At 66.8% G+C, this 57,671-nt stretch carries 53 protein-coding genes and 1 pseudogene (1 of these 54 running past the window's edge); 33 read left to right on the top strand and 21 right to left on the bottom strand.

Features of this window, described 5'->3' with window-relative positions; translation table 11 throughout:
* The 5 genes and pseudogenes from A8G08_RS27750 to uvrC all read left to right on the top strand — a co-directional run.
* Nucleotides 1-151: pseudogene (locus tag A8G08_RS27750) on the top strand (energy-coupling factor ABC transporter permease) (its annotated part extends 536 nt beyond the left edge of the window); the annotation flags it as partial.
* The gene (locus A8G08_RS27910) at nt 128-505 is read left to right on the top strand and encodes a PDGLE domain-containing protein (protein ID WP_425394530.1); all 378 of its coding nucleotides are present in this window, start codon (nt 128-130) and stop codon (nt 503-505) included. The pseudogene A8G08_RS27750 and the gene A8G08_RS27910, both read left to right, overlap by 24 nt.
* Nucleotides 502-1,263 carry a cobalt ECF transporter T component CbiQ gene (gene cbiQ / locus A8G08_RS05380; RefSeq protein WP_068271167.1) on the top strand — a complete coding sequence of 254 codons (762 nt, stop codon included), beginning with the start codon at nt 502-504 and terminating at the stop codon, nt 1,261-1,263. Before A8G08_RS27910 ends, cbiQ begins: the two co-directional genes overlap by 4 nt.
* On the top strand, nt 1,260-1,967 hold the full coding sequence (locus tag A8G08_RS05375; RefSeq protein ID WP_068271207.1) for an energy-coupling factor ABC transporter ATP-binding protein: 708 nt from the start codon (nt 1,260-1,262) through the stop codon (nt 1,965-1,967). Before cbiQ ends, A8G08_RS05375 begins: the two co-directional genes overlap by 4 nt.
* Nucleotides 1,968-2,002: 35 nt before the next feature.
* On the top strand, nt 2,003-4,117 hold the full coding sequence (gene uvrC / locus A8G08_RS05370; RefSeq protein ID WP_084435962.1) for an excinuclease ABC subunit UvrC: 2,115 nt from the start codon (nt 2,003-2,005) through the stop codon (nt 4,115-4,117).
* Here uvrC and A8G08_RS05365 read toward each other — a convergent pair.
* Nucleotides 4,105-4,908, bottom strand: a complete 804-nt coding sequence (locus A8G08_RS05365; protein WP_068271164.1) for a thioesterase family protein — start codon at nt 4,906-4,908, stop codon at nt 4,105-4,107. The genes uvrC and A8G08_RS05365 overlap by 13 nt on opposite strands.
* A gap of 132 nt (nt 4,909-5,040) precedes the next feature.
* Between A8G08_RS05365 and A8G08_RS05360 the strand changes: the two genes are divergently transcribed.
* Entirely contained in the window at nt 5,041-7,674 is a 2,634-nt protein-coding gene (locus A8G08_RS05360; RefSeq protein ID WP_068271161.1) for a helix-turn-helix transcriptional regulator, read from the top strand.
* Here A8G08_RS05360 and A8G08_RS05355 read toward each other — a convergent pair.
* Nucleotides 7,658-9,280 (bottom strand): peroxidase family protein, encoded by a 1,623-nt coding sequence (locus A8G08_RS05355; protein WP_157108413.1) that lies wholly within the window; start codon nt 9,278-9,280, stop codon nt 7,658-7,660. The two genes, A8G08_RS05360 and A8G08_RS05355, sit on opposite strands and share 17 nt — an antisense overlap.
* A gap of 273 nt (nt 9,281-9,553) precedes the next feature.
* On the opposite strand from A8G08_RS05355, the gene rapZ reads away from it, so the two are divergent.
* The 8 genes from rapZ (at nt 9,554) to ppc (ending at nt 18,862) form a co-directional block, all read left to right on the top strand.
* Entirely contained in the window at nt 9,554-10,450 is an 897-nt protein-coding gene (gene rapZ, locus A8G08_RS05350) for an RNase adapter RapZ (RefSeq protein WP_068271158.1), read from the top strand.
* Nucleotides 10,447-11,484, top strand: coding sequence for a gluconeogenesis factor YvcK family protein (locus A8G08_RS05345; RefSeq protein ID WP_068271154.1), 1,038 nt, complete (start codon nt 10,447-10,449; stop codon nt 11,482-11,484). The genes rapZ and A8G08_RS05345 overlap by 4 nt, the downstream gene beginning before the upstream one ends.
* The gene (whiA, locus tag A8G08_RS05340; RefSeq protein WP_068271151.1) at nt 11,475-12,458 is read left to right on the top strand and encodes a DNA-binding protein WhiA; all 984 of its coding nucleotides are present in this window, start codon (nt 11,475-11,477) and stop codon (nt 12,456-12,458) included. Before A8G08_RS05345 ends, whiA begins: the two co-directional genes overlap by 10 nt.
* A gap of 105 nt (nt 12,459-12,563) precedes the next feature.
* Complete coding sequence (gap, locus tag A8G08_RS05335; RefSeq protein WP_068271148.1) at nt 12,564-13,583, top strand: type I glyceraldehyde-3-phosphate dehydrogenase; 1,020 nt, start codon at nt 12,564-12,566, stop codon at nt 13,581-13,583.
* A gap of 5 nt (nt 13,584-13,588) precedes the next feature.
* Nucleotides 13,589-14,800 (top strand): phosphoglycerate kinase, encoded by a 1,212-nt coding sequence (locus tag A8G08_RS05330; protein ID WP_068271145.1) that lies wholly within the window; start codon nt 13,589-13,591, stop codon nt 14,798-14,800.
* Nucleotides 14,797-15,582 carry a triose-phosphate isomerase gene (tpiA, locus tag A8G08_RS05325; protein WP_068271142.1) on the top strand — a complete coding sequence of 262 codons (786 nt, stop codon included), beginning with the start codon at nt 14,797-14,799 and terminating at the stop codon, nt 15,580-15,582. The genes A8G08_RS05330 and tpiA overlap by 4 nt, the downstream gene beginning before the upstream one ends.
* 212 nt (nt 15,583-15,794) lie before the next feature.
* Complete coding sequence (gene secG / locus A8G08_RS05320; protein WP_068271139.1) at nt 15,795-16,028, top strand: preprotein translocase subunit SecG; 234 nt, start codon at nt 15,795-15,797, stop codon at nt 16,026-16,028.
* Nucleotides 16,029-16,087: 59 nt separating this feature from the next.
* Nucleotides 16,088-18,862 carry a phosphoenolpyruvate carboxylase gene (gene ppc / locus A8G08_RS05315; protein WP_068271136.1) on the top strand — a complete coding sequence of 925 codons (2,775 nt, stop codon included), beginning with the start codon at nt 16,088-16,090 and terminating at the stop codon, nt 18,860-18,862.
* A gap of 4 nt (nt 18,863-18,866) precedes the next feature.
* On the opposite strand, the gene A8G08_RS27905 is transcribed toward ppc, so the two are convergent.
* The 10 genes from A8G08_RS27905 to tkt all read right to left on the bottom strand — a co-directional run bounded on the left by A8G08_RS27905 (nt 18,867) and on the right by tkt (nt 27,863).
* Nucleotides 18,867-19,376 (bottom strand): hypothetical protein, encoded by a 510-nt coding sequence (locus A8G08_RS27905; RefSeq protein WP_245672667.1) that lies wholly within the window; start codon nt 19,374-19,376, stop codon nt 18,867-18,869.
* 108 nt (nt 19,377-19,484) lie between these two features.
* Nucleotides 19,485-19,823: a hypothetical protein gene (locus A8G08_RS05305; protein ID WP_157108412.1), complete on the bottom strand. Its 339-nt coding sequence runs from the start codon at nt 19,821-19,823 to the stop codon at nt 19,485-19,487.
* Between the two features lie 98 nt (nt 19,824-19,921).
* On the bottom strand, nt 19,922-20,194 hold the full coding sequence (locus A8G08_RS05300) for a DUF4235 domain-containing protein (protein WP_068271130.1): 273 nt from the start codon (nt 20,192-20,194) through the stop codon (nt 19,922-19,924).
* 29 nt (nt 20,195-20,223) lie between these two features.
* Nucleotides 20,224-20,436, bottom strand: a complete 213-nt coding sequence (locus A8G08_RS28410; protein ID WP_068271127.1) for a hypothetical protein — start codon at nt 20,434-20,436, stop codon at nt 20,224-20,226.
* A 129-nt stretch (nt 20,437-20,565) separates the two neighbouring features.
* Entirely contained in the window at nt 20,566-21,060 is a 495-nt protein-coding gene (locus tag A8G08_RS05290) for an SRPBCC domain-containing protein (protein ID WP_169823267.1), read from the bottom strand.
* Between the two features lie 344 nt (nt 21,061-21,404).
* Nucleotides 21,405-22,142, bottom strand: coding sequence for a 6-phosphogluconolactonase (gene pgl / locus A8G08_RS05285; protein WP_068271121.1), 738 nt, complete (start codon nt 22,140-22,142; stop codon nt 21,405-21,407).
* Complete coding sequence (opcA, locus tag A8G08_RS05280; protein ID WP_068271118.1) at nt 22,135-23,043, bottom strand: glucose-6-phosphate dehydrogenase assembly protein OpcA; 909 nt, start codon at nt 23,041-23,043, stop codon at nt 22,135-22,137. The genes pgl and opcA overlap by 8 nt, the downstream gene beginning before the upstream one ends.
* A 31-nt stretch (nt 23,044-23,074) precedes the next feature.
* Complete coding sequence (gene zwf / locus A8G08_RS05275; RefSeq protein ID WP_068271114.1) at nt 23,075-24,610, bottom strand: glucose-6-phosphate dehydrogenase; 1,536 nt, start codon at nt 24,608-24,610, stop codon at nt 23,075-23,077.
* Entirely contained in the window at nt 24,610-25,761 is a 1,152-nt protein-coding gene (gene tal, locus A8G08_RS05270; protein WP_068271112.1) for a transaldolase, read from the bottom strand. The genes zwf and tal overlap by 1 nt, the downstream gene beginning before the upstream one ends.
* Nucleotides 25,762-25,763: 2 nt before the next feature.
* Nucleotides 25,764-27,863, bottom strand: coding sequence for a transketolase (tkt, locus tag A8G08_RS05265; protein WP_068271109.1), 2,100 nt, complete (start codon nt 27,861-27,863; stop codon nt 25,764-25,766).
* A gap of 260 nt (nt 27,864-28,123) precedes the next feature.
* On the opposite strand from tkt, the gene A8G08_RS05260 reads away from it, so the two are divergent.
* The gene (locus tag A8G08_RS05260) at nt 28,124-29,101 is read left to right on the top strand and encodes a heme o synthase (RefSeq protein ID WP_068271106.1); all 978 of its coding nucleotides are present in this window, start codon (nt 28,124-28,126) and stop codon (nt 29,099-29,101) included.
* Nucleotides 29,102-29,133: 32 nt separating this feature from the next.
* On the opposite strand, the gene A8G08_RS05255 is transcribed toward A8G08_RS05260, so the two are convergent.
* Both A8G08_RS05255 and A8G08_RS05250 read right to left on the bottom strand, forming a co-directional pair.
* Entirely contained in the window at nt 29,134-30,081 is a 948-nt protein-coding gene (locus A8G08_RS05255; RefSeq protein WP_068271102.1) for a S1C family serine protease, read from the bottom strand.
* Between the two features lie 59 nt (nt 30,082-30,140).
* Nucleotides 30,141-31,106, bottom strand: a complete 966-nt coding sequence (locus A8G08_RS05250; RefSeq protein ID WP_068271099.1) for a quinone oxidoreductase family protein — start codon at nt 31,104-31,106, stop codon at nt 30,141-30,143.
* A 59-nt stretch (nt 31,107-31,165) separates the two neighbouring features.
* On the opposite strand from A8G08_RS05250, the gene A8G08_RS05245 reads away from it, so the two are divergent.
* The gene (locus A8G08_RS05245) at nt 31,166-31,525 is read left to right on the top strand and encodes a hypothetical protein (RefSeq protein ID WP_068271096.1); all 360 of its coding nucleotides are present in this window, start codon (nt 31,166-31,168) and stop codon (nt 31,523-31,525) included.
* A 223-nt stretch (nt 31,526-31,748) separates the two neighbouring features.
* Here A8G08_RS05245 and A8G08_RS28230 read toward each other — a convergent pair whose 3' ends face one another.
* The 6 genes from A8G08_RS28230 to mptB form a co-directional block, all read right to left on the bottom strand.
* Nucleotides 31,749-31,877, bottom strand: a complete 129-nt coding sequence (locus A8G08_RS28230) for a hypothetical protein (protein WP_281182123.1) — start codon at nt 31,875-31,877, stop codon at nt 31,749-31,751.
* A 53-nt stretch (nt 31,878-31,930) separates the two neighbouring features.
* Nucleotides 31,931-32,902: a COX15/CtaA family protein gene (locus A8G08_RS05240; protein ID WP_068271093.1), complete on the bottom strand. Its 972-nt coding sequence runs from the start codon at nt 32,900-32,902 to the stop codon at nt 31,931-31,933.
* A gap of 50 nt (nt 32,903-32,952) precedes the next feature.
* Nucleotides 32,953-34,368: a hypothetical protein gene (locus tag A8G08_RS05235; protein WP_068271089.1), complete on the bottom strand. Its 1,416-nt coding sequence runs from the start codon at nt 34,366-34,368 to the stop codon at nt 32,953-32,955.
* 129 nt (nt 34,369-34,497) lie between these two features.
* Nucleotides 34,498-35,316: an ABC transporter permease gene (locus tag A8G08_RS05230; protein ID WP_068271086.1), complete on the bottom strand. Its 819-nt coding sequence runs from the start codon at nt 35,314-35,316 to the stop codon at nt 34,498-34,500.
* Between the two features lie 5 nt (nt 35,317-35,321).
* Nucleotides 35,322-36,251, bottom strand: a complete 930-nt coding sequence (locus A8G08_RS05225; protein ID WP_068271082.1) for an ABC transporter ATP-binding protein — start codon at nt 36,249-36,251, stop codon at nt 35,322-35,324.
* Nucleotides 36,248-37,918, bottom strand: a complete 1,671-nt coding sequence (gene mptB / locus A8G08_RS05220) for a polyprenol phosphomannose-dependent alpha 1,6 mannosyltransferase MptB (protein ID WP_068271198.1) — start codon at nt 37,916-37,918, stop codon at nt 36,248-36,250. The genes A8G08_RS05225 and mptB overlap by 4 nt, the downstream gene beginning before the upstream one ends.
* 222 nt (nt 37,919-38,140) lie before the next feature.
* Between mptB and A8G08_RS05215 the strand changes: the two genes are divergently transcribed.
* The 8 genes from A8G08_RS05215 to A8G08_RS05180 are packed head-to-tail and all read left to right on the top strand — an operon-like array spanning nt 38,141 to nt 48,014.
* Complete coding sequence (locus tag A8G08_RS05215; protein ID WP_068271079.1) at nt 38,141-38,950, top strand: TIGR03084 family metal-binding protein; 810 nt, start codon at nt 38,141-38,143, stop codon at nt 38,948-38,950.
* Nucleotides 38,947-40,662, top strand: coding sequence for an acyclic terpene utilization AtuA family protein (locus tag A8G08_RS05210; protein WP_068271076.1), 1,716 nt, complete (start codon nt 38,947-38,949; stop codon nt 40,660-40,662). Before A8G08_RS05215 ends, A8G08_RS05210 begins: the two co-directional genes overlap by 4 nt.
* On the top strand, nt 40,659-41,807 hold the full coding sequence (locus tag A8G08_RS05205; protein WP_068271073.1) for an acyl-CoA dehydrogenase family protein: 1,149 nt from the start codon (nt 40,659-40,661) through the stop codon (nt 41,805-41,807). The genes A8G08_RS05210 and A8G08_RS05205 overlap by 4 nt, the downstream gene beginning before the upstream one ends.
* Entirely contained in the window at nt 41,804-43,402 is a 1,599-nt protein-coding gene (locus tag A8G08_RS05200) for an acyl-CoA carboxylase subunit beta (protein ID WP_068271070.1), read from the top strand. Before A8G08_RS05205 ends, A8G08_RS05200 begins: the two co-directional genes overlap by 4 nt.
* Before the next feature lie 5 nt (nt 43,403-43,407).
* Nucleotides 43,408-45,417 (top strand): acetyl/propionyl/methylcrotonyl-CoA carboxylase subunit alpha, encoded by a 2,010-nt coding sequence (locus A8G08_RS05195; protein WP_068271196.1) that lies wholly within the window; start codon nt 43,408-43,410, stop codon nt 45,415-45,417.
* A 27-nt stretch (nt 45,418-45,444) separates the two neighbouring features.
* Nucleotides 45,445-46,605 carry an acyl-CoA dehydrogenase family protein gene (locus A8G08_RS05190; protein ID WP_068271066.1) on the top strand — a complete coding sequence of 387 codons (1,161 nt, stop codon included), beginning with the start codon at nt 45,445-45,447 and terminating at the stop codon, nt 46,603-46,605.
* Between the two features lie 8 nt (nt 46,606-46,613).
* The gene (locus A8G08_RS05185; protein ID WP_068271063.1) at nt 46,614-47,396 is read left to right on the top strand and encodes an enoyl-CoA hydratase family protein; all 783 of its coding nucleotides are present in this window, start codon (nt 46,614-46,616) and stop codon (nt 47,394-47,396) included.
* A 9-nt stretch (nt 47,397-47,405) separates the two neighbouring features.
* Nucleotides 47,406-48,014, top strand: a complete 609-nt coding sequence (locus A8G08_RS05180) for a TetR/AcrR family transcriptional regulator (RefSeq protein ID WP_068271061.1) — start codon at nt 47,406-47,408, stop codon at nt 48,012-48,014.
* A gap of 97 nt (nt 48,015-48,111) precedes the next feature.
* Here the strand turns inward: A8G08_RS05180 and A8G08_RS05175 are convergent, their stop codons facing one another.
* A complete protein-coding gene (locus A8G08_RS05175; RefSeq protein ID WP_068271058.1) occupies nt 48,112-48,732 on the bottom strand; it encodes a TetR/AcrR family transcriptional regulator in 621 nt (206 codons plus the stop codon).
* Between the two features lie 80 nt (nt 48,733-48,812).
* On the opposite strand from A8G08_RS05175, the gene A8G08_RS05170 reads away from it, so the two are divergent.
* The 9 genes from A8G08_RS05170 to A8G08_RS05130 all read left to right on the top strand — a co-directional run bounded on the left by A8G08_RS05170 (nt 48,813) and on the right by A8G08_RS05130 (nt 57,533).
* Nucleotides 48,813-49,859, top strand: coding sequence for an alpha/beta hydrolase fold domain-containing protein (locus tag A8G08_RS05170; RefSeq protein WP_084435960.1), 1,047 nt, complete (start codon nt 48,813-48,815; stop codon nt 49,857-49,859).
* A 54-nt stretch (nt 49,860-49,913) separates the two neighbouring features.
* Nucleotides 49,914-50,756 (top strand): SDR family oxidoreductase, encoded by an 843-nt coding sequence (locus tag A8G08_RS05165; protein WP_068271053.1) that lies wholly within the window; start codon nt 49,914-49,916, stop codon nt 50,754-50,756.
* Between the two features lie 314 nt (nt 50,757-51,070).
* Complete coding sequence (locus A8G08_RS05160; protein WP_084435963.1) at nt 51,071-51,850, top strand: helix-turn-helix transcriptional regulator; 780 nt, start codon at nt 51,071-51,073, stop codon at nt 51,848-51,850.
* On the top strand, nt 51,847-53,283 hold the full coding sequence (gene sufB / locus A8G08_RS05155) for a Fe-S cluster assembly protein SufB (RefSeq protein ID WP_068271050.1): 1,437 nt from the start codon (nt 51,847-51,849) through the stop codon (nt 53,281-53,283). The genes A8G08_RS05160 and sufB overlap by 4 nt, the downstream gene beginning before the upstream one ends.
* On the top strand, nt 53,284-54,465 hold the full coding sequence (gene sufD / locus A8G08_RS05150) for a Fe-S cluster assembly protein SufD (protein WP_068271047.1): 1,182 nt from the start codon (nt 53,284-53,286) through the stop codon (nt 54,463-54,465).
* Between the two features lie 35 nt (nt 54,466-54,500).
* Nucleotides 54,501-55,301, top strand: a complete 801-nt coding sequence (gene sufC / locus A8G08_RS05145) for a Fe-S cluster assembly ATPase SufC (RefSeq protein WP_068271044.1) — start codon at nt 54,501-54,503, stop codon at nt 55,299-55,301.
* A 2-nt stretch (nt 55,302-55,303) separates the two neighbouring features.
* Entirely contained in the window at nt 55,304-56,650 is a 1,347-nt protein-coding gene (locus A8G08_RS05140) for a cysteine desulfurase (protein WP_084435959.1), read from the top strand.
* A gap of 3 nt (nt 56,651-56,653) precedes the next feature.
* Nucleotides 56,654-57,103, top strand: coding sequence for a Fe-S cluster assembly sulfur transfer protein SufU (gene sufU / locus A8G08_RS05135; RefSeq protein WP_068271041.1), 450 nt, complete (start codon nt 56,654-56,656; stop codon nt 57,101-57,103).
* A gap of 70 nt (nt 57,104-57,173) precedes the next feature.
* The gene (locus A8G08_RS05130) at nt 57,174-57,533 is read left to right on the top strand and encodes a metal-sulfur cluster assembly factor (RefSeq protein ID WP_068271037.1); all 360 of its coding nucleotides are present in this window, start codon (nt 57,174-57,176) and stop codon (nt 57,531-57,533) included.
* Nucleotides 57,534-57,671: the final 138 nt, after the last annotated feature.

The following is a 57,671-nucleotide window of genomic DNA, read 5'->3' as shown; positions in this document are numbered from 1 at the left end:
CAGCGAAACGCTGGGGGCAGTGACCGGGTACATGCTGATCACGCACGCCCTGATCGGAGTCGGGGAGGGCGTGATCACCGCGATCACCGTCACCGCGGTGGCATCGGCTCGGCCGGATCTCGTGTATCTGCTGCGCGTCACGGGGCGGCAGCGCACAGGTGCCCGCCGTGTCTCGGTCAACCAGTTCCTGATCGGCTTCGCCGTTATCGCATTCGCTGTCGCCGGGCTGCTGTCCTACCTCGCGAGCAGCGCGCCGGACGGGCTCGACGCCACCACGCAGCGCGGCTGCACCGTCATCGAGAATACCGAGCGGCTCGAGGGTGAGTGCATCGCGCAGCGCGCCGAGGTGCATCGGTTCGCCGCTTCGCCACTGGCCGATTACACGATCAACGGCAACGGTGCCCTGACGGGTGTCGCGGGGATCCTCGGTGTGGCAGCCGCTTTCGCTGCGCTCACAGCGACCGTCCGGATCGTCGGCGCCCGCAGGCGGACCCCGGCCGGGTGAACACTTCTGCTGTTTCGCTCTACCTACCTGGGCACTCGCCAGTGCACCGGCTCGCTGCGGACGTCAAGGTTGTCGCGGCGATGGTTGCCGTGGTGGCGGTGGTGGCAACCCCGCGCGAGATGATCTGGCCCTATCTGGTCTATGCCGCCCTGCTCGTCTCGGTTTGGTCCCTCGCGCGAATCCCGTTGCGCTGGATTGCGCCTCGCATGCTGATCGAGGTGCCATTCGTTGTATTGGCAGTGTTGCTGCCGTTCGCAGGCGCCGCGCCTTATACGGACGTGCTGGGAATGACGCTGTCCACGCCCGGTCTGTGGGCGGCGTGGGGCATCGTGGCGAAAGGCACGCTTGGCGTGGGTACTTCGCTAACTCTCGCCGCGACCATGCATATCCGCGAGCTTCCCGGCGCGCTCACGCGGCTACGCGTGCCCGGCATGATCGTCACGATCCTCGTGCTGATGCTGCGCTATATCGATCTGCTCGTCGACGAGGCCTCGCGCATGCGGCTGGCGCGAGTCTCTCGCGGCGACGACCCGCGCGCTCTGTGGCAGGCGGGGGCCACCGCGCGTGGCGCGGGAGCGTTGTTCCTCCGGGCCTATGAGCGCGGCGAGCGGGTGCATCTCGCGATGCTTTCCCGCGGATACGACGGCGCGGTGCCGACCTACGGCAGCCTGCGCCCGGGCGCCGCCGCGTGGCTGCGCGGTCTGGCTCCGGCTCTGGTCGCCGTACTGATTTGCGTAGTCGCGTGGGCGACCCGATGACGGCGGCAGTGACGCTGCGCGGCGTCGGCTATCGCTACCCGGACGGGACGCCCGCGCTGCACGACATCGACCTCGACGTCGCCGCGGGCGAGCGGGTCGCGGTGCTCGGCCCGAACGGTGCGGGAAAGTCGACGCTGATGCTGCACCTGAACGGCGTGCTGGTGCCGGTCTCAGGAACAGTGACGATCCACGATGTCGAGTTGTCGCGGAAGACCGCGCGGGAGATCCGACGGCGTGTCGGTGTGGTGTTCCAGGACCCCGACGATCAGCTGTTCATGCCCACCGTCGCCCAGGACGTCGCGTTCGGTCCGGCGAATTTCGGCGTCGATGAAGGTGAGCTCGACGCGCGGGTCGACGAGGCGCTCGCCGCAGTCGGGATGAAGGCGCTGGCGGACCGTGCACCGGGCCGGCTGTCCGTCGGGGAGCGGCGGCGCGCGGCGCTGGCCACCGTGCTGTCCTGTCGTCCCGATGTGCTTGTCCTCGACGAACCGTCGGCGAATCTCGATCCCGTGGCGCGCCGCGAACTCGCCGAAGTGCTGTGCACGCTCGACACGACGCTGCTGCTGGTCACCCACGATCTGCCCTACGCCGCGCGGATCTGTGAGCGCGCGGTGTTGCTCGACGAGGGGAGGATCGTCGCGGACCGCCCCATCACCGAATTGCTCGGTGACACCGCGTTGCTGGCCCAGCACCGCATGAGCTGAGAAGAGTAGTCCGACCTCGCGACTAATCTGGTCCTGTGGCAGATCCCGCGACGTACCGACCTGCGCCCGGCAGCATCCCGGTGCAACCTGGGGTGTACAAGTTCCGGGACCAGTACGGCCGCGTCGTGTATGTCGGCAAGGCGAAGAGTCTGCGCAGCCGGCTGAACTCCTACTTCGCCGACGTCGTCTCGCTGCACCCGCGGACCCGCCAGATGGTGACCTCGGCGGCGAGCGTCGAGTGGACGGTCGTATCCACCGAGGTCGAGGCGCTGCAGCTCGAATACAACTGGATCAAGGAGTTCGATCCGCGGTTCAACGTCCGCTACCGCGACGACAAGTCCTACCCGGTGCTCGCGGTCACGCTGAACGAGGAGTATCCGCGACTGTTCGTCTACCGCGGTGCCCGCAAGAAGGGCGTGCGCTACTTCGGCCCGTATTCGCATGCCTGGGCGATCCGCGAAACCCTCGACCTGCTGCTCCGCGTGTTTCCAGCCCGGACCTGCTCGGCAGGAGTCTTCAAGCGGCACAACCAGATCGGGCGGCCGTGCCTGCTCGGCTACATCGACAAGTGCTCGGCGCCGTGCGTCGGACGGGTCAGCGCCGCTGAGCATCGGCGGATCGTGGAGGACTTCTGCGACTTCCTCGCCGGTCAAACCGACCGGCTGGTGCGTGATCTCGAGATCCGGATGCGGGAGGCATCCGAAGAACTCGACTTCGAGTCCGCGGCACGCTTGCGCGACGACATCGCAGCGCTGCGCCGCGCGCTGGAGAAGCAGGCCGTCGTCCTCGGCGACGGCACCGACGCCGATGTGGTCGCCTTCGCCACCGACGACCTCGAGGCCGCCGTCCAGGTCTTCCACGTGCGCGGCGGGCGCGTGCGTGGGCAGCGTGGCTGGGTGGTCGAAAAGTCGGGTGAGGCAATCGAACCCAGTATCGAAGGATCGCCCGGCGGTGTTGCTGCTGTCGGGACGCCCGACGGTGTTCCTGCTGTCGGGACGCCCGACGGTGATCTCGCCGTACTGGTGGAGCAGTTCCTCACCCAGTTCTACGGCGAGCAGGCCGCCTACGCGGATGCGGAATCCGACAACGAGGAAGAGCGCCCGGTTTCGGCCGTTCCGCGTGAAGTCTTGGTGCCCACGCTGCCGGGCGATGTAGAGCAGGTGCAGCAGTGGCTGTCCAAGCTACGTGGCTCGGCTGTGCAACTACGGGTTCCGCAGCGCGGGGACAAGAAAGCCCTCGCGGAGACTGTGCAGCGCAACGCCGCCGAGGCGTTGGCACAGCACAAGCTCAAGCGGGCCAGCGATTTCGACGCGCGCTCCGCGGCGCTGCAAGGGATTCAGGAGGCACTCGACCTCGACACGGCACCGCTGCGGATCGAGTGCGTCGACATCAGCCACGTGCAAGGCACGGACGTGGTCGCGTCAATGGTGGTGTTCGAGGACGGCCTGCCGCGCAAGTCCGACTACCGGCACTACACGATCAAGGAGGCCGCGGGGGAGGGCCGTTCCGACGACGTCGCCAGCATCGCCGAGGTGACGCGGCGCCGATTCCTGCGCATGCGCTCCGATTTCCCCAGCACACCCGACGAGCCGGAGCGGGCCACGGCGGCGGCGATCGATCCGCAGACCGGGCGGCCGCGCAAGTTCGCCTACCCGCCGAATCTGTTCGTGGTGGACGGCGGTGCACCCCAAGTCGCGGCGGCGGCCGAAGTTCTCGATGAACTCGGCATCACGGATGTCGCCGTGATCGGCCTGGCGAAGCGGCTCGAAGAGGTGTGGGTGCCCGGCGAGGTCGACCCGGTGATCCTGCCGCGCACCAGCGAATCGCTGTACCTGCTCCAGCGCATCCGCGACGAGGCGCACCGGTTCGCGATTACGTTCCACCGCAGCAAACGCTCGCGCCGGATGACGGCGTCCGCGCTGGACTCGGTGCGCGGCCTCGGCGAAACCCGTCGCACGGCGTTGGTGATGCATTTCGGCTCGGTCGCGAACCTGAAGAAGGCCAGCGTCGAGGAGATCACCGAGGTCCCGGGTATCGGGTTGACCACGGCGAAGGCCGTGCTCGCGGCGCTCGGCGCGGGCGTTGCGGCCGGGGAGACAAACGGTGCGGCTGGGGAGAGTGAGCCGACCGACGCCGGTCAGCCGGAGTAGCTGACCATCCGCTTGGCGTTCGAGAGCGCGGTCACCGTGCCGCTACCGAACGCGCCCAGTTCGTCGAACAGCGTCGACGTGCCGACCGAGATTCCGTCTGCGGTGAGATGGTTGTTGGCCTCCACGCCGATCTCGGATCCCACGGGCAGTCGCGTCAACGCGAGAGTGAGGTCGGCGTTGATGTATCCCATGCCCTCGGACCCCCAGTTGGTGACCATGCTGGTCAGTTCGCCGACCAGGGCGGTGTTCACAAACGGGGTGGCCTTCTCACCGGCGACCAGGTCGAGGTGGCGCAACCACACTCGCTTTTGGCTTGCGCCCTGATGGTCTGCGCGGTGGCGGGTCCAGCCGCTCGCCTCACTGCCCCACACGGCGCGGAAGGGCTTATCGGCTATTGGCTCGGTCAGTTCCGCGGGCGGCGCCTGCGGCGGGTCCGCACGGGTCCAGAACTCGCCCGGCGGCGGGGACGAGCGGCGCAGGAACACCACGCTCGCGCGGGCCACCGTCTCGCCGTCCTGAATGAGTTCGGCGTCCCCGAGCCGGATCCGGTTGCCGTCGCGCACCAACGTGGTGGCGATCTGGGTCGGCTTCGTACGCGCCGGGCGGAACATATCGACGGTGAGCCGGGAGGGCAGGAACTCGTCCCCGCCGTACGCGTTCTCGAGGGCCCAGGCAAGCACGCCGGCGATCACCGGGCCGCTCAGCATGTCCGGCGACCAGGAACTCACGGCGTATTTGGTTGGCACCAGGTCGTCTCCGACCTGCTCGAAATAGGCCATCGGCGTGCTCATGAAGCGTCGGTCCTCCGTACCCGCGCGCCACTCGGTGCGCCGTTCGAATCAACGTAGCGGGCGCCGATCGCCGCGAATCTGCGGGCTCGGATAACCGATGAATAACAGTGCGGCCGATTAAGCTCCCGAAACGTGGGCAGCGCCTGGCCGCTTGTCGAGCGGCGCACGGAGTTCGAAGAGGTCCGCGCAGTGCTGACCGGCCGCGGCGATGCAGGCGGGGTAGTGATCACCGGCGCTGCGGGGGTCGGCAAGACGACACTGGCGCGGGCGGTCACGAAGACGCTGCCCGGTCCGGTGCGATGGGTTGCGGGCACGGAGTCCGCGCGGAGCATTCCACTCGGTGTCTTCGCCCACATGGTCGGGCCCTCGACCTCACGCGATCCGGTGACGTTCATGTCCGCCGCGCGGGAGGCGCTCCTGGCCGACAGTCGCGTGGTCATCGGCGTCGACGACGCCCATCTGCTGGACGGGTTGTCGGCGACATTGCTGCATCAGATCGCGATCGACCGGGCCGCACCCATCGTGGCCACGGTGCGTTCCGGCGAGGAGGTGCCGGATGCCATCACGTCGCTGTGGAAGGACCGCCATCTGCTGCACCTCGATCTCACGCCGTTCACCAAGGAGCAGAGCATCGCGCTGGTGCAGGCCACGCTCGGCGGGCCGTTGGAAGGCCTGAGCTCCGAACTGATTTGGGAGGCGTCGGCCGGCAACGCGCTCTACCTGCGCCACCTTGTCGACGGCGCGCTCGAGGCCGGTTCGCTGCGCGAGGCGAACGGCGTGTGGCAGCTGCGCGGGCGGGCCACCGTGACGGCGGAGCTCGCAACGCTGCTCGCGGAGCGGCTCGATCGGCTGCCGGACGAGATGGTCACCGTGCTGCGGCTGCTGACCCTGTGCGAGCCGATCGATGCCGACGTGCTTGCCGACGTGGTGGGGGAGCAGGCGGTCGAGGATGCGGAAAACCAGCGGCTCGTGCGCCTCGTCCCGGTTGATCGCCGCCTCGATGTCCGCTTGCAGCACCCGTTGTTCGGTGAAGTGATCCGACGCTCAATGGGTGTCGCGGTGGCTCGTCGACTGCGCGGGCGGCTGGTTGCGGCCCTGTCGGAACGGCCCGTCAGCTCCGTGGCGGATCGGATCCGTCTGGCGGAACTCGGCCTCGACAGCGACCGGAGGCCCGCTGTCGACTTGCTCGACGCGGCCGCCAACGACGCCGTCGCACTCGCCGATGTCGACCTCAGCGAACGCTTCGCACGGGCGGCGGTCGACTCCGGTGGCGGCGCAACCTCGGCGGCGATGCTCGCGCGTGTGCTGCTGTGGCGAGGAGAAGCGACCGAGGCGGAAGCGGTCCTCGTCGCGCACCCGCCGGAGGAAACCGATCAGGTGCAGCTGATCCGCTGGGGCCTGACGCGGATCGCGAATTCCCTGTTTTCCGCAGGCGATTCGGAGCGTGCCGACGAACAGCTCGCGGCGCTGCGGGACTCCATCACGATTCCCATACTCGCGCTGATCGTGGAGGGCGCCGCTTCGGCGTGTGCGCTACACGAGAACCGGCTCGCCGACGCGGTCGCGGCTGCTGAACGAGTGCTGAACGACCCCAACCCGTTGCCGGTCGCGATCGAGTGGGCATGCTTCGGCGGCGGTCGTGCCCTTGCCCTGATGGGTCGCGGCTTGGAGGTCGCGCAGGTGATGGGCAGGTTGGATTCTGTCGCAAGCGAATTGGACGGGTTGCTCCGCTTCCCGGCGGCGTTGGCCACCGTGCAGGCACTTGCGCTCACCGGGGATCTCGATCGCGCACGCGATCGCGCCGAGGAATATCTCGGGTTCACCTCCTCCGGCCAATACATTGCGTGGGCATTGGCGAACACGATGATCGGCACGGCGGAAGTCGCGCGCGGACGCTTCGGCGACTCGGTGCCGCGACTCGAGCAGGCGCTCGCCGCCTTCCCATCGAAATCGGCCGCGACCTGGAGCATTCCAGCCGAGATACTCCTCATGCAGAGCTACGCGGCGCTCGGGCGCACGGCGGAAGCAGTCCCTGTTCTCGCGGACGTCCAGGCGCGAATGGGTCCTCACGCCGCTGTCTTCGATCCGCAGTTGCAGGTGGCTGCGGCGTGGCTGGCGGCCGCAGAGGGCAGCGTGAGTCGAGCCGTCGAACTGGCCCAATCCGCCGCGGATGCCGCGTTCTCGACCGGTCAGTTCGCGATCGCAGCGGAGGCGCTGCACACGGCCTGCCGGTTCGGTGACCGTACCGCTGAGGCGTCGCTGGCAGAGCTGTCCGGCCACGTCGACGGCCGGCTCATGAAGTTGCAGGCCAAACACGCGGCCGCAGTCGCCGCGAAGGACGCAGCGGCGCTGGATGCGGTCTCGGCCGAGTTCGAAGATATCGGGGCGTTGCTGTCCGCCGCCGATGCGGCGGCGCAGGCAGCCGCGGCGCATGGCGAGGGGCAGCGGTCGGCCGTGCACCGTTCGGCATCGCGGGCAAACCATCTCGCCGTGCAGTGCGGCGGGGCGCGCACCCCGGCCCTTCTCGCGATGGCAAGCCCGCTTCCGATAACCCTGCGGGAGCGCGAAATCGCCAACCTGGCTGCGACGGGCATGACGAACCGGCAGATCGCCGAACGACTGTACGTTTCCGTGCGCACGGTGGAAGGCCACCTGTATCGACTCTGCGCGAAACTCGGTGTTGACCGTGACGAGCTCGCCGAGCTGATGCGCCGTGAATCCAATGAAGGCAATGAGGACGACGACGGGCTCAGCAGCGGAAACTGACCGTCATATCCTGCGACGGGTCGGAATTGCGATCGAAGATCTGCTTCAGGGAATGGGTTCCCTCGACGATCCGCAGTCCGGTCGGGGTGAAAGTCTTTTCGTTGTAGATGTTTTCGGCCAGCAGCGGGTTGGTCAGAGCCTGCGTGAACGCGTCGTATCCGACCATGATGCCCATCAACTCGCCCATCATGAAGTCCTTCGGATGGGCCTCCGCGAACAGCCCGACGTACCACTCGAGGTTGTCGATCGATCCGTACATGGCCTGCAACTGCTTGCGCAGCGCGCTGTTCGTCGTCAGTTGCCGATAGCTGGTGAACGGCTTCAGCCCGAATGCTTTTCGGTACTCGTTGTACGTCTGCAACCGAGACTTGCGCATCAGCTGCGTGGTGCGTTCCTGTACCGACGGGTTCGGGTCGTCTGGAGACCATCGGTCGACGAGGAACGACGGCGTGTTGTGCAGACCCATTCGGCCCGCCCGCGTCTGCGAGCACTTCTCGATGAGTGCGGCGATGCCGTGGTCGAGAATGAGCTGATTGTTGTTGAGGAACTGCATGGGTTCGATGCGGTCGGTGCCCGTCCCGAGCGCATCGGGCGCGAGTGAGTGCCAGCGGTAGAGCAGGTTGAACTCGATCGAGATCCAATTCGACCGGTTCCACTTGGCGTCCGCGGCGGCGTTCGGCACCAACTCGAGGTGCAAGTAGTGCGGCCCGATGTGCCCGATGTAATCCTCGATGACGACCTTGAGCAGCTCGACGATGAGGACATTGCGCGTCGTCTCGAACAGTCGGTCGTCATTCCAGCCCGGGTCGTCGGCGTATTCGGCTGCGAGTAGTCCGGCAACCCGATTGTGTTCGCGCAGGAACATCGTGGTCATCATGACGTGACCGATAGTGGAGTTGCCGTACTCGAGACCGACGGCAAACAGCTTCTCCTTGCGGTCATCCGGGAATCCGGTCAGTAGCACATCCATCGTGCCGCGGGGGTGAAGCTCCTCGAAGCCGGAAGCAAAGTCGAGACCACCCGCGCCGTTGGACTCGAATAGGTTCGGCGGGAACTCCTCGCCATTGATGAGTTGGCTCTTCATCCGGCCGCCGTTGCCTTCGCGCAGCATCGCGGTCTTCTCCGCGCTGATCCCGTACAGCTGGCAGAGGTCTATTTCGTGGTTCGACTTGTTCTTGCAAGGGTCGCTGCGATCGGTGCGCAGGAAGCTATCGGTGAACCATTGCGCAAAGAAGGAGAAAGTCGCGCTGGTGTCGTGCGAGGGAACGAACTTGCCGCGACGGAACAGTTCGGTGACCTCGGCTTCGGGAGGAAGGTGTGGTGGGATGGCGGGCGGGGGAAGGTGTCGGCCACTGAACGTGCGATCCGTCAGTCCCTGCCAGGTCGTGTAGTCGGCGGCCATGGAAAATGCGCGGGGACGCGGACTCGTCGCCTCGGTGTATTTGCGGACGACCAACCGGCTGAGCTTGCGCCGGATCGCCGGATGGTGGTCGAACCGGCTGATCGCCATGAACAGGCGCCGGCGGAGCCGGCCCCGGATGGTCATCCGTGCCCAGTCCTGCGTCTCCCGTGAACCTCGCAACAGAAGCTGTGTGGATTCGAACATCGTTCCCTCCCGGTCTTGCAGCGCGCACGGCGCTGAATCGAATTCGCAAGCGGGGCCCTCGGATGTCAATTCTTCGGCGCGGGTACAGCAGGCACACGAGTAGTCCGCTACTCGGATGGGGACGCCTCGGGTAACCGCGCTGCGAAAGCGCACCGATGCGTAGCCCGCGAATCCGCGGCAATCCACACCGCGCGCTGCAATGATCGGAGCGGCATACAGTTGCAGGCGCGGTCGCCGGTAGCGGCGAATGGCCAGTTCGAGGCGGGTGGGCCGATGAACGAACGAGCGCACGACGATTCCGGAACCGATGTTGTGGTGGTCACCGGCATTTCGGGGGCGGGTCGTGGCACCGCCGCCAAGGTGCTCGAGGACCTGGGTTGGTACGTCACCGACAACCTGCCGCCCGAATTGATCTCTCGCATGATCGAGCTCGGACTCGAGACCGATCCGCCGATCCGTCGTCTCGCCGTGGTGATGGACGTGCGGAGCAGGTTCTTCACCGACGACCTCAGTCGAGTGATCAAGGAACTGGAACGACAGTCGATCCACTCCCGCGTACTCTTCCTCGAAGCATCCGACGAGGTGCTGGTGCAACGATTCGGGCACGCGCGGCGACGGCACCCGCTGCAGAGCGAGAGTGCGGACGGCACGCTGTCCGACGGCATCAAGGAGGAGCGTCGCCGCCTGTCACCGGTGAAGACTGCCGCCGATCTGGTGATCGACACCAGCGAGCTCTCGATTCATCAACTGCGCCGGCGCATGGAAGAAGCGTATGGCGGGGACATGCCGTCGACGATGCAGACGACGGTGCAATCGTTCGGTTTCAAGTACGGCATTCCGATCGACGCCGACATCGTCCTCGACGTCCGATTCCTGCCCAATCCGCACTGGGTTCCCGAGCTGCGGCCGCGCACGGGCCAGGAGGATGCGGTGCGCGATTACGTGCTCGGGAGCACCGGCGCGGCCGAGTATGTCCGCTCCGGCCACCGTCTGGTCCAATTGACCGCAGAGGGCTACCGCTCCGAGGGCAAGCGATTCATTACGATCGCTGTCGGCTGCACCGGGGGAAAACATCGGAGTGTGGCAATTACGGAGGCGTTGGCGGACTTGATCAGTGACGATGCGGCACAGGCGGTTCGGGTCGTGCATCGGGATCTGGGGCGGGAATGACAAACCCCAGCAAGGTCCCGGCCGTGGTGGCGCTCGGCGGCGGACACGGGCTGTTCGCGACGCTGAGCGCGCTGCGCCGGCTCACCTCGGATCTCACGGCGGTAGTGACCGTCGCGGACGACGGCGGCTCGTCGGGCCGGTTGCGTGCAGAACTCGGGCTGATTCCGCCCGGTGACCTGCGCATGGCGCTTGCTGCGCTTGCCGACCCCAACGCCGAGCTCTGGACCCGGACGGTGCAGCACCGATTCCGCGGCACGGGTGCGCTCGCGGGTCATTCGGTGGGCAATCTGATCCTCGCAGGCCTCACCGAGGTGCTCGGCGATCAAGTCGCTGCGCTCGACGAGCTTGGGAAGGTGCTGGGCGTCGCCGGCCGGGTGTTGCCGATGGCGTCGATCCCGCTCGACATCGAGGCAGACGTGTCCGGCCTGGAGGCCGATCCGCGCGCGAGCAGGTGTATTCGTGGGCAGGTCGCTGTCGCGACCACGCCCGGCAAGGTCCGGCGTGTGCGGCTGCTGCCGTCGGATCCGCCGGCCTGCCCGGAGGCGGTCGCGGCGATCGAACGCGCCGAAGCAATCGTGCTCGGTCCGGGCTCGTGGTTCACCAGCGTGATCCCGCACGTGCTGGTGCCCGAGCTGCACGACGCGCTCGTCGCGACGCGCGCGGTGCGGGTGCTGGTGCTCAATCTTGCGGCCGAGCCGGGAGAGACCACGGGCTTCTCCGCCGAGCGGCATTTGCACGTTCTTGCCCAGCACGCACCGGAATTCACTGTCGACCACGTGCTCGTCGATTCCGGGTCCGTGCCGCCGAGCCGGGAGCGCGAGGACGTCGAGCGAGCCGCCGAGAAGCTGCGCGCCCGCGTAACGTTCGCGGATGTTGCCGAACACGGCACGCAGAAGCACGACCCGGCGAAACTCGCGGCCGCGCTCGACGGGCTTGTCGGGACATGGGCCGTGCGGAGCAGTACACGATCATCGACCGGGCCGCGCATGCACCACTTGGGCTTGGGGGGAAAGGAGAGCGCCTCGTGGCGATGACAGCCGAGGTCAAGGACGAGCTCAGCCGGTTGAACGTGGCTCAGGTGAGCGCGCGCAAGGCCGAACTGTCGGCGCTGTTGCGATTCGCCGGGGGGCTGCACATCGTCGCGGGCCGGGTGGTTGTCGAAGCCGAGGTCGACCTCGGCTCGATCGCGCGGCGGCTGCGCAAGGAAATCTTCGACCTCTACGGCTACGGCTCGGATCTGCACGTGCTCGGTGCCGGCGGGCTGCGCAAGAGCGCACGCTATGTGGTGCGGGTGGCGAAGGAGGGGGAGTCGCTGGCTCGCCAGACCGGGCTGCTCGACGTGCGCGGCCGGCCGGTGCGCGGACTGCCCGCCCAGGTGGTCGGCGGCAGCGTCGTCGACGCGGAAGCCGCGTGGCGGGGGGCGTTCCTCGCGCACGGATCACTCACCGAACCTGGTCGGTCCTCCGCGCTCGAGGTGAGCTGCCCCGGACCGGAGGCGGCGCTTGCGCTCGTCGGTGCGGCGCGGCGGCTCGGAATCTCGGCGAAGGCGCGTGAGGTGCGCGGCACGGATCGCGTGGTGGTTCGCGACGGTGAGGCGATCGGTGCGCTGCTGACGCGGATGGGCGCGCAGGACACCAGGCTCACCTGGGAGGAGCGCCGCATGCGCCGCGAGGTGCGGGCGACGGCAAACCGGCTCGCGAACTTCGACGACGCGAACCTGCGCCGATCCGCCCGGGCGGCGGTTGCCGCAGCGGCCCGGGTCGAACGGGCGCTCGAGATCCTCGCCGACGAGGTGCCGGATCATCTCGCGGCGGCAGGCCGCTTGCGGGTTCAACATCGCCAGGCATCGCTCGAAGAACTCGGTCAACTGGCGGATCCGCCGATGACCAAGGACGCTGTCGCGGGTCGGATCCGGCGGTTGTTGTCCATGGCGGACAGGCGGGCGAAGGAAATCGGCGTGCCGGACACCGAGTCGGCTGTCACCGCGGACCTGCTCGACGACGCCTGACCGCCATTCGGGCGGGTCAGGGTAGCCGTCGCCGCACAAAGCCGGTGCGCCTAAAGTGAGGGCGAACGACAAAAAGCAGGTCCAGCGACTTCAAGGAGCAAACCAGTGACTGTCCGGGTTGGCGTAAACGGCTTCGGCCGAATCGGACGAAACTTCTTCAGGGCGGTCGACGCGCAAAAGGCGCTCGGCACCACCGACATCGAGATCGTGGCGGTCAACGATCTGACCGATAACGCGACGCTCGCGCACCTGCTCAAGTACGACTCCATCCTCGGTCGTCTGCCGTACGACGTCTCGCTCGATGGCGAAGACACCATCGTCGTCGGCGACAAGAGGATCAAGGCGCTTGCGCACCGCGGCCCGTTGAACGAGCTGCCCTGGGGCGACCTGGGCGTCGACGTCGTCGTCGAGTCCACCGGCATCTTCACCGACGCCACGAAGGCCAAGGGCCACCTCGAGGCCGGCGCCAAGAAGGTCATCATCTCCGCACCCGCCAAGGGCGAGGACCTGACCGTGGTCATGGGCGTCAACGACGACCAGTACGACGGCAGCCAGAACATCATCTCCAACGCCTCGTGCACCACGAACTGCCTCGGCCCGATCGCCAAGGTGCTCGACGACGAGTTCGGCATCGTCAAGGGGCTGATGACCACGATCCACGCGTACACCCAGGATCAGAACCTGCAGGACGCCCCGCACAACGACCTGCGTCGCGCGCGCGCCGCGGCCCTGAACATCGTCCCGACCGGCACCGGTGCGGCCAAGGCCATCGGCCTGGTCCTCCCGCAGCTGCTCGGCAAGCTGGACGGCTACGCCCTGCGCGTGCCGATCCCGACGGGCTCGGTCACCGACCTCACCGCGAACCTGCGCAAGTCGGCCACCGCGGAGGAGATCAACGCCGCGATGAAGGCGGCCGCCGAGGGACCGCTCAAGGGCATCCTGAAGTACACCGAGGCGCCGATCGTGTCGTCGGACATCGTCACCGACCCGCACTCGTCGATCTTCGACGCAGGCCTGACCAAGGTCATCGACGACCAGGCCAAGATCGTCTCCTGGTACGACAACGAGTGGGGCTACTCAAACCGTCTCGCGGACCTCATCAGCCTCGTCGCGAAGTCCCTCTGATCGCAGTGGCTGTTCAGACGCTTAACGATCTGCTCGGCGCTGGGGTGGAGGGCCGCACCATCTTGGTGCGGGCCGACCTCAATGTCCCGTTGAAGGACGGCGAGATCACCGATCCCGGCCGCATCCTCGCCTCGGCGCCCACGCTCTCGGCTCTGGTCGAGGCCGGCGCGAAGCTGATCGTCGCCGCCCACCTCGGCCGCCCGAAGGGCGAGCCGGACCCGCAGTTCTCGCTCGCCCCCGTGGCGGCGAAGCTCGCGGAGGTCTTGGGCCGCAACGTGCAGCTGGCCGGCGATGTCGTCGGCCAGGACGCGCTGGCGCGGTCCGAGGGCCTCACCGACGGTGACGTGCTGCTGCTGGAGAACGTGCGGTTCGACCCGCGCGAGACCAGCAAGGACGAGGCCGAGCGGGGCAAGCTCGCTGCGGCGCTCGTTGAGCTCGTCGGCGACGACGGTGCGTTCGTCTCCGACGGTTTCGGCGTGGTGCACCGCAAGCAGGCATCGGTCTACGACGTAGCCAAGCTACTGCCGCACTACGCGGGCAACCTGGTCGCGACCGAGGTCGAGGTGCTTCGCAAGCTGACCGCCGAGTCCGAGCGGCCTTACGCCGTTGTGCTGGGCGGATCGAAGGTTTCGGACAAGCTCGCCGTGATCGAGGCGCTCGCGCCGAAGGTCGACACGCTGGTGATCGGCGGCGGCATGTGCTTCACCTTCCTTGCCGCACAGGGTCTCTCGGTCGGTTCGTCCCTGCTCGAAGAGAGCATGATCGACACCTGCAAGGACCTGCTCGAGCGGTTCGGCGATGTCATCCACCTCCCGGTCGACGTGGTTGTCGCGGACAAGTTCGCTGCCGATGCGGAGTTCCGCACGGTCGGTGCCGCGGAGATCCCGGACGGCTGGATGGGTCTCGATATCGGCCCGGAGTCGGTCGAGCGGTTCGCCGCGGTGCTCGGTGCGGCGAAGACGGTGTTCTGGAACGGCCCGATGGGCGTGTTCGAGTTCGACAACTTCGCTGATGGCACCCGTGGTGTCGCGGAAGCGATCATCGGCGCTACCGGCAAGGGCGCGTTCAGCGTCGTCGGTGGCGGCGACTCCGCTGCGGCGGTGCGCAAGCTCGGCCTCGCCGAGGACGCGTTCTCGCATATCTCGACCGGCGGCGGAGCGTCGCTGGAGTACCTGGAGGGCAAGGAACTGCCCGGCCTGTCCGTACTGGAGGCATGACCGTGGCATCTCGCAAACCGCTGCTCGCGGGCAACTGGAAGATGAACCTAAACCATCTCGAGGCAATCGCGTTGGTCCAGAAGTTCGAATACACGTTGCCCGATCGGTACTACGACAACGTCGACGTGACGGTGCTGCCGCCGTTCACGGACCTGCGCAGTGTGCAGACGCTGGTGGACGCCGACTCGCTCAAGATCACCTACGGCGCGCAGGACATCTCGATTCACGAGTCCGGTGCGTACACGGGTGAGATCAGTGGAGCGATGCTGGCCAAGCTGGGCTGCACCTACGTGGTTGTCGGACACTCGGAGCGTCGCACGATGCACAACGAGACCGACGACGTGGTCCTCGCCAAGACGAAGGCTGCGCTCGCGAACGGGCTCACCCCGATCGTGTGCATCGGCGAGCATCTCGAGATCCGTGAGCCGGGTCATCATGTGCACCACAACCTGAATCAGGTTCGTGGCTCGCTCGCCGGCCTGACGGCCGAGGAGATCAGCAAGGTCGTCGTCGCGTACGAACCGGTGTGGGCAATCGGCACCGGTCTCACCGCGACGCCGGCCGACGCACAGGAGGTGTGCGGCGAGGTGCGTGGCGAGCTCGCGAAGCTCGCCACGCCCGAGGTCGCTGCCGGTGTGCGGATCCTCTACGGCGGATCGGCGAACCCGAAGAACATCGGCGAGCTGATCGCCGAGCCCGATGTCGACGGTGCTCTCGTCGGCGGTGCCTCGCTCAAGGCCGAGGACTTCGCCAGCATGTGCGCTATCGCGGGTCAGGGTTAGTAGAACCGCAGGGCCACGTAGAACCGCAAAGCCGCCGTACGACCTGGTCGTACGGCGGCTTTCGCGTTTCCCGGGCGCTTCCCGCGAGCAAACCTTGTATATGGGGGCGAAGCTTGGCCCCCGTTTACACAATTTGCACTCGTTTGGCCCTGCTGCGGCGGCCGGGATGCCCGTGAGCAAGAGCACCCGACGCGCTCCTCTAGACTGTCCGCATGGATTTGTTCCTGGACGTGTTGCTGGTCGTCACCAGCCTGCTGCTCGTACTGCTCGTGCTCCTGCATCGGGCAAAGGGCGGCGGTCTGTCCAGCCTGTTCGGCGGCGGAGTGCAGTCCAGCCTGTCAGGGTCCACCGTGGTTGAGAAGAACCTCGATCGGATCACGATCTTCACCGCAGTCGTGTGGCTCATCGCCATCCTCGGTGTCGGCTTCGAGATCAAGTACAGCTGATTTCCAACATCTGATCTGCTCGCCCTGCGCCGTCCGAAGCGACGGCCGATACTCGGTGAATGACGAGCGAGCGATCGACGTCCAACGCTGAACCGGGCCGAGAAGCCACCGAGCCGCTGCGTGAGGACATTCGTCTACTCGGCGCAATCCTCGGCGAGACGGTCCGCGAGCAGGAGGGCGACGAGCTCTTCGATCTCGTCGAGAAGGCCCGCGTCGAGTCCTTCAACGTCCGGCACTCCACCACGGAGCGGGCCGAGATGGCCAAGATGTTCGACGGCATCGCCATCGAGCAGGCCATTCCGGTGATCCGGGCATTCAGTCATTTCTCGCTGCTGGCGAACGTCGCCGAGGACATCCACCGAGAACGCCGTCGGCGGATCCATGTCGTGGCGGGGGAGCCGCCCCGCGAGGACAGCCTCGCCGCCACCTACGCGAAACTCGATGCCGCGGGTCTCGACGCCACGACAGTCGCCGACGCGCTGCGTGACGCGCTCGTCGCGCCGGTCATCACCGCACATCCGACCGAGACGCGGCGGCGCAGCATCTTCGAGACGCAGCGCCACATCACCGATTCGCTGCGGGCTCGCGAGCGGGCACTCGACGACGCCGAACGCGCGGATATCGACGTCGACCTGCGCCGCCAGATCCTCACGCTGTGGCAGACGGCCCTCATCCGGATCGTCCGGCTACGCATCCAGGACGAGGTCGATCTGGGGCTGCGGTATTACCACATGTCACTGCTCGACGTGATCCCGCGGATCAATGCCGAGCTGCGCCGCGAGCTGCGATCTCGCTGGCCCGAAGCGAACCTGCTGCCCGAGCCGATGTTGCGGCCGGGTTCGTGGATCGGTGGTGACCGGGACGGGAATCCGTTCGTGACAGCCGACGTGGTGCACGCCGCGACGCACCGGGCCGCCTATGTCGCCATCGAACACCACCTTGCCGAACTCGTTCTGCTGGAACGGGACCTGTCCATGTCGGCGCGGCTGGTGACCGTCAGCGACGCGGTGACCCGGCTCGCCGATGTCGCCGGCGACGACTCGGCGTTCCGGGCCGACGAGCCGTATCGCCGGGCGCTGCGCGGCATCCGATCCCGCCTGTCCGCGACCGCGGAGCAGATTCTCGACAACATTCCGCCGAATGTGCTGCGCGACGGGATGGCCGCGTACGCGACGCCGCAAGAGATGCTCGACGATCTCGATGCGATCGACGATTCTTTGCGCGCCAACCACGACGGCCTGCTCGCCGACGACCGACTCGCGATGCTGCGCCGTTCGATCGAGACGTTCGGCTTCCATCTCAGCGGGCTCGACATGCGCCAGAACTCCGAGATGCACGAGGAGGTTGTCGCCGAGTTGCTCGCCTGGGCCGACGTCCATCCGGACTACCGTTCGCTGCCCGAGGACGAGCGCATCGCGATCCTGGCTCGCGAATTGTCCATTCGCAGGCCGCTCACCTCGCCGGACGCCGAGTTGAGCGAACTCGCAACCAAGGAACTCGGGATCGTCCGGGCTGCGGCGGAGGCGATCGACGAGTTGGGTGCCGGTGCCATCCCGAACTACATCATCAGCATGTGCACCTCGGTCAGCGACATGCTCGAAGCGGGAATCTTGTTGAAGGAAGCGGGAATTCTGCAATGCGGCCCTGGTGGCCCCACTTCGCCGGTGGGAATTGTCCCGTTGTTCGAGACGATCGAGGACCTCCAACAGGGCGCGGCCACCCTGCTCGCGACCCTGGATGTCCCGGTGTACCGGCGGCTCGTGCGCGCCCGCGGCGACGTGCAGGAGGTCATGCTCGGCTACTCGGACTCGAACAAGGACGGCGGCTACCTCGCGGCGAACTGGGCGCTGTACCGAGCCGAACTGGACCTCGTGGAGGCAGCCCGCAAGAGCGGAATCCGGTTGCGGCTCTTCCACGGCCGAGGCGGCACTGTGGGCCGCGGCGGCGGTCCGAGCTACGACGCCATCCTCGCGCAGCCGGTCGGTGCGGTCACGGGTTCGCTTCGGATCACTGAACAGGGCGAGGTGATCGCGGCGAAGTACGCGGAGCCGCGGCTGGCTCGGCGCAACCTCGAGGCGTTGCTCGCTGCGACCCTGGAAACGACGTTGCTCGATGTCGAAGGACTCGGCGACGATGCGGAACCTGCGTACGCGTTGCTCGACGATCTCGCGGAGCGCGCTCGCCGGGCCTATGCCGAACTGGTCCATGACACACCGGGATTCGTCGAGTACTTCCGGCTGTCCACCCCGGTCGCGGAGATCGGTGAGCTCAATATCGGCAGCCGCCCGGCCTCGCGCAAGGCCACGAACTCCGTCTACGACCTGCGCGCAATTCCCTGGGTGATGTCGTGGAGTCAGTCGAGGGTGATGCTGCCCGGCTGGTACGGGGTAGGGACCGCGTTCTCCGAGTGGGTCGACGGCGACGAGGCGAAGCTCGCCAGACTGCGGGAGTTGTACGAGAAGTGGCCGTTCTTCCGCACGGTCCTGTCGAACATGGCACAGGTGATGGCCAAGTCCGACCTCGGCCTCGCGGCGCGTTACGCCGAGCTGGTGCCCGATACGGCGCTGCGCGAGAAGGTGTTCGGGATGATCGCGCGCGAGCACGGTCGCACAGTGGAGATGTACCTGGCGATCACCGGCTACGAGGGCCTGCTCGACGACAACCCGGCGTTGGCGAGATCGGTGTTCAACCGATTCCCATACCTCGAGCCGCTCAACCACCTGCAGGTCGAACTGTTGCGCCAGTTCCGGGCCGGCGATGACCGCGAGACGGTCAAGCGCGGGATCCTGTTGACCATGAACGGGCTTGCCACGGCGCTGCGCAATAGCGGCTAGCGCCTCACTCGGTCCGGTTGAGCCGGTCCACCAGTCGCACGCTGCGCGCACCGAGGCCCGGGTTGTTCACCTCGGCGTCGGTGAAATCCGTTGCGCTGAGTGTCCGGCCCAGTCGAGCCTCGAGGCAGCCAATGCACAACTGGCCCTTGCCATCCGGTGCCGCCTGCAGCCACACCTGGTCGTGGACCATGTAGTACTCGTCGATGGCATCGGTGTCCACGCCGCAGTCCAGACAGCGCCAGTCGAAAGTGGTTGGCTGCCAGTTCCATTCGATCACCGACCCGTCCGCGAAGTGGACGTCCCGACTGTTGGCGCGGTAGACGGTGCGGGAGATTCGGCCCCGATCGCACAGCGTCTTCTCGATCGACCGCTCCACTTCATGCAGTGATTCGACGAGTCGCTTGGTGGTGACGGTCTCATCCGCACCCGCCGGGCGGTCGCTCACAGTGACAACCCACTTGATCTGCACCCCGGGTTCGGTGCGGACCTCGAAACTCGCCGAGTCGTTGCTCACTTGTCCGATTATCTTCCTTTCGCGCGCTCACGGGCAGTCCGCGCATTCGAGACCGAAACCGGGACTCGATCGGACTGCCCGCCGCAGCGCTTGGCTACGTTGCCGGAATTACGGGCGCGTGCCAGGCCGGATCGGGGTCAAGCCCTTGTCGATGCAGTTGGTGCAGTAGTTCGGGCTGACGACACCGCCGTGGCGAGCACCGCACGTCGCGCACACGTCCCTCGGCACCCGAACGTCGGGCGGGGTGACCCTGCCGAGGTTGCTCTTGGGGGTGGCCTTTCCGAGGTTGCCGCTCTTGGGCGGGCTGAACTTGCCGAGGTTGCCGTTGCTCGCGGCAAGCACAATGGCCCCTTGGCCGGAATCCACCGGCACGGCCGATGCCGCCGCCGTACCGCCGAACATCAAGCCAATGGCCGCAGCTGCCACCACAAGGTATCTGGCAAACATGTCGAGTCCTCTCGTCACTCACGTGGGCCGGCAGATCGCCGGCGGCGGCGCGATCTGCCGCTGATGGTGTGATGCGACGAGATGGAGGAAGGTTCCGGTCAGGTCGGATTCTCGTGTGTGAGGGCGCGATAGCTCTTCGCGCCGGCTCTGTCGACCGCGGCCTTCACCAGGCCGAATATCGCACCCTGGAGGGCAGCCGCGATGAGTACTTCGCGGACATCCGCACTGAGATCCTTCGGTTCCGGCGGCCTGTCCCGATCGTTACCTATGCGGGCCCAGATCTGCCTGAAAACCTGCCCGGCCAATATCCCACCGAGCACGCTGACGAACAGGGACATCGGCTTGTACATCAATTTCGACGGTGCGGGCATGCTAGTTCCTTTCCCAGCTTCGACGGCAGCTAGAGCGCGGCCGCCAAGTCCGTGCATTGGTCGGCGTTCAACTCTCGTGCGGTCCTGCGGAGCACGTACGACCAGGACTGTTTGGTCAGCCCGGTGGGCGAGTCGGGCTGATTCTCGGACTCGGGCACCTGGTCGTCCCGATCGCTGCGTTCGTCGCGCTTACGGTCTGGGTCGGCGCGGTCGGCGGGCGCTGCGCTTTCCTTGGCTGGCATCTATCTGACGTACCCCGCGACGCCCCGGAGAAACTGGACAGCGCGCGATATGCCTCCGACCTTGGGATGCAATGAGGCGGACGAAGTTCGGGCCGCTACCGACTGGCTATCGAGGGATCAAGGGGCGGGTCAGCCCGGGCAGGGGTACTCGGACGCCAGATCGGTGTAGTCCGCCCACTGCGGCAGCTCTCTGCCGTCCACCGCGGCGGTGAAACGGTCCAGGTAGAACTGCCAGTACGGCCCGACCTGGGCAACCTCGTCACGTTGCAGATGGCGGCGGACCACTTCGAGAGTGGTCACTACGCCGACCTGGTGCAGGCGAAGCTCGAGCACAGCGTCGGCGATTGTCAGGTCCAGGACGTGCGGTGAGGTGCACGCGTCGACCGTGATGTCGAGGACCCGGGCCGGATCGTCGGATGTCGTGATGCTGACGTGCCCGTCGAGCGGGTCCCCGGCCACCGTGCCGAACCATTTCGCGACACCGGCGGGCTCGGTGAGCAGCTCCCACAGCTCGACGACAGGGTCCGCGAACCCGCGCACGTAATACAGCTGCACCAGGTCGGTGGGGGTGCCGGCGGCGTCGTGCTCCGGCCTGACCTCGCCGAGTGATGTTCCTGAGGCCACCGTTGCCTCCTTCTCGATCGTGGTCCCCATTCAACACGCGTTGCCCGCAGGCCACGGCGGATTCGGGTCCTTCGCCTTCAGCCGGGGTGAAACCGCAACGGCGGGAACCGAATAGCCCGGACGCACGTCATAGCCAGCAAGGGACACCACACGATCGGGGGGATCGGATGGACACCACGCCACGATCGCAGCACTGCCAGCCCGAACGGTACGGGAACGGCCAGCGGAAACGGACCCGTCCTGTGCTGCGGCTGGGGTGTGTCAGCGCCGCGCTTATCGACCCGTCCAACGGGCGTCCACGCGCGGTGCCGATAGCACCGCGCGACGACACGCCCTTGGCCTGATTAGGCCAGTTTGCTCGCGGCGGCCTCGTCGAGGAACCACACGGTCGCCTCGGTGCCGTGTGCGCCCGCCGAAGGAATGTCGACGGGATCCGCGCCGCCGATCGCGGCCGCCACGGCCTCGGCCTTGGCGTCGCCGGTGACAACAAGCCAGACCTGTCGAGAGCGCCGGACCGCCGGAAGGGTGAGCGTGATGCGCACCGGCGGAGGCTTGGGGGAGTCCGGCACCGCGACGACGAGAGCATGTTGCTCGCGGACCGCGTCGGTGTGCGGGAACAGCGAGTTGATGTGGCCCTCGCCGCCCATGCCGAGCAGGTGGATATCGAACTCCGGCACACCTTGGGTGGTGGCGCGGCTTGCGAGCACCTGGGCGTACTCGGCGGCCGCGGCCACCGGGTCCGGGTATTCGCCGTCGGATGCGGCCATCGGGAAGACCCGGGAGTGGTCGACGCCGACGTGGTCGAGCAGTGCCTCGCGGGCCTGCAGTTCGTTGCGGTCCGCGTCCGTGGCGGGGACGAACCGCTCGTCGCCCCAGAACACATCCACCTTCGACCAGTCGATCGCACCGGAATCCGCGCGCAACTTCTCCAGCAGCGCGATCCCGGCGCCACCGCCGGTCAGCACTACCGAGGCCGAACCCCGCGCGGCCTGGGCCGCGGTGATCACGTCGATGAACCGCTGCGCCGCGGCGGCGACCAGGGCGTCCTGATCGGGAAAGCGCTCGATGACCTGCTCACTCATAACTGACCCGTTCCAGTCCTTCCAGCGCTTCGGCATAGATTTCGTCGGCATCGAGCCGCCGCAGGTCCTCGGCGAGACATTCCTTCGTCTCGCGCCGAGCGAGTGGCAGCATCCGATCCGGTTTTCCGTCGCGGTGCAGTATCGCCGTCCGGCCGGTCTGCGGGCGACTCAGGCGAATCGACGCGCCGGCACGGTGCAATTCGACGAACAGTTCGCCCACCTTGCGGTTCACCGGGCAGCCGAGCCGCACGGCCAGCCAGCCCGCGATCATGTCCAGCGACGGTTCGCCGCGCAGGCCCGAGATGGTCACCGATTCGACCGGGGCGTGTGGCGCCTCGTCCAATGCCGCGGTCAGCAGCGCGCGCCAGTAGGTGATCCGGCTCCAAGCAAGATCGCTGTCACCAGGGGTGTAAGAGGCCTTTCGGGTCTTGATCGTGGCGATCGGATCGGACGACGGTGTCGCGTCGGTGATCCGGCGGATCGCGAGCTTGCCGACCGGGTCGGCTGCCGGCACCTCCGGTGCATCGAACGGCCACCACGCGACAACGGGCGTGTCCGGCAACAGGAACGGGATCACCACGCTGCTTTCGTGGTCGGCGAGTTCGCCTTCCAGCCGCAGCACGAGGACCTCGCCCGCACCGCCGTCGCGACCGACACGGATTTGCGCGTCGAGTCGTTCGGTGGCGTTCCGGTTCCCGTGCACGAGAACGACCACGCGACAGGGATGTTCGCGGCTCGCCTCGTTCGCCGCATCGATCGCAAGTTCGCGATCGGCATGCTCGCGAGGGCACACCACGAGCGTCAGCACCCGTCCCTGCGTGATCACGCCGGCGTCCTCGCGCAGTTGCACGAGCCGCTTGTTGACGGCGACGGTGGTGGTGTCGGGCATGTCCACGATCATGGGCGTGTCCTTCCGATGCCGTGGGCCGTACTCACGGGCGCCGCCATTCCCGGCCGGTGCGCTGCAGCATCGCCTGCGCGGAATCCGGACCCCAGGTGCCCGACTCGTACGGCTCCGGCGCGCCGGTGGCCGCCCAGTGCTCGAGCGCGGGATCGAGTATGCGCCAGGACAATTCGACCTCGTCGTTCACCGGGAACAGCGACGGCTCGCCGAGCAGCACGTCGAGGATGAGCCGTTCGTACGCCTCCGGGGAGGAGACGTTGAACGATTCGCCGTAAGTGAAGTCCATGTTGACGTCGCGGACCTCCATCCCGGAGCCCGGCACCTTGGAGCCGAACCGCAGCGTGATTCCCTCGTCCGGCTGCACCCGGATGACCAGGGCGTTCTGCCCGAGTTCCTGGGTCATGGTCTGGTCGAAGGGCAGGTGCGGGGCCCGCTTGAACACGATCGCGAGCTCGGTGACGCGCCGCCCCAACCGTTTTCCGGTGCGCAGGTAGAACGGCACCCCTGCCCAGCGACGGGTGTCCACCTCGAGCGTGATCGCCGCGTAGGTCTCGGTTTTCGAGTCCTTGGCGAAGCCGCTCTCGTCGAGCAGACCGGCGACCTGCTCGCCGCCCTGCCAGCCCGCGGCGTACTGGCCTCGCGAGGTGGTCTGGTCGAGCGGTTCGACGAGCCGGGTTGCCGAGAGCACCTTGATCTTCTCGTTCTGCAGCTCGGCCGGGGTAAACGCGATGGGTTCCTCCATCGCGGTGAACGCCAGCAGCTGCAGGAGGTGATTCTGGATAACGTCGCGCGCGGCGCCGATGCCGTCGTAATAGCCTGCGCGGCCACCGAGTCCGATGTCCTCGGCCATCGTGATCTGCACGTGGTCGACATGGTGTGCGTTCCAGATCGGCTCGAACAACTGGTTGGCGAATCGCAGCGCCAGGATGTTCTGCACCGTCTCCTTGCCGAGGTAGTGATCGATCCGGAAGACCGACTCCTCGGGGAAGACCTGGTTCACCACCGCGTTGAGCTGTTTCGCGCTGTCCAGGTCGTGGCCGAACGGCTTCTCGATAACCACTCGGCGCCAACGGTTTTCGTCGGGCTGTGCGAGGCGCGACTTGGACAGCTGAGAGAGCACCGTGGGGAAGGCGCCCGGCGGAATGGACAGGTAGAAGGCATGGTTGCCGCCGGTGCCGCGATCCTCGTCGAGCTTGGCCAGTGTCTTGGCCAGTTCCTCGAACGAGGTGTCGTCGTCGAAGGAACCCTGCACGAATCGCAGGCCCTCACACAGGCGGTCCCACACCTCTTCGCGGAATTCGGTCCGGGCGTGCTCGCGTACCGCGTCGTGCACGATCCGGCCGAAATCCTCGGTGTCCCAATCTCGCCGCGCAAACCCCACAAGAGCGAAGCTCGGCGACAGCAGACCCCGGTTGGCGAGGTCGTAGATCGCAGGCATGAGCTTTCGGCGCGCCAGATCACCGGTCACGCCGAAAATGACCATGCTGCATGGCCCGGCGATCCGGGGCGCTCGTTTATCGCGTTCGTCGCGAAGCGGATTCGTCCAGTCGCCGGGCTCTGCCATCAGCTACCCGCGCTTGCGGCCCGCAGCTGCTCTTCCGTGGCCTCGAGGAGCTCGCCCCAGGACTTCTCGAACTTGTCGACGCCCTCGTCCTCGAGCACCTGGAAGACGTCGTCCAGATCGATTCCGGCCCCGGCGAGTTCGTCGAACACGCCCTGCGACTCGACTGCCTTGCCGGACGCCTGATCTCCCAGCACCTTGCCGTGATCCGCCACGGCTTCCATCGTCGCCTCGGGCATGGTGTTGACCGTGTTCGGCGCGACGAGGTCGATGACGTAGAGCGTGTCGGAGTAATCCGGGTTCTTCACGCCAGTCGATGCCCACAGCGGCCGCTGCGGACGTCCGCCGGCCGCGACAAGGTTGCCGAACACCGATCCCGAGGTCTCCCCGGCGTGCCCTTCCGACCGGTGTGAAGCCTGCTCGTAGGCCGCGTAGGCCAGGCGCGCGTTCGCGACACCGGCCTTGCCGCGCAGCGCGAGCGCCTCGTCGGTGCCGATCTTTTCGAGCCGCTTGTCGATCTCGGTGTCCACGCGGGACACGAAGAACGATGCGACCGAATGGATCTTGCCGATGTCGTGCCCGGCGGCGCGAGCGCCGATGAGGCCGTCGAGGTAGGCGCCCATCACGGCCTTGTACCGCTCGACCGAAAAGATCAGCGTCACGTTGACACTGATGCCCTCGGCGAGCACCTTCGCGATCGCGGGGATACCGGCCTCGGTGGCGGGGATCTTGATCAGCACGTTCGGCCGATCGACGATCTTCCACAGCTCGACCGCCTGTGCGACAGTCGCGTCGGTGTCGTGCGCCAGGCGGGGATCGACCTCGATCGACACGCGACCGTCGACGCCGTCGCTGGCCTGGTACACCGGGGCCATCACGTCGCACGCCTCACGGACGTCGTCGGTGGTGATAGTGCGGATGGTCGCCTCGACGTCGGCGCCGCGTTCGGCCAATTCCTTGACCTGCGCGTCGTAGGAGGTGCCCTTGCTCAGCGCGCCCTGGAAGATGGTCGGGTTCGTGGTGACGCCGACGACGCTGCGGGTATCGATGAGCTCCTGCAGGTTTCCGGACCGCAAGCGGTCGCGGGAGAGGTCGTCGAGCCACACGGAAACGCCGGCGGCGGACAGGGCTGCGAGATTCGCATTCTGGGTCATGGTCATCCCTTCACATTGGCGATCGAGCGCTGCGCGGCGGCCACGACGGCCTCCTGCGTGAACCCGTACTCGCGGAACAGCGTCTTGTAATCGGCGGATTCACCGAAGTGCTCGAGCGACACCGTCTCGCCGAACCCACCAACGATCTTGTGCCATGGCATCGAGATACCGGCCTCCACCGACACGCGTGCCTTCACGGTCGGCGGGAGGACCTGGTCGCGGTAGTTCTGATCTTGGCTGTCGAACCACTCGACACACGGCATGGACACGACGCGGGCGCCAACGCCCTGCGCCTCCAAAGTTTCTCGCGCCTCGACCGCGAGCTGCAACTCGGAGCCGGTGGCGACGAGGATCACGTCCGGAAGCGCCTTGGACGACTCGGCGAGCACGTAGCCGCCCTTGGCGACGCCCTCGGCGCTGGTGCCCTCGAGCACCGGAATGTCCTGGCGGGTCAGGAGCAGGCCGACCGGGCCGCTGCTGCTCGAGTCGGTGATCACGGCCTGCCACGCGAACACGGTCTCGTTCGCGTCGCCGGGCCGCACCACCGACAGGTTCGGGATCGCGCGCAGCGCAGCGATGTGTTCCACCGGCTGATGCGTCGGGCCGTCCTCACCGAGACCGATCGAGTCGTGTGTCCACACGTAGATCGGGTCGATGTCCATCAGCGCGGCGAGCCGCACTGCGGGGCGCATGTAGTCGGAGAACTGCAGGAACGTGCCGCCGTACGCGCGGGTCGGGCCGTGCAGCACGATGCCGTTGAGGATCGAGCCCATCGCGTGCTCGCGGACACCGAAGTGCAGCGTCCGGCCGTACGGCTGGGCGTTCCAGTCGGACGTCGCGATCGACGTCGGACCGAACGAGTCGGCGCCCTTGATGGTGGTGTTGTTGCTGCCCGCAAGGTCGGCCGAACCGCCCCACAGCTCGGGCAGTTTCGGGCCGACCGCGGAGAGCAGCTCGCCCGAAGCCTTACGAGTCGCGACGCCCTTGCCGCCCGGCTCCCACGAAGGCAGGTCGGAATCCCAGCCGGCAGGCAGTTCGTCACGGGTCACGCGGTCGAGCAGCGCCTTGCGCTCGGGCTCGCGAGCCGCCCACGCGTCGAAGTCCTTGTCCCACTCCAGGTGTGCGGCGCGGCCGCGCTCCTGCAGCTTGCGCGTGTGCGCGATGACCTCGTCGGAGACCTCGAAGTTCTTGTCCGGGTCGAAGCCGAGGATCTTCTTGGTCGCGGCAACCTCATCGGCGCCGAGCGCGGAGCCGTGCGATTCGCCGGTGTTCATCTTGGTCGGCGCCGGGAAGGCGATGATCGTGCGGACCAGGATGAACGAGGGCCTGTCGGTGACGGCCTTCGCGTTCTCGATGGCCTCCTCGATCGCCTTGACGTTCTCGCCGCCCTCGACGGTCTGTACGTGCCAGCCGTAGGCCTCGTAGCGCTTCGCGGTGTCTTCGCCGAGCGCGATCGTGGTGTCGTGCTCGATCGAGATCTTGTTGTCGTCGTAGAGCACGACGAGGTTGCCGAGCTGCTGCGTGCCGGCGAGCGACGACGCCTCGGAGGTGACGCCCTCTTCGATGTCGCCGTCCGAGCAGATCACGTAGATGAAGTGGTCGAACGGGCTCTGGCCCGGGGCCGCGTCGGGATCGAACAGGCCGCGCTCACGGCGCGCCGCCATCGCCATGCCGACGGCCGAGGCGAGACCCTGGCCGAGCGGGCCGGTGGTGATCTCGACGCCGCGGGTGTGGCGGAACTCCGGGTGGCCCGGCGTCTTGGAGCCGAACGTGCGCAGCGCCTCGATGTCGCCGAGCTCGAGCCCGAATCCGCCCAGGTAGAGCTGCAGGTACAGGGTCAGGCTGGAGTGACCGCACGACAGCACGAAGCGGTCGCGGCCGAGCCAATGGGTGTCGTTGGGGTCATGGTGCATGACGCGCTGAAAGAGGGTATAGGCCAGCGGCGCGAGGCTCATCGCGGTGCCGGGATGACCGTTTCCGACCTTCTGCACCGCGTCCGCCGCCAGAACCCGGATGGTGTCGACCGCGCGGGTATCCAGCTCGGTCCAGTCATCGGGGTGGTGTGGCTGGGTGAGCACACTGATGTCGTCTGTGATCGTCACGAGCGAGATTCTCCTGGCGTGTTCGAAGTTCGAATGTGTCGAGGGATGCACTGGACGTGCGGCAACAACTGGCTTCGCGGTCAACCTTAGTTCTCCCGCCGATCGGATGCCGCCACTAGACCGATCTGATGCCGAGCAGGACGGGGGCGTGCATCGAGCACTGTCCCGCGCCGTCTACCATCTTCTGTAGTAGCCGCGTCGTGCCCTACGGCCGCTGCTTAGGACCGAACCGGATACTGCTGCTGGTGCAAGGAGAAAACGTGCGGATGGGGACACGCCCGCGTGGCCATGGCCTCGTCAGCACCGCACCCGCCGGTGGCGCGACCGCCGTCTCGAATCAGCCGCTCATCGTGCGCCGGGCTCTGGCCTACATCGCGCTGACCAAGCCGCGCGTCATCGAACTTCTACTCGTCGCCACGATCCCGTCGATGCTGCTGGCCGCACGCGGTTCCGTCGACATCGCACTGGTGCTGAGCACGCTTTTCGGTGGCTGGATGGGTGCCGCGAGCGCGAACACGCTGAACTGCGTCGTCGACGCCGATATCGACAAGGTGATGAAGCGCACAGCCCGCCGGCCGCTGGCTCGCGAGGCGGTTGCAACGTCGCACGCGCTTGTCTTCGGCGTTGTGCTCGGCATTGCCTCGTTCGCGTGGCTGTGGTGGCGGGCGAACCTGCTGTCCGGCCTGCTCGTCGTCGCGACGATCCTGTTCTACGTCTTCGTCTACACCCTCGGCCTCAAGCGCCGGACCTCGCAGAACGTCGTTTGGGGCGGTGCCGCCGGCTGCATGCCGGTGCTGGTCGGCTGGTCCGCCGTCACGGGGAGCATCGGCTGGCAGGCGCTGGTGATGTTCGCCATCATCTTCTTCTGGACGCCGCCGCATACCTGGGCGCTCGCGATGCGCTACAAGGAGGACTACGCGGCGGCCGGTGTGCCGATGCTGCCGGTGGTTGCGACCGAGGAGCAGGTCACCAAACAGATCGTCATCTACACGTGGCTGACCGTGCTCGCCACGTTCGCGCTGATCCCTGCCGCGGGTGTCATCTACGCGGCGGTCGCGATCGCGGCCGGTGCCTGGTTCCTGCTCATGGCGCATCAGCTCTACGCCGACGTTCGGCGCGGGGAGTCGGTGAAGCCGCTGCGGTTGTTCCTGCAGTCGAACAACTACCTCGCGGTGGTTTTTGTGGGCCTCGCGGTGGACTCCGTTCTCGGGTTCCCGACCATCGCTTCGTACTTCTGATCCAGTCGAGCAGGTAGTCCGCGCGACCGCGATTACGACAGCTCGATCGGACGTGCCACGACGTCGACCATGGCCCCGTTCCGCAGCACCGTCACCGGCAGCCGGGTGCCGATCACCTCGGCGAACAACAGCCGCTGGATGTCTTGCGCGTCGGCGACCGTCTCGCGGCCGACCGTCAGCACCAGATCGCCCGGCCGCAGGCCGGCCACCTCGGCGGGACCGCCGCGGACCACTTCCACCAGCCGGAGCCCGGCGGACTGGCCGGTTCGCTCGGCGACGTCATCGGGCAGCGGTGCAGGTACACCCACGAGCCCGAGGTAGGCGCGACGCACCCGGCCCTCGATAGTCAGGGTGTCGATGATGCGCCGCGTGGTGGAGTTGATCGGCACAGCGAGGCCGAGCCCGATCCCGGCGACCGCAGTGTTGATGCCCACGACTCGTCCGCGCGAATCGGCCAGCGCGCCCCCGGAGTTGCCGGGATTGAGTGCGGCATCGGTCTGGATGACGTTCTCCACCACGCGCCCTACCCGGCCGTGTCGCACCGGCAACGATCGGCCGAGCGCGCTCACCACGCCCGCAGTCACAGAACCGGTGAGGCCCAGCGGGCTGCCGATCGCCACCACGAGCTGACCGACGACGAGACCGTCCGCGTCGGCGACCACGGCCGGCTCGGGCGCTGACTCGGCCGCCCGCAGCACCGCCAAATCCGACAGCGGGTCCGCGCCCACCACGGAGAACCGTGAGCGGCTGCCGTCGGAGAAAACGACGGTGCCACCGCGTGCCGATTCGACCACGTGGGCGTTGGTCAGCAGATGCCCGCGGTCGCCGATAGCGACCGCAGACCCGCTCGACCCGCGCAGTTGGACGTAGGCGACGTGCGGGCTGACCGTCGCCGCGACCGTGCTGACCACGCGCGAATAGGCGTCAAGCGGCTCTTCGGCGGATGAAGCCGAACCGGGGGAGAGGGAATCGTCGAGCATGAACGCACCGCCCTGGTTGTAACGCTGATTACACCGTTACAACAATTGTGCGCTCGTTGTCAGGGCTGCAGCACGATCGACCCGGTTGTCTTGCGTGCCTCCAGATCCCGATGCGCCTGTGCGGCCTCAGCGAGCGGATAGGTCGCACCGATCCGCACGGTGAGCGACTTGTCTGCGATCGCGGCGAAAACATCGCCGGCCCGCCACAACAGTTCTTCGCGGTCCCGGGTGAAGTCACCCAGCTTCGGGCGGGTGAGGATCACCGACCCCTGCGCGTTCAGTCGCTGTGGATCCACGGGCTCGACCTTTCCGCTCGCGGCACCGAACAGCGCGAGGGTGCCGCGCACCCGCAATGACGCGAGGCTGGCGTCGAACGTGGTCGCACCCACGCCGTCGTACACAGCGGCAACGCCCTCGCCGTTGGTGAGGGCTCGGACCCGGTCCGCGAGGTCGTCGCCGTAGCGAAGGACATCCGAGGCACCGGCGGCGCGGCTGATCCCTGCCTTCTCATCGGTGGAGCAGGTGGTGATGACGCGCACTCCGCGCGCGACCGCCAGTTGGGTGAGCATCGCGCCCACACCGCCCGCCCCGGCGTGCACGAGCACCGTCTCGCCGGCTTCGGGGCGGTACACCGAGTTCAGGAGATAGTGCGCGGTCATGCCCTGCAGCAATGCCGATGCTGCTTCGGGGGCGCCCACCTCGTCGGGGACGGGGATGGCGGCATCGACATCGACGGCGACGAGTTCGGCGTAACTTCCCGATGCCGCGGCCCATGCAACGCGGCTGCCGACGGCGATATCGGTCACATCGGATCCGACCGCCTCCACGACGCCGCTGCCCTCCTCACCGGCGATATAGGGAAGTGGGCGCGGATACGCGCCGGTGCGGAAATAGGTGTCGATGTAGTTCACGCCGCTCGCGTCGACGCGTACCAGGAGCTGTTTCGGACCGATCTGCGGATCGGGAACCTCTGCCAGAACCAGAACCTCGGGACCGCCATGCTCGGACACCTGAATCGCGCGCATGATCCCGTTCTACACCAGGGGAGTCCAGGACCCGGGGCCGCGCACAGTATTCTGCTGGCATGACTTCTGCGCCCACCGAAGCCGCTCCCGCCGCGATTGCCGTCCCCGGGAAGGTCCGTGACTCCGTCGCGTCCTTCGCCGCGCAGCACGGTGGTTCGGCGCAGGCGGTGCTCCAGCCGATCGGCCGGATGGGCGTGCGGATCACTCTCGTCGGTGAGGATGGTGTGCTCGGTGACCGCGTGGTGAAGGATCTCGCGACCGCGCATGCAGTGATCGATGCGGTCCCGGTCGTCACCGCCACGGAGGAGTGGGACCGGGAGCTGATCTCGAAGGCGAACCCGCGCAAGGGGCACTGGGCCAAGATGGCCGGTTGGGTCGCGAACCAGACGCGGTTCCCCAAGGCGCGCAACGAGCGCTAAGCAGCACTACAGAAACGCGCCGCCCGTTCCGGGCGGCGCGTTTTGTTTGGGGACCCGCCGGTCGCCGCACAGTTCCTGTCGCGGCGCACACGCTTCCGCACGCTGGACCCTGTGCGGCGCGACGGAGAGTGTGCAGCGGATGGGTTCCCGCCGAGTGGCGATCAGTTCAGAACATCCCTGGACCAATTGGTCGAGCCAATGGTCCGGTCGAGTTCAGGCTGGTCTAGTAGTTGAAGGTCGGCAAGGCGCCCGAGTACGCGGTCGACGATCCCGTGCTCGCCAACGCCCCAAGGAAGTTGACGCTGGTCGGGACATCAGCGATAAAGCTGTAGAGACTTGGAAGTGCACGCATAGCCGATCTCCTCCGTTGAGGTTGTTCCTTGGTTTTTCATCCCCGCGGGTGCGTCAAAGTGTCGCGGCCATGTGCGGCTGGGCGATCGTAGCGGTTTCGCGGGTCCGGCACGCAGCCCACAGCGCGGCCGTTGCGGCGGTGCAGGCAGCCGCTCCGCCCACATGCACCGCAACCAGTGCGGCCGGCACGTCTGTGAAGTACTGCACGACACCCACGAGAGCCTGGGCCACGACGACCGCGAGCACGATATGCAGCCGCCGCTTCACCGCTTGCGGGGCGCCGACGGCGTAGATGCCGAATCCGAGCCCGATCAGCAATGCGAGATACCCGACCAGCAGCTGCGAGTGCAGATGCACGAGGGTGACGATCTCCACCTCGAGCCGCGGCACGGTCCGAGCGATGCTCTTGTCACCGGCATGCGGTCCGGCGCCGGTGACCAGCGTTCCGGCGACCAGCACGAAGGCAAGTGCGACACCGGTCAGCCCGGTCAGCCAGCGCAGCGGTGACGGCACCTGAACCGTGGGCACGCCATTATCGGGCTCGCAGATCTTGGCGTACAGCAGGACGGCCAGCCAGACCATCGCCATCGAGGCCAGCAGGTGCACCGCGACGGTCCACCACAGCAGGCCGGTTCGCACGGTGATGCCGCCGATGACGGCCTGCACGACGGTGCCCGCGGGCATCAGCCACGCGAACACCAGCACCTCACGCCGCCGGCGTGCGCGGGTAACGGCGAGGACGATCGCCGCCGCGCACAGCACGACCGCGAAGGTCAGCATGCGGTTGCCGAACTCAACCGTCTGGTGAATGACCGGCACCTCGGAGACGCCGACCGGGGTGAAGCTGCCCGGGAAGCACTGTGGCCACGTGGGGCAGCCGAGGCCGGAAGCGGTCACCCGCACGATGGCGCCGGTCACCGAAATCCCCGCCTGCGTCAGGATCACAGCGATGGCGATCCAGCGCTGCACCCGCAGCGCTGGAAGGGGGAGTCGGTCGACGAGGCTCAGAAAACCGCGATAGAGCACCAGACCATGGTAGAGGCCGGTCCACTACACGCTGTCGTTGGGATAAGGCGCTAGAACCGGGAGATGCGCTCGATTCCCGACAACGTGCCCTGCAGCATCCGCCCGTCCGGCGTCAGCAGCGGAGCCATCTGGAGGGTGTCGTGTGCGGTTGAGGCAGGAAGCGGCGCGGTCTTCAGCACCTTTCCGTTGGCGGGGTCGATCACGGCGTAGTTGAACAGGTCCAGCGGAGTGGTGACGTCGAGGCCCACGCGCGTGGTCGTGTAGAGCTTGCCGTCCGCTGTGGACAGGCGCGGCACAGCGGCACTGCGGACCGGGGAGTCCCACACGGTGGTGCAGCCCTCATTGTCGACGTCGACACGGGTCATACCGCCGGTGAACGGTGCCGACGCCGGCTGGGCCGGTCCAGCGCCCTCCGGGGTCGTCGGGTATGGGTAGCCGTAGGTGCTGGCAACGAAGATCGTGCGGCCGATACCGACCGGGGAGTTCTCGCTACCGGGGCCGCCCTTGGTCAGGACCGGCTGCGAGCAGATGAGGTGTCCGCTGCCGGATTTGAACACGAGCGCGTGGACCTGGTTGTCCGCGTTGTCGACGATGGTCAGGTATTCGGCACCGTTGCCGGGCCCGAAATAGGTCGGCGTCGATCCGGTGCCCCAAGACAGCGAGCCCGGCTTGCGGGCGCTGCCGCGGTCGTAGCCCGCGCGCCAGAGCACCTTCGGCTGGCCCGACGCGTCGGTGGTGAGTTCGTACAGCGCGTGCGTCGTGGCGACGGCGGTGCGCCCTTCGGGCGACGTGGAGATGCTGTTCTGGACCTGTTCGCCGGCACCGAGCGGGACCGTACGCGCCGTACCCTGCTGGTCGATGACGCCGACCACGCCGCCGGCGGTCGCGAACCAGACCTTGCCGTCGATGCCCGGGGTGAGTCCGGTGACGCCGTCGCCCGCGGGGATTGCCGAACTCACGTCGACGTCGGCGTCCTTCCTCAGCTTCCAGGCGCCGCCCGGTTCGCGGTAGTGCGCGATCCGCACCAGATGGCTGTTGCCGTCGATGGAGACGAGGCGATCTTGGTTGTCGAGGTACGCATAGACACCGCCGAGCAGCGTGCCTTTCGCGAGCGGATAGTTGGCCAATGAGCCGGGGACGGCGGCAGCCGGATCGATCAGGTGCACCGTCGGCGTCTGTCCGAGGATCGCGGTGCACAGCGCGACGACCAGTCCATCGGAGCCCTGCAATACGGTCGGGCACGCCGACAAGAGTGGGATCGGGGTGACCAAGACGTTGCCGGTGCCCGGTCCCGGAAACGGCGTCGCATCCGACGATGCGGCGTCACCGTGCATCGTGGAGGTGCCGGTGGGGCCGAGATACGGGTTGTCGGCGATCGGACCCCATGGCGTATTGGTTGCCGAGGCCTGGCCGGTGATTCCGAGCGTGAGAAGAAGTGCGCCTAGGACGGCACCGACGATTCGCATCGCAAAATAAGAACACGTTCCGGTCGGTGACGGAAGGGTTTGGTCCCAACGGAGTGAACGGAAGCGTTCACTCCGTCTAACGCAACAAATCTTCCGTTCACGCCGGTGGCGCGCATCGGATCTGGCGGCTCAGGTGAAGCGGAACAGCCGCGCTGCGAGCCACCCGCACACTGCCGCCCATACCGCGAGCACGGCGACGCCGAACCAGTCGATGTTCGCGTAGAGCGCTTGCTCGAGCGTCTCTGCGAGCGCCCCGGACGGCACGAGTCGTGCGACGAAACGCAGCGCACTCGGCAGGTCGTCGGAAGCGAAGAGGATGCTGCCGACGCCGAGCATGATGAACCACAACACATTTGCGAGCGCCAGCACGACCTCGGCCTTGAGCGTCCCGCCGAGCAGCAGTCCCATGGTCGCGAAAGTCACCGTGCCCAGCGCGATCACGACCGCGCCGAGTGCGAGTCCTTCGATCGAGGGCCGCCAGCCGAGCGCGGCGCCGATCAGGCCGAGAATCACCGCCTGCATCACGACCACGATGAGAACGGCCGCGCTCTTGCCGGCGATCACACCCCAGCGCGGGAGTGCGGTCGCGCCGAGTCGCTTGAGCGCGCCATAGCGCCGATCGAAGCCAACCGCGATCGCCTGCCCGGTGAACGCGGTGGACATCACCGCGACCATCATCACCGCCGGCACAACCTGGTCGACCCGGTCGTCGCCGAGGCCGCCGAACGGCAGCAGACACAGCCCGATCAGCAGCGTGATCGGAATGAACATCGTCAGTAGGAGCTGTTCGCCGTTGCGCAGCAGCAGCGTCAGTTCCATCCGCGTCTGCGCGGCGAGCATCCGGGGAGCCGGGCTCGCCTGGGGTGCGGGCGCGAAGGTGCCGGGCGCGAACCGCGGCCCGCGAGGTGCGGCCGACTCGCTCGCGGAGGTGTCCTCGCTCGCACTCATAAGGGTCATCCTCGCAATTCCCGTCCGGTCAACTCCAGGAACACGTCCTCGAGGCGGCGCTGATCCACCCGAAGATCGGTCGTGAGTACCCCGATGCGCGCGCACCACGCGGTCACGGTCGCCAGTACCTGTGGGTCGATCTCGCCCACCACGAGATAGGACCCGGGCGAGGTTTCGCGCGGGGCAAATCCCTCGGGCAGGGCGGATTCCAGCAGCGTGAGGTCGAGATTCGGCGGTGCGCTGAACCGCAACTGGCCTTCGGCGCCGCGCGTGGTGATCTCGGACGGCGTGCCGGAGGCGACGATCTTGCCGTGGTCGATGATCACGAGTTCGTCGGCGAGCTGCTCTGCCTCGTCCATCATGTGCGTGGTCAACAACACACTGACGCCGTCGCGACGCAGCGAGTCGATCAGCTCCCACACGGTGTGCCGGGCCTGCGCGTCGAGGCCGGCGGTCGGCTCGTCGAGGAAGACGAGCTCGGGCCGGCCCACAAGGGCACATGCCAGCGCGAGGCGCTGCTGCTGACCGCCGGAGAGCCTGCGGTAGGACGTGCGCCGGGCTTCGGTGAGTCCGAGCGTCTGCAGCAGCCACTCGGGATCGAGCGGGTTGGCCGAGTACGAGGCCACCAGATCGAGCATCTCGCCGGCCTTGGCGCCGGGGTAGGCGCCGCCGCCCTGCAACATGACACCGATTCGTGGGCGCAGCTCGGCGGAGTCGGCGATCGGGTCGAGCCCGAGCACCCGCACCGAACCTGCTTCCGGGCAAACGAAGCCCTCGCACATCTCTACGGTGGTGGTCTTACCTGCGCCGTTGGGGCCCAACAGGGCCAGCACTGTGGCGGGTTCGAGTTCGAGATCGAGGCCGTCGACGGCGGTGACTGCTCCGTACGACTTCACCACGCCGGTCAGGTGCACGGCGGGGACAGCTGATCTCACGAGGGTCCAGCGTAAGCCGTGGGCTCGAGCGCCGACTGATCCGGTCCCGGCTGACTCCGCCACGGCAGCACATTGCGGGTCAGCACGATCAGCAGAACGCACGTGACGATCGTGACGATCGAGGCCTGCACGATCGTGATCGGCTGGAATTCGGCACCATTCGGCATGAGGATCACGCAGACGATCGACGACGCCGCGATGGTAGGGATCCGGAACGCTGGCGTCGTGGCCCACGCCGCCAGCGGAATGACGCCCCACAGCAGATACCAGGGCTGTACGACCGGGAACAGCAACACCAGGGTGCCAAGGGATACGCCCAGCGCGCCGACCGGATGCAGACGTCCGGTGAGCACAGCGATGAGCATGCGCAGGGTGACGAACGCGGCGACGAGGGCAGCGATAGGGCGGGTGAGGCTGAGCACGGCTGTGGTGTGATCGCCGATGCCGAGCAGCACTCCGCCGAACCCGGTGATGACGCCGATCGAGGTCGGCAGCGACATCCAGCTGCGCACGGCATTCGCGGTGCCGAGCGTATGGATCCAGCCGATACCGAGATGGCTCGCACTGCTGACGAGGAGGGTGACTGCGGCGGCGACGGCCAGTAGTAGCGCTGCTGCGCTGATCAGCGCCCGCAGTGTCCCGCCCCATCTGCGAGCGAGCGCCATGCCGACGAACCCGAGCGCGATGAGTGACGGAATCTTGATCGTCGAGGACAACGCGATCACCGAACAGCCACCAAGCAGCAGGACGAGGTTGATCCCTCTCAACCTGTCCGTGGATTCGATAGCGCTGAGCGCGATCTCCATGCCGGCCAGCATCAGCCCGAGCATCAGCGCCTCGTTGTGCACACCCGACACCAGGTGGAACAGGAGCAGCGGGTTGGCGGCACCGAGCCAGAGCGCGCTCACGGCGGCGACGCCACATCGACGCGCGAGCCGGGGCAGTGCCCAGACGATCAGGCCGACGCCGATCAGCGCGAGCAGGCGGTGCATGAAGATGCCGACGACGATGTTGTCCCCGGTGATCTCGGAGATCGCCCGGCCCAACCAGAGAAAGAACGGGCCGTAGGGCGCGGGAGTGTCGCGCCAGATGGTGGGCACGGTCCGCGTGAGCACGTGGTCGACGCCGAGCGCCTGTGCCGGGCCGATCCCGTACGGATCGAGGCCGCGGGCGGTGATCTCGCTCTGCGCGAGATAGGAGTACACGTCGCGGCTGAACATCGGCGGGGCGATGGTCAGCGGGATGACCCACAGCAGGATGGTGCGGTCGAGTTGCGATCGGGAGAGCCGGCGCAGCGGCGCGCCGCTGGCGGTGGATCCGATCGCGAACCTGCCCAGCAGCAGCCAGGCGAGCACGACCATGACTGTGCCGGTCATGACGATCGCCAGCGACGAGGTCTGGGTGCGGGCGAACAGGCCGAGTAGGCGGACGCCCTGTGTCGGGTTCTGCAGCACTGGCTGTGCGCCGGCGCCGAGCGCGCCGATTGCCATCATCACTGCGCCGGTGGCGCCGAATAGGCGGACGTAGCGGAGTTGGATGAGTTCACGCGGCGCGAGGCCGGGTGCTTCGCGCTCGTCGTCGTGCAGGACGGCGATGGTGTGGTTGGCCGAGGGGGCGTCGAGTCCGAGAACCCGGCGGCCGGCGCTCACGGTTCGGTGCCGCAGCAGGTCGCGCCGGACCGCGAACGACCGCCCTGCGGTCGCGCTCGAGTCCTGTCCAGCCGCTGTCACATCGCGCAGCCTAGTGGGTTCGCGCAGGGGGTCCGTCGCTCGCTGACGACGGTTCGCACATCTAAATCAAGCGCGCTTGCTTTTTTTGAAGGCCTTTGTGATGCTGGTGCCACTTCGAACCACGGGAGCGGTGCTCCCCATGCACTGCGGAGCGGCAGAGTGGCGGATCTCGCAACGATTCTCGATGACCTCAGCAGCGAGGGCGACGACCTGGACAGGGTGGTTACCGGGCTGGACGACGCCGGTTGGCGGGCGTCGACGCCTTCACCCGGCTGGACGGTGACCGAACAGATCGCTCACCTCCTGTGGACCGATGAGGCTGCGCTCGCGTCAGCGACCGACCCCAAGGCGTTCGCGGACATCGTTACTGCGGCGTGGAGCAATCCCACCGGGTTCGTCGACGAGGCCGCGCACGAGTTGGCGCGCATGCCGGTCGCGGATCTGCTGACCCGGTGGCGCGATGGACGGTCCCGGCTCGGCGCCGCACTTGCCGTGGTTCCGCAGGGTCAGAAACTCGATTGGTTCGGTCCGCCGATGAGCGCCACGTCGATGGCCACCGCGCGGCTGATGGAGACCTGGGCGCACGGACAGGACGTATCGGACGCGCTCGGTGTGACCCGCGAACCGAGCAATCGCATGCAGCATGTCGCCTACCTGGGCGTGCGCACTCGCAACTTCGCGTACAGCGTGCACCAACTGACCCCGCCCGCCGAGGAGTTCCGCGTCGAGTTGAAGGCTCCCGACGGATCGCTGTGGGCGTGGGGACCCGCGGACGCGCAGCAACGCGTCTCCGGTTCAGCGCTCGACTTCTGCCTGCTGGTGACCCAGCGGCGGCACCGCGATGATCTCGACCTGACCGCGACGGGTGCCGATGCGGACCAGTGGCTCGGGCTGGCACAGGCATTTGCCGGGCCACCCGGAACCGGCCGCGCGCCAGGTCAATTCGAGTCGGACCGGACGGCGTCATGACCGCGATTGCGGCGCAACCGGATCTGATCCGGATCGGCAACATGTCCGGCTTCTACGGCGATCGCCTGACAGCGATGCGCGAGATGCTCGAGGGCGGCGAACTCGATGTGCTGACCGGCGATTACCTCGCCGAGCTGACCATGCTGATCCTCGGCCGCGACCGGATGAAGGATCCCGAACTCGGTTACGCGAAGACGTTCCTGCGTCAGGCCGAGGACTGCCTCGGGCTCGCGCTCGAGCGTGGGGTGCGGCTCGTGGTCAATGCCGGTGGGCTCAATCCGGCCGGGCTCGCGGACCGGCTACGTGAACTCGCCGAGCGGCTTGGCCTCGACGCGCGCATCGCACATGTGGAGGGCGACGACATCGGTTCGCGTGCCGCCGAACTCGGCCTCGGCACACCGTTGACCGCGAACGCCTACCTCGGTGCCTGGGGGATCGCGGCATGTCTCGATGCAGGCGCCGATGTCGTGGTGACCGGCCGGGTTACCGACGCCGCGCTGGTGGTCGGTCCCGCAGCCGCGCATTTCGGTTGGCGTCGAGACGATTACGACGCGCTCGCGGGAGCGGTCGTGGCCGGCCACATCATCGAATGCGGAACCCAGGCCACCGGCGGCAACTTCTCGTTCTTCACCGAGCTCGCCGATCTCGGTCGGCCGGGCTTCCCGCTCGCCGAGGTGCGCGCGGACGGCAGCAGCGTGATCACCAAGCACGCGCAGACCGGCGGCGTGGTCACCGTGGATACCGTTGAAGCACAGTTGATGTACGAGATCCAGAGTGCGCGATACGCCGGTCCGGATGTCACCGCCCGGCTCGACACCATCTCGTTGAGCTCCGACGGCCCCGACCGGGTTCTCGTCAGCGGCGTTCGCGGCGAGGCGCCGCCGCCGCAACTCAAAGTCTCGCTCAACTCGATCGGCGGATTCCGCAACGAGATGACCTTCGTGCTCACCGGACTCGATATCGAGGCGAAGGCCGAGCTCGCCCGAAAGCAGCTCGAGTCCTGGCTGACCGATCGTCCGGCCGAACTCGACTGGACGTTGGCGCGGCTCGACCGGCCCGATGCCGAGACCGAGGAGCAGGCCAGCGCACTGCTGCGCTGCGTGGTGCGTGACCAGGACCCGAACAAGGTGGGCCGTTCATTCTCCAACGTCGCCGTCGAACTCGCGCTCGCGAGCTACCCGGGTGCCACTTTCACATCGTCGCCCGGAAACGGTTCGCCCTACGGGGTTTACACGCCGGGTTACGTCCCTGCGGCCGAGGTCCCGCATATCGCGGTGCTGCCCGATGGCGACCGTGTTGCTATCGCACCGGCCACGGACACCCTCGAGCTTGCCGAGGTCGAGACGCCGCCGCTCCCGGAACGGTTGGCGCCCGGCCCGACTCGTCGTGTGCCGCTCGGCACAGTGGCCGCGGCCCGCAGTGGCGATAAGGGCGGCAACGCCAATATCGGGGTGTGGGTGCGCACCGACGCCCAGTGGCGTTGGCTCGTGCACGCGCTCACGGTAGACGAGGTGCGACGCATGCTTCCCGAGGCGGAGTCCCTACCTATTACGCGGCATGTGCTGCCGAATCTGCGCGCGGTCAATTTCGTCATCGAATCCATTCTCGGACCGGGTGTGGCCTATCAGGCCCGGTTCGATCCGCAGGCCAAGGGACTCGGCGAGTGGCTGCGTTCCCGACACATCGATATCCCCGAGGAGTTGCTTTCGTGAGTATCTGGGAAACCCCCGAACGTCGTGAATTGCGCGCGACCGTGCGCGGTTTCGTCGAGCGCGACATCCTGCCGGACCTCGCGGAGTGGGAGCGGAACGGAGAGCTGCCGCGCGAGTTGCACAAGAAGGCCGCCGCACTCGGCCTGCTCGGCGTCGCATTCCCGGAGTCGGTGGGCGGCCAGGGCGGCGACGGTATCGACTCGGCGATCGTGTGCGAGGAGTTCCACCAGGCCGGAGCCTCCGGCGGCGCGTTCGCGTCGCTGTTCACTCTCGGGATCGCGGTGCCGCACATGATCGTCGCGGGTGACCCGTACCAGGTGGACCGCTGGGTGCGGCCCACTCTCGCCGGCGACCTCATCGGTTCGCTGGCCATCACCGAACCCGGCGGCGGTTCCGATGTCGGCCACCTGACCACGAGCGCTCGTCGCGATGGCGATGACTACATCGTCAACGGGTCGAAGACCTTCATCACCTCAGGCTGCCGCGCCGACTTCGTCACCACCGCGGTGCGCACCGGCGGCCCGGGTGCGGGTGGCGTTTCACTGCTGGTAATCGAAAAGGGCACACCGGGATTCACGGTGAGCCGCAAGCTCGACAAGATGGGCTGGCTCGCTTCGGACACCGCCGAGCTCAGCTTTGTGGACGTCCGGGTGCCGGTGCGGAACCTCGTCGGCGCCGAAAACAGTGGATTCGCTCAGATCGCGATGGCCTTCGTCAGCGAGCGGGCCGGCCTGGCGGTACAGGCGTACTCGCAGGCGCAGCGCAGCCTCGACCTGACCGTGCAATGGTGCCGGGACCGTGAGACTTTCGGCCGGCCGCTGATCAGCCGCCAGGCCGTGCAGAACACGCTCACCGAGATGGCCCGCAAGGTCGATGTCGCCCGGGTGTACACCAGGTCGGTCATCGAGCGTGCGAACGCGGGGGAGCAGGACCTGATCGCCGAGGTGTGCTTCGCGAAGAACACTGCCGTCGAGGCAGCCGAATGGGTTGCCCATCAGGCTGTGCAATTGTTCGGCGGGGCCGGCTACATGCGTGATTCCGAGGTGGAGCGCCAGTACCGCGATATCCGGATTCTGGGCATCGGCGGCGGCACCACCGAGATCCTCAACGGGCTGGCCGCCAAGCGATTGGGGTTCCAGGCATGACGGTGCTGCATTCGACAATCGACCCGGACTCGGCGGAGTTCCGCGGCGCCGCCGAGTCGATGACCACGAAGCTCGCCGAGCTGGAAGTCGAGCTCGGAAAGGCGGTGGCAGGCGGCGGTCCGGACAAGCTGGCCCGACATCGTAAGCGCGGCAAGCTAACTCCCCGTGAGCGTATCGACCTGCTCGTCGACGAGGACTCGCCGTTCCTCGAACTGTGTGCGCTCGCTGGGTGGGGCAGTGACTACCAAGTCGGCGCGAGCGTGGTGATCGGGATCGGCATCGTCGAGGGCGTCGAATGCATGATCATCGCCACCGACCCCACCGTGCGCGGCGGTACCAGCAACCCATGGACGATCAAGAAGAACTTTCGCGCCCATGCGATAGTCGAGCAGAACCGGCTGCCGGTTATCTCGCTCGTCGAATCGGGCGGCGCGGACCTGCCGACGCAGAAGGAAATCTTCATTCCTGGCGGGCAGCTTTTCCGCGATCTCACTCGCGCATCGGCCAAGGGCATTCCGACGGTCGCGCTGGTGTTCGGGAATTCGACTGCGGGCGGCGCGTACATCCCCGGCATGTCCGATCACGTCGTGATGATCAAGGAACGCTCCAAGGTTTTCCTGGGCGGGCCGCCACTGGTGAAGATGGCGACCGGCGAAGAGTCCGATGACGAGTCGCTCGGTGGTGCCGAAATGCATGCGCGCCGTTCGGGTCTCGCCGACTACTTTGCCGTCGACGAACAGGACGCGATTCGTATTGGCCGGTCGATCGTGCGGCGGCTCAACTGGCGCAAGCAGGGCCCGGCGCCCCGCGCCGAGGTGCTGGAGCCGCTGTTCGACGCGGAGGAACTCGTAGGGATCGTGCCGTCGGATCTGAAGGTGCCGTTCGATCCCCGCGAGGTGATCGCACGGATCGTCGACGGTTCCGATTTCGACGAGTTCAAGCCGCTCTACGGTTCGAGCCTGGTCACGGGATGGGCCGAGCTGCACGGCTATCCGATCGGCATTCTCGCGAACCATCGCGGCGTGTTGTTCTCCGAGGAGGCGCAGAAGGCGGCGCAGTTCATTCAGCTTGCGAACCGCGCGAACACGCCACTGTTGTTCCTGCACAACACGACCGGATACATGGTCGGCAAGGAGTACGAGCAGGGCGGCATCATCAAGCACGGCGCGATGATGATCAACGCCGTGTCGAACTCGAAGGTGCCCCACATTTCCTTGCTGCTCGGTGCGTCCTACGGCGCCGGCCATTACGGCATGTGCGGCCGCGCCTACGATCCGCGATTCCTGTTCGCCTGGCCGAGTGCCAAGTCCGCCGTGATGGGTCCGGCGCAGCTCGCCGGCGTCCTTTCCATCGTCGGGCGCGCCGCCTCCGAGGCTCGCGGTCTGCCGTTCGACGAGGCCGCTGATGCCGCGATGCGAGCGGCCGTGGAGAACCAGATCGAAGCCGAATCGCTGCCGATGTTCCTGTCCGGCCGTATCTACGACGACGGCATCATCGACCCCCGCGACACCCGCACGGTGTTGGGCATGTGCCTGTCGGCCGTGCACAACGCCCCGATCGCAGGCGCCGAAAGCTTCGGCGTCTTCAGGATGTGAGCCGCATGCCAGACATCGTCGATCGGGACATCAACCGAGTCCTCGTCGCCAACCGAGGCGAGATCGCCCGTCGCGTCTTCGCCACCTGCCGGCGCATGGGTCTCGGCACTGTCGCCGTGTTCTCCGACGCGGACACGCGAGCCGCGCATGTCGCCGAGGCCGATGCCGCAATTCGTTTGCCGGGCAACACTCCTGGCGAGACGTACCTGCGGTCCGATCTGATCATCGCCGCCGCCCGGGCGTCCGGCGCCGACGCCATCCACCCCGGCTACGGATTCCTCTCGGAGAACGCCGAATTCGCCCGCGCGGTACTCGACGCGGGACTGACCTGGATCGGCCCGCCGGTCGAGGCCATCGAGTCGATGGGCTCCAAGGTCGAGTCCAAGAAGATGATGGACGCCGCGGGGGTGCCGGTACTTGCCGAACTCGATCCCACGAAGGTTTCGGAGGCAGATCTGCCCGTGCTGGTGAAAGCGTCCGCGGGTGGCGGTGGTCGTGGTATGCGCGTCGTGCGGACCCTCGACGAACTGCCCGGACAGCTCGCTGCCGCCCGCCGGGAGGCCGAATCGGCGTTCGGCGACTCGACCGTCTTCTGCGAGCGTTACCTCGAGACCGGTCGCCATATCGAGGTCCAGGTGATGGCCGACGCGCACGGGACGGTGTGGGCGGTCGGCGAACGTGAGTGCTCGATTCAGCGTCGTCACCAGAAGGTCGTAGAAGAGGCGCCCTCGCCGCTGGTCGAACGCATTGACGGCATGCGCGAGCGGCTTTTCGACGCATCGCGGCTGGCGGCGGAGGCGATCGACTACCTCGGCGCCGGCACCGTCGAATTCCTCGCGGACGAGAACGGCAACTTCTACTTCCTGGAGATGAATACCCGCCTGCAGGTGGAGCATCCAGTCACCGAACTCACCACCGGTCTCGACCTGGTCCGGTTGCAGTTGCAGGTCGCCAGTGGCTACCGGCTGCCGGCCGAGCAGCCCGCGAAACGCGGCCACGCGATCGAGGTGCGGCTCTACGCGGAGGACCCGGCGCACAACTGGCGTCCACAGAGCGGGTACCTGAACAGCTTCGATGTTCCGGCCGCGACCGTGGAGTTCGAGAACCCGGGCTCGCCGGGCATCCGGTTGGACAGCGGCGTGCAGGACGACACCGCGGTCAGCGTGTACTACGACCCGATGCTCGCCAAGGTGATCTCCTACGGCGAAACCCGCGCCGAGGCCGCCCGCCTTCTCGCGAACGCATTGGCCGGAGCGCGGATTCACGGCCTGGTCACCAACCGCGACCTGCTGATCAACGTGCTCCGTCACCCGGCGTTCCTGGCCGGTGACACGGACACCGCGTTCTTCGACCGGCATGGCCTGGACACGTTGGCGGCAAGTGTCGTCAGCGATGAGAACGAGGCATTGTCGGCTGTCGCAGCGGCTCTTTCGGATGCTGCCGCCAACCGTGCCGCGGCCCGCGTCGGTGCGAGGCTGCCGGGCGGTTGGCGCAATATGCCGAGCGATGCACAGGTCAAGACGTACGAGAACGTCTCGGGCGCGGTGCACGAAGTGCGTTACCGGGCAGCGAGATCGGGCGTCGACGTGGTCGGCCACGATGGTGTCGCGGTGATCGAGACTGCTCCGGATCGCGTCGTCCTCGAGATCGATGGCGTGCGAAGGCGATTCGAGGTTTCGCGCTACGGGTCGTTGGTGTGTGTCGACTCGCCACTCGGACCGGTGACCCTTACCCGGCGGCCGCGATTCGTCGACCCAGCCGACCAGGTGAGTGCGGGATCGCTCCTGGCGCCCATGCCCGGCACGGTCATTCGCGTGGCCGTTCAGCCGGGCGAGCGGGTCAGCGCGGGACAACCGATTCTTTGGCTCGAGGCCATGAAGATGGAGCACACGATCTGCTCGGCGACGGACGGCGTGCTCACCGAACTCAACGCCGAAGTCGGCCGACAGGTAGATGTCGGCGCCGTCCTGGCAGTGGTCGAAGATCCCACCGCCGAAGCACACGCAGCCCAATAACCGACGTCCGGAAAACCTGGAGGAACTGTGACCGTCATCGAAACCGAGGAACAGCGCGAACTGCGCGCCGCCGTTGCCAAGCTGGCGCAGAAGTACAACTACCGGGACTACGTGCAGGCGAAGGGCCGCAACCACGAGCCGCTCACCGAACTGTGGGATGAGGCGGGCAAGCTCGGCTTCCTCGGCGTCAACCTGCCCGAGGAGTACGGCGGCGGCGGGGCCGGTATCTATGAACTCGCACTCGTGCAGGAGGAACTCGCCGCGCAGGGTGCGGGCCTACTGCTGGTCGTGGTGTCCCCGGCGATCTGCGGCACCATCATCGCGAAGTACGGGACCGACGCCCAGAAGGACCGCTGGCTGCCGCGCCTCGCGGACGGCTCCACCAAGATGGTCTTCGGAATCACCGAGCCCGATGCGGGATCGAACTCGCACCAGATCACCACGACGGCCCGCCGTGATGGGGACGAGTGGATCCTGAACGGCCGCAAGGTCTTCATCTCCGGTGTCGACCAGGCCGAGGCGGTGCTGATCGTCGGTCGTACGGAGGATGCGAAGACCGGCAAGCTGCAGCCTGCCCTGTTCATCGTGCCCACCGATACGCCGAACTTCGTCGCGCAGCCGATGGAGATGGACATCATCTCGCCGGACAACCAGTTCCTGCTTTTCATGGATGATGTTCGGCTGCCGGCGGATGCGTTGGTCGGCTCCGAAAATGCTGCGCTGATGCAGCTTTTCGCCGGCCTCAACCCGGAGCGCATTCTCGGCGCTGCGATGGCGGTGGGCATGGCGCGCTACGCCCTCGATCGTGCTGTCGCCTACGCGAACGAGCGCACCGTGTGGAAGACGCCTATCGGCGCGCATCAGGGCATCGCGCACCCGTTGGCGCAGATCAAGATCGAGACCGAGCTCGCCAAGCTGATGATGCAGAAGGCCGCGGTGCTGTACGACAGCGGCGACGAGATGGGCGCAGCCGAAGCGGCGAACATGGCGAAATACGCCGCCGCGGAAGCCGCTATCAAGGCGCTCGATCAGGCCATCCAGACTCACGGCGGTTCCGGTTTGACCAAGGAGCATGGCCTCGCGTCGATGCTTGCCGGCGCACGCATCGGGAGGGTCGCGCCCGTGAGCCGTGAGATGGTGCTCAACTTCGTCGCACAGCATTCGCTGGGCCTGCCGAAGTCGTACTGAGGCAGCCGATGACCGACACCACAACTGAGCCGTACGTCCGCTACGCGGTCGACGCGGGCTTCGCCACGGTCACGCTCGATTCGCCGCACAACCGCAATGCGATCTCGCCGAAGCTCGTGACCGAGCTTTCGGCGGCGCTCGCGGACGCGGCTGCGGATGACACCGTGCGCGGGATCGTGCTCACCCACGCGGGGAACACGTTCTGCGCCGGAGCGGATTTGTCCGCGGCGAGCAACCCCGACCCTGCGGTTGCGGCGGACGAGCGGACGCGGGCGATGATCGACCTGCTGCGCGGCATCGTCGAGCACCCCAAGCCCGTCATCGCCCTGATCGACGGGCATGTGCGGGCCGGGGGCATGGGCATCGTCGCGGCGTGCGACTTGGTGGTGGCCGGTCCGGCGAGCACGTTCGCACTCACCGAGGTACGAATCGGGGTGGCACCGTTCATGATCTCGCTGACCTTGTTGCCTCGTCTCGACCCACGCGCGGCGAGCCGGTACTACCTGACCGGGGAGAAGTTCGACGCTGCCACCGCCGTCGACATCGGGCTTGTCACGATTGCCGCCGACGATCCCGTTGCGGCCGTTGCCGGCTTGCGGGCCGAGTTGGGCAAGGCGTCCCCGGTCGGGCTCGCAGAGGCCAAGCGGCTGGCGAATGCGGCGATGGTGGCTGGATTCGATTCGGACGCAGAGGAATTGGCGCGGCGGTCGGCGCTATTCTTCGGCACCGACGAGGCCATCGAAGGCATAACGGCGTTCCTCCAGAAGCGCCCGCCACGCTGGGCGATTTAGGCTGCCGAGATGACCAGCCGTGAACCGAAGCAGGACCGCAGTCGCGCCACAAGGGCGCGCCTGCTGTCGGCGACGGTCGACTGCCTGGCCGAATTAGGCTGGGGTGCAACAACTGTCGCCGTCGTCGCCGAGCGGGCCGGAGTGTCGCGCGGTGCGGCGCAACATCATTTCCCGGTGCGGGAGGACCTGATCACCGCCGCGCTCGAGGTGATGTTCGAGAGTCGGACGTCGGCCGCGTCGGCAAGGTTGACGGCACAGGCAGGGCAGGGGCGCACGGAGGAGTTGGTCGCACAACTCGTCGAGTACTACGTGAGCCCGCTGTTCAAGGCGGCGCTGCAGGTCTGGACCGCGGCGGCGGCGGACCCTGCCCTGCGCGAGCGGATCGTCCCACTCGAGGCGAGGTTCGGTCGCAGCGTGCACCGACTGGCGATCGAGGCGCTCGGCGTCGACGACTCCGACCCGACCACGCACCACCTCGTGCAGGCAACCCTCGACCTCGCCCGTGGCCTCGCCCTGGCCGATGTGCTGCACGACGACTCCGTGCGGCGGCGTGAGATCGCGCAGACGTGGGCTGCAACGCTGCATGCGGCACTCAAGATGCCGTCGTTGACCGACTGAATCCGCCGTCGTTCAGTGCCCTTCCCGGGTGCAAACATTCTTCCCGGGGCCGAAATTTCGCCCCCTTTTACACATTTCGCACCCGGGAGCGCCGTCCTCAAGCGAGTGTCGATACCCCTGGTTTGGGTCGAAATCCGTTGGTGAGCACGTCAATCAGCCCGTCGAAGTGCGACATCGCCTCGCCCGTGGCGGTGGCACGAGTAAGTACGCGATACAGCGGCGCACCTACGAGCGCGTCCGCGACCGCACCCAGGTCGACGTCTGCGCGTACCTGGCCGGCATCGACCCCTTGGCGCAGCCGGGCCACGACGCCATCGCGCTGGGGGCCGGTGAGTTGTCGATAGAGGGAATCGCCATCGTGGGGGTCGTCAGCCGCAGCTGCAGCGAGGGCGCGCAGGAGGATTGCGTTATCCGGTGACGCAGCGAAGGCAGCGGCCTGACGCATCAATGTGCGCAGATCCTCTGCGATGTCACCGGTGTCGGGTATCGATACCACCGCGTCCGGAGCGCCGTAGGCGTCCATGATCGCTTCGGCCACCAAAGGCGCTTTCGACGGCCACCGCCGATACACCGTCTGCTTCCCGACGCCGGCTTGTTCGGCGACTCGGTCCATCGAGACATCGGCGTACCCGCACTCGACGAGCAGAGCGCGGGTGGCTGCGAGGATCGCGTTGTGCGCCTCTCGGCTGCGCGGACGGCCCCGGCGCGCTTCGGTCATGCCGCGAGCTTACGGTCGCCCGGAATTACAAGACAATTTTTCTCGTAAAGACTTCCGCTGGTCCGGTCGCGGTTGTATACATGGGACCCATGCAACCGGGATTCGTACGCCATGTGGGGGCGCTGGCCGTATCGCTGGGGATGGGTGCCCTGGTGGCAACCGGGAGCGGTGTGGCCTCGGCCGACCCGGCAACCGTTGTGCAGCAGCCCAAGTGGGACAGCGCGTTCACCGGCGATCCGTCGATTGTCACGCAAGCGTTGGTCGAGGGACTGAGAGCCGCCACGTCGGTGACGGAGATGCTTGGCTTCGATGCCTTCACCACTTTCGCTCGATTGGCGTCGAGTACCAGCCCACCGCCATTCTTGACGCTGGGACTCGACGTGCAGCGATCCGACTTCGCGGGAATGCAGGTGTTGACGCTGCGGCCCGCGAATCCGTCCGGCAAGCAGGTCGTTGCCCTCCATGGTGGAGCCTTCTCCATCGAAGCCACAGCCATACATTGGGTCGATTACGTGTGGCTGGCCCACGCGACCGGAGCGACGGTCAGCGTGCCGATCTATCCGCTCGCGCCGACCAATGGAGGGACCGCCGACAGCGTTATTCCGAAGCTGGCCGATCTTGTTTCGGGTCAAATCGCCGCGCACGGCGTGCGCAACGTCAGTGTGTACGGGGATTCGGCAGGCGGCACACTGGGATTGGCAATCGGTCAAGAACTCGTCCGACGTGCCGAGCCAGTTCCGTCGAGCATGGTGTTGCTGTCACCCGTGCTTGACCTCTCATTCAGCAACCCCAACATCGGCTCGGTCAAAGACCCGGTCCTGAATCGTGAGGCGGTGGGTGCGGACCTGCCGAGCTGGGCGGGTGGGCTCAGCCTTACCGATCCGATGGTCAGCCCGCTGTACGGATCGCTCGAGGGTCTGCCGCCGACGTGGATTTACTCGGGATCGCTGGAAATGCTCGCTCCCGACGCGGCTCGGTTGCAGCAGCGGGCGCACGCCGAAGGCGCGGACAACCTGCACTTCGTTCTCCGGAAAGGTCTGATCCACGACTGGGCGCTCCCGGTGTCGCCCGAAGGATTCTTCGTCCGCGACGACGTCTATCGACAGTTGGGCCTGATCGGGTCTTGACCGGGATCGTTGTGACGTCCGGACGAATTGGCTTCAGGGAAGGGAAAAGCAGAAATGTCGGTATCGGTGATCACGGGTGGCGCGGGCGGAATGGGCCTGGCCACGGCCAAGGTGGTGGGCCGCACTCACGAGGTTGTGTTGTGCGACGTTCGAGCCGCCAAGCTAGAGGCCGCGCTCCAGGTGCTGGAACGTGAAGGAATCGCAGCGAAGGCGGTCAACTGTGACGTCACAGACCGTCGTGCCGTCGCGGATTTGTTCGAGACCGCGGCGGGCCTTGGCTCGATCGCATCGGTGATCCACACCGCCGGCGTCAGTCCCAGCATGGGAGCTGCCGAATACGTCATGCGCACCAATGCGATTGGCACACTCAAGGTCAACGAGGCCTTCTGCGATGTTGCGGCTGAAGGTGCGGCGATCGTCAACGTGGCGTCGATGGCTGCCCATCTGCTGCCCGCGGAGATGCTCCCCGAACAGCATTTCTCGCTCGCGTTCGACGACGAGGAGAAGTTCGTCGCGGAGATGTTGGCGGCGTGCAGTGTGGTCGCCGAGGAGCAGCGCTCGAGCATCGCGTACCCGATCAGTAAGGCGTTCGTGAAGTGGTACAGCTCGTCCCAGGCCGAACGGTTCAACGGCCGCGGATTGCGCATCGTTTCGGTGTCGCCCGGATCGATCGATACCGAGATGGGCCGGCTGGAGGCTGAAGCTGGCGCCGGCGCCATGGTGGAAGCGGCCGCGGTTCCGCGATGGGGAACGGCGGAAGAAATGGCGGATCTCCTGGCGTTCTGCGCCAGCGACAAAGCGGGCTACCTGACGGGCACCGACATCCTCAACGACGGTGGCGTCATCGCGTCTCTCCGGCAGCGGTCCGCGGTAGCCGCCAAGGGCAATCCGTCCTGACGACGCTCCGCGACCCCTCCGCGAATGGAAGATTTGTTGCGTTGGACGGGACGAATGCTTCCATTCACCCCGCAAAAGGTGCAATCGGCCGCGGCTTCCCGCAGCCCGGCCAGATTGCGTGGTTACGGAAGGTAGTCCTCGGCGGTCACGAACTCCGAAATACTCGTCTATCTGCGATCGAATCGCCCGGTCAACGCAGTGGGGATTCTCACGCAAGGGCACCCTTACTGGAATGCGGGAAGTAATTCCGTCACACTTATGTTGTGAAAACCGTGGGAGCGACGCAGACGCAGGTCGGGGCCGGTGGCGACACCATGCCCGCAGCGTCCGGCGCCCAGGTTCCCGGCGATGGTCAGACGCGCGCCGCCGTGGTGCGGTTGTTGCTGGAAGACGGCCCGATCACGGCGACCGCAATCGGTGAGCGACTCGGTCTGAGCGCTGCCGGAGTACGTCGCCATCTCGATGTGTTGATCGACGGTGGTCAGGCGCGTGCGATGCAGCCCGCAGCATGGCAGCACAAGGGCCGTGGACGTCCCGCCAAGCAGTACCAGCTCACCGCGAGTGGCCGGGCCCGGCTTGGCCACACCTACGATGACTTGGCAAGCGCCGCGATGCGGCAATTGCGCGAGGTCGGTGGTGAGGCCGCGATAAAGGATTTCGCCCGCAAGCAGGTCCAGGCCGTGGTAGCCGATATCGATCCGGTCGCCGAGCACACCCCCGAAGCCACCTCCGCCAAAGCCGCCGAGATAGCGGACGCGTTTTCGTCGGCCGGCTTCGCCGCGTCGACCCGCACGGTCGGTAGCGGCGTGCAGCTGTGCCAGCATCATTGCCCGGTGTCGCACGTCGCCGAGGAGTTCCCCGAGCTGTGCGAGGCGGAGATGGAAGCATTCCGCGAGCTGCTCGGCACTCACGTCCAGCGGTTGGCGACCATCGCGAACGGCAATGACGCCTGCACTACCAACGTGCCGCTGCTTGCGGTGCCGAACGCCCCGCCGGCCAGGGCCAAACCCAGGACCGGCAAGACTCAGCCCAGCACGACCCAGGCCGATGCGCAGCCCGCACCGGCCACCGAGACTCCGGAAGGAGTGCGATGACTGTCGCAGACCAGGTGACACCACCGTTGACCCAAGAGGAGACGATCGACTCCCTCGGCAAATACGGCTATGGCTGGGCCGACTCCGACGTAGCGGGCGCGAGCGCGCAGCGCGGTCTGTCGGAGGCTGTCGTCCGCGACATCTCGTCGAAGAAGAGCGAGCCCGAATGGATGCTCGAGACGCGGCTCAAGGCCTTGCGGATCTTCGATCGCAAGCCGATGCCGAATTGGGGCAGCAACCTCGACGGGATCGACTTCGACAACATCAAGTACTTCGTCCGGTCGAGCGAGAAGCAGGCCGCGTCCTGGGAGGATCTACCCGAGGACATCAAGAACACCTACGACAAGCTGGGCATCCCGGAAGCGGAGAAGCAGCGCCTCGTCGCCGGTGTCGCCGCGCAGTACGAGTCCGAGGTCGTGTACCACTCGATCCGTGAGGATCTCGAGGCGCAGGGTGTCATCTTCCTCGACACCGACACAGGCCTGCGGGAGCACCCGGAGATCTTCCAGGAGTACTTCGGCTCGGTCATCCCGGCCGGTGACAACAAGTTCTCCGCGCTGAACACCGCCGTCTGGTCCGGCGGATCGTTTATCTACGTGCCGCCGGGTGTGAAGGTCGACATCCCGTTGCAGGCCTACTTCCGGATCAACACCGAGAACATGGGCCAGTTCGAGCGGACCCTGATCATCGTCGACGAGGGCGCCTCGGTGCACTACGTCGAGGGCTGCACGGCACCGATCTACAAGTCCGACTCGCTGCACTCCGCGGTCGTCGAGATCATCGTCAAGAAGGGCGGCCACTGCCGCTACACGACGATCCAGAACTGGTCGAACAACGTGTTCAACCTCGTCACCAAGCGCACCAAGGTCGAGGCCGGCGGATCCATGGAGTGGATCGACGGCAATATTGGCTCCAAGGTCACCATGAAGTACCCGGCCGTGTGGATGATGGGCGAGCACGCCCGCGGCGAGGTGCTCTCCATCGCGTTCGCCGGCGAGGGCCAGCACCAGGACACCGGCGCGAAGATGCTGCACCTGGCGCCGAATACCTCCTCGACCATCGTGAGCAAGTCGGTCGCGCGCGGCGGCGGCAGGGCTTCCTACCGCGGGCTCGTGCAGATCAACAAGGGCGCACACGGCTCGAGGTCGACGGTGAAGTGCGATGCGCTGCTCGTGGACACGATCAGCCGCAGCGACACCTACCCCTACGTCGACATCCGCGAGGACGACGTGACGATGGGTCACGAGGCCACCGTGTCCAAGGTGAGCGACGACCAGCTGTTTTACCTGATGAGCCGCGGGCTGTCCGAGGACGAGGCCATGGCGATGGTGGTGCGCGGTTTCGTCGAGCCGATCGCCAAGGAACTGCCGATGGAGTACGCGCTCGAACTGAACCGCCTCATCGAGCTGCAAATGGAAGGGGCCGTCGGCTAAATGACGTCCACAGAGAACGTGGCGGCTGCGGCGGAAGCCCGCACCCCCGCGGCAAACAAGGGCGAGGTCTTCACGTCGTTCGACGTGAACGCTTTCGAGGTGCCCTCGGGTCGTGACGAGGCGTGGCGGTTCACCCCGCTGCGCCGCCTGCACGGCCTGCACGACGGCACCGCGACCGCCGACGGTGCCGCCGAGGTGGCCGTCGATCAGGTCGACGGCGTGACAATCGAGACGGTCGGTCGTGATGACAGCCGCCTCGGTGCCGCCGGCGTCCCGGCGGATCGGGTTGCAGCGCAGGCATATTCGTCGTTTGCTACGGCGACCGTGATCTCGGTCGGCAATGAGATCGAGGTGGCCGAGCCGCTGCACGTGCTGATCACCGGCCCGGGTGAGGGCAAGACGGCGTTCGGGCACTTGCAGATCCGTCTCGGTAACTTCGCCAAGGCGACCGTGCTGATCGATCAGCGTGGCAGCGGAACCTACGCCGAGAACATCGAATTCGTGATCGGTGACAGCGCCACCCTCACCGTCGTGGCGGTGCAGGACTGGGCCGACGACGCCGTGCATGCCACCGCGCACCACGCGCGACTCGGTCGTGACGCCCTGCTGCGGCACACCGTGGTCACCCTCGGCGGGGACGTGGTGCGCCTCACCGGAACCGTGAAGTACGACGGGCCCGGCGGCGACGCAGAGTTGCTCGGTGTCTACTTCGCCGACGACGGTCAGCATTTCGAACAGCGTTTGCTGGTGGATCATTCGCAGCCGCACTGCAAGTCGAACGTGTCCTACCGCGGCGCGCTGCAGGGTGACCCGGAATCGGGCAAGCCCGACGCGCACACCGTGTGGGTGGGTGACGTGCTCATCCGCGCCGAGGCCGAGGGCACCGATACCTACGAGGTGAACCGCAACCTGGTGCTCACCGATGGTGCGCGCGCCGACTCGGTGCCCAACCTCGAGATCGAGACGGGCGAGATCATCGGTGCCGGACACGCAAGTGCCACCGGGCGTTTCGACGACGAGCAGCTGTTCTACCTGCGCGCTCGCGGTATCCCGGAGGACCAGGCCCGCCGCCTGGTGGTGCGCGGCTTCTTCAACGAGATCATCGGCAGGATCCCGGTTCCCGAGGTGCGCGATCGACTCTCCGCCGCCATCGAGGCCGAGCTCGCCGCGGTCGGCGTCTGACCCAACGACTTATCGAATAATCACGAGGAACTTTTATGACAACGCTGGAAATCAAGGACCTGCACGTAGAGGTCGCCAATCCGGACGAGGGCGCCGAGCCGATCCGGATCCTCAAGGGTGTCGACCTGACGGTCCGCTCGGGCGAGACGCACGCAATCATGGGCCCCAACGGCTCGGGCAAGTCGACGCTGTCCTACGCGATCGCCGGCCACCCCAAGTACACCGTCACCTCCGGCTCGATCACCCTCGACGGTGAGAACGTGCTCGAGATGAGTGTCGACGAGCGCGCCCGCGCCGGCCTCTTCCTGGCCATGCAGTACCCCGTCGAGGTACCCGGCGTCTCGACGTCGAACTTCCTGCGCACCGCAGTCACCGCCGTTCGCGGCGAGGCCCCGAAGCTGCGGCACTGGGTCAAGGAGGTCAAGTCCTCCATGGCTGAGCTCGAGATCGATCCGGCCTTCGCCGAGCGCAGCGTCAACGAGGGCTTCTCCGGCGGCGAGAAGAAGCGTCACGAGGTCCTACAGCTCGGCCTGCTGAAGTCGAAGATCGCGATCCTCGACGAGACCGACTCCGGTCTGGATGTCGACGCGCTGCGGATCGTGTCCGAGGGCGTCAATCGCTACAAGGAACGGGAGAACGGCGGGGTCCTGCTGATCACGCACTACACCCGCATCCTGCGCTACATCGCGCCCGATCACGTGCACGTGTTCGTCGGTGGCCGGATCGTGGAGTCCGGCGGCAGCGAACTTGCCGACGAGCTCGACGCGAACGGCTACGTCCGGTTCACCGGCGCGGCGCAGTCGCAGGAAATCGGCACAGCGACCGCAGGAGCGTGACCATGACGGCCCTCGAAACGAAGGACATCACCAGCCTGGATGTTGCCGGGATCAGGGCCGACTTTCCGATCCTGAGCCGGACGGTGCGCGACGGTAAGCCGTTGGTGTACCTGGATTCCGGTGCGACCTCGCAGCGTCCGGTTCAGGTACTCGACGCGGAACGCGACTTCCTCGTCAACTGCAACGCCGCCGTGCATCGTGGTGCGCATCAGCTGGCCGAGGAGGCCACGGACGCATACGAGGATGCCCGCGCCGCCATCGCGAAGTTTGTCGGCGCGGCAGCGGCCGAGCTGGTGTTCACCAAGAACGCGACCGAGTCACTGAACCTCGTGACGTACTCGTTCGCGGATGACCGCTCGCCGTACGCGCTTGGTCCGGGCGACGAAATCGTCATCACCGAGCTCGAGCATCACGCGAATCTCGTGCCGTGGCAGGAGCTTGCGCGGCGTACCGGCGCGACGCTGAAGTGGTTCGGTGTGACCGAGGAGGGCCGGATCGACCTCGACTCGCTCGAGCTGTCGCCAGCCACCAAGGTCATTTCGTTCACCCACCAGTCCAATGTGACCGGTGCGGTGGCACCCGTGGACGAGCTCGTTCGTCGCGCCCGCGCGGTCGGCGCGCTGGTCGTGCTCGACGCCTGCCAGTCGGTGCCGCATATGCCGGTCGACTTCCATGCACTCGACGTGGACTTCGCGGCGTTCTCCGGACACAAGATGCTCGGCCCTTCCGGGGTCGGCGTGCTCTACGCCCGACGCGAGATTCTGAACGCGTTGCCGCCCTTCATTACCGGTGGATCGATGATCGAGACCGTGACGATGGAAGGCAGCACCTACGCGGCCCCGCCGCAGCGGTTCGAGGCCGGCGTGCCAATGACCTCCCAGGTCGTCGGGCTCGGTGCTGCCGTGCGTTATCTCGAGGCCATCGGCATGGAAAACGTTGCGGCGCACGAGCATGCACTCGTCGAAAAGGCGTTGACCGAACTCGGCAAGATCGACGGAGTCCGGATCATCGGACCGACCGAGAACGTCGAGCGCGGGGGAGCGGTGGCGTTCCTCGTCGACGGTATCCACGCCCACGACCTCGGGCAGATCCTCGATGACGAGGGTGTCGCGGTCCGCGTCGGTCACCACTGCGCCTGGCCGCTGCACCGCAAGTTCGGCGTTGCAGCCACCGCGCGTGCATCGTTCGCGGTGTACAACACGCTCGACGAGGTTGATGCGCTGGCCGCGGCCATCCGCAAGGCGCAGGACTTCTTCGGAGTGAGCGCAGCGAACGACCATGGACCCCGAGTGAGCGCAGCGAACGACCATGGACCCCGCGTGAGCGCGAAGGGCGACGGGGCGGCCTAAACCATGCGCATGGAGCAGATGTACCAGGAAGTGATCCTGGACCACTACAAACACCCGCACAATCGCGGTCTGCGCGAGCCGTTCGGTGCCGAGGTGCAGCACGTGAACCCCACTTGCGGCGATGAGGTCACGCTGCGCGTGCACATCGACGCGGACGGCAACGTCGCCGACGTCTCCTACGACGGGCAGGGCTGCTCGATCAGCCAGGCGTCGACCTCTGTGCTCACCGATCAGGTCATCGGCCTGCCTGTGCAGCAGGCGCTCAAGGTCGTCGACTCGTTCAACGAGATGATCGGCAGTCGCGGCACCGTGGAGGGTGACGAGGACGTGATCGGCGACGGTATCGCGTTCGCCGGTGTGGCGAAGTATCCGGCGCGCGTAAAATGCGCATTGCTGGGCTGGATGGCGTTCAAGGACGCTGTCGTCCGTATTCAAGACACGGAGGCGTCATGAGTGATAATTGCGAAGCCCTACTCATGAAAGCCGACCGGGTGCGGGTGTCCCGCAAAACACAGGAGGCATCATGACCGAAGTCGAATCGGCAACCCCGCAGTCCCCGGAGTCGATGAAGTTGCTCGAGGACCTCGAAGAGGCGATGCGTGACGTCGTCGACCCCGAACTCGGCATCAACGTCGTCGACCTGGGTCTCGTCTACGGCATCACGCTCGAGGACGACGAGGCCACCGCGGTGCTCGACATGACCCTGACCTCGGCCGCCTGCCCGCTCACCGACGTGATCGAGGACCAGTCGCGCAACGCACTGGTGAAGGCCGGCCTCGTCAGCGAGCTGAAGATCAACTGGGTCTGGATGCCGCCGTGGGGCCCGGACAAGATCACCGAGGATGGCCGCGAGCAGCTGCGGGCGCTCGGCTTCACCGTCTAGACCGTACGCGCCCTTCCCGGGTGTAAACCTTGTTTCGGGGGCCGAAACTTCGCCCCCCGATACATAATTCGCACCCGTTTGCGGGGGCACGGCCGGGGCGAATTATGTTCGTGGGTGCGAAGTTTTGCACCCGGACCC

Source organism: Aldersonia kunmingensis, from assembly GCF_001646865.1.
GTDB lineage: Bacteria > Actinomycetota > Actinomycetes > Mycobacteriales > Mycobacteriaceae > Aldersonia > Aldersonia kunmingensis.
The sequence above is the reverse complement of the archived record's forward strand: the minus strand, read 5'-3'. Positions and strand labels throughout refer to the sequence as shown.

Bases quoted from the DNA above. Each gene is read 5' to 3' on its own strand.
- A8G08_RS05255 (WP_068271102.1), bottom strand. From the start codon at position 30,081: ATGCTCGACGATTCCCTCTCCCCCGGTTCGGCTTCATCCGCCGAAGAG.
- A8G08_RS05180 (WP_068271061.1), top strand. From the start codon at position 47,406: ATGACCAGCCGTGAACCGAAGCAGGACCGCAGTCGCGCCACAAGGGCG.
- A8G08_RS05235 (WP_068271089.1), bottom strand. From the start codon at position 34,368: ATGCGAATCGTCGGTGCCGTCCTAGGCGCACTTCTTCTCACGCTCGGA.
- A8G08_RS05160 (WP_084435963.1), top strand. From the start codon at position 51,071: ATGCCCGCAGCGTCCGGCGCCCAGGTTCCCGGCGATGGTCAGACGCGC.
- A8G08_RS05185 (WP_068271063.1), top strand. From the start codon at position 46,614: ATGACCGACACCACAACTGAGCCGTACGTCCGCTACGCGGTCGACGCG.
- A8G08_RS05200 (WP_068271070.1), top strand. From the start codon at position 41,804: ATGACGGTGCTGCATTCGACAATCGACCCGGACTCGGCGGAGTTCCGC.
- A8G08_RS05375 (WP_068271207.1), top strand. From the start codon at position 1,260: ATGACGGCGGCAGTGACGCTGCGCGGCGTCGGCTATCGCTACCCGGAC.
- A8G08_RS05355 (WP_157108413.1), bottom strand. From the start codon at position 9,280: ATGTTCGAATCCACACAGCTTCTGTTGCGAGGTTCACGGGAGACGCAG.
- A8G08_RS05300 (WP_068271130.1), bottom strand. From the start codon at position 20,194: ATGCCCGCACCGTCGAAATTGATGTACAAGCCGATGTCCCTGTTCGTC.
- A8G08_RS28230 (WP_281182123.1), bottom strand. From the start codon at position 31,877: ATGCGTGCACTTCCAAGTCTCTACAGCTTTATCGCTGATGTCCCGACC.
- A8G08_RS05305 (WP_157108412.1), bottom strand. From the start codon at position 19,823: ATGTTTGCCAGATACCTTGTGGTGGCAGCTGCGGCCATTGGCTTGATG.
- rapZ (WP_068271158.1), top strand. From the start codon at position 9,554: ATGAACGAACGAGCGCACGACGATTCCGGAACCGATGTTGTGGTGGTC.
- sufD (WP_068271047.1), top strand. From the start codon at position 53,284: ATGACGTCCACAGAGAACGTGGCGGCTGCGGCGGAAGCCCGCACCCCC.
- A8G08_RS05165 (WP_068271053.1), top strand. From the start codon at position 49,914: ATGTCGGTATCGGTGATCACGGGTGGCGCGGGCGGAATGGGCCTGGCC.
- A8G08_RS05210 (WP_068271076.1), top strand. From the start codon at position 38,947: ATGACCGCGATTGCGGCGCAACCGGATCTGATCCGGATCGGCAACATG.
- A8G08_RS05245 (WP_068271096.1), top strand. From the start codon at position 31,166: ATGACTTCTGCGCCCACCGAAGCCGCTCCCGCCGCGATTGCCGTCCCC.
- A8G08_RS28410 (WP_068271127.1), bottom strand. From the start codon at position 20,436: ATGCCAGCCAAGGAAAGCGCAGCGCCCGCCGACCGCGCCGACCCAGAC.
- sufB (WP_068271050.1), top strand. From the start codon at position 51,847: ATGACTGTCGCAGACCAGGTGACACCACCGTTGACCCAAGAGGAGACG.
- sufC (WP_068271044.1), top strand. From the start codon at position 54,501: ATGACAACGCTGGAAATCAAGGACCTGCACGTAGAGGTCGCCAATCCG.
- tpiA (WP_068271142.1), top strand. From the start codon at position 14,797: ATGACCGTGGCATCTCGCAAACCGCTGCTCGCGGGCAACTGGAAGATG.
- pgl (WP_068271121.1), bottom strand. From the start codon at position 22,142: ATGAGTGAGCAGGTCATCGAGCGCTTTCCCGATCAGGACGCCCTGGTC.
- zwf (WP_068271114.1), bottom strand. From the start codon at position 24,610: ATGGCAGAGCCCGGCGACTGGACGAATCCGCTTCGCGACGAACGCGAT.
- A8G08_RS05175 (WP_068271058.1), bottom strand. From the start codon at position 48,732: ATGACCGAAGCGCGCCGGGGCCGTCCGCGCAGCCGAGAGGCGCACAAC.
- A8G08_RS05345 (WP_068271154.1), top strand. From the start codon at position 10,447: ATGACAAACCCCAGCAAGGTCCCGGCCGTGGTGGCGCTCGGCGGCGGA.
- A8G08_RS05195 (WP_068271196.1), top strand. From the start codon at position 43,408: ATGCCAGACATCGTCGATCGGGACATCAACCGAGTCCTCGTCGCCAAC.
- tal (WP_068271112.1), bottom strand. From the start codon at position 25,761: ATGACCCAGAATGCGAATCTCGCAGCCCTGTCCGCCGCCGGCGTTTCC.
- A8G08_RS05130 (WP_068271037.1), top strand. From the start codon at position 57,174: ATGACCGAAGTCGAATCGGCAACCCCGCAGTCCCCGGAGTCGATGAAG.
- A8G08_RS05365 (WP_068271164.1), bottom strand. From the start codon at position 4,908: ATGAGCACGCCGATGGCCTATTTCGAGCAGGTCGGAGACGACCTGGTG.
- secG (WP_068271139.1), top strand. From the start codon at position 15,795: ATGGATTTGTTCCTGGACGTGTTGCTGGTCGTCACCAGCCTGCTGCTC.
- A8G08_RS05230 (WP_068271086.1), bottom strand. From the start codon at position 35,316: ATGAGTGCGAGCGAGGACACCTCCGCGAGCGAGTCGGCCGCACCTCGC.
- sufU (WP_068271041.1), top strand. From the start codon at position 56,654: ATGCGCATGGAGCAGATGTACCAGGAAGTGATCCTGGACCACTACAAA.
- A8G08_RS05250 (WP_068271099.1), bottom strand. From the start codon at position 31,106: ATGCGCGCGATTCAGGTGTCCGAGCATGGCGGTCCCGAGGTTCTGGTT.
- opcA (WP_068271118.1), bottom strand. From the start codon at position 23,043: ATGATCGTGGACATGCCCGACACCACCACCGTCGCCGTCAACAAGCGG.
- A8G08_RS05170 (WP_084435960.1), top strand. From the start codon at position 48,813: ATGGGACCCATGCAACCGGGATTCGTACGCCATGTGGGGGCGCTGGCC.
- A8G08_RS05140 (WP_084435959.1), top strand. From the start codon at position 55,304: ATGACGGCCCTCGAAACGAAGGACATCACCAGCCTGGATGTTGCCGGG.
- ppc (WP_068271136.1), top strand. From the start codon at position 16,088: ATGACGAGCGAGCGATCGACGTCCAACGCTGAACCGGGCCGAGAAGCC.